This is a genomic window from Streptomyces sp. CWNU-52B (assembly GCF_047444975.1).
GTDB lineage: Bacteria > Actinomycetota > Actinomycetes > Streptomycetales > Streptomycetaceae > Streptomyces.
This window is the reverse complement of sequence record NZ_JBLFJV010000046.1, coordinates 56,886-113,243: the sequence shown is the minus strand read 5'-3', so window position 1 is coordinate 113,243 and position 56,358 is coordinate 56,886. Positions and strand designations below refer to the sequence as shown.

At 70.8% G+C, this 56,358-nt stretch carries 49 protein-coding genes and 1 pseudogene (1 of these 50 cut by a window edge); 24 read left to right on the top strand and 26 right to left on the bottom strand.

Features of this window, described 5'->3' with window-relative positions; translation table 11 throughout:
* The 11 genes and pseudogenes from ACLVWQ_RS31265 to uvrC form a co-directional block, all read right to left on the bottom strand.
* A pseudogene (locus tag ACLVWQ_RS31265) lies at positions 1–532 on the bottom strand (glucose-6-phosphate isomerase); the annotation flags it as partial.
* Between the two features lie 293 nt (positions 533–825).
* Complete coding sequence (locus ACLVWQ_RS31260) at positions 826–1,161, bottom strand: RNA polymerase-binding protein RbpA (RefSeq protein ID WP_003957010.1); 336 nt, start codon at positions 1,159–1,161, stop codon at positions 826–828.
* A gap of 235 nt (positions 1,162–1,396) precedes the next feature.
* Entirely contained in the window at positions 1,397–1,627 is a 231-nt protein-coding gene (secG, locus tag ACLVWQ_RS31255) for a preprotein translocase subunit SecG (protein WP_030358806.1), read from the bottom strand.
* A 156-nt stretch (positions 1,628–1,783) separates the two neighbouring features.
* Complete coding sequence (tpiA, locus tag ACLVWQ_RS31250; protein WP_414112599.1) at positions 1,784–2,560, bottom strand: triose-phosphate isomerase; 777 nt, start codon at positions 2,558–2,560, stop codon at positions 1,784–1,786.
* 6 nt (positions 2,561–2,566) lie between these two features.
* Positions 2,567–3,778 (bottom strand): phosphoglycerate kinase, encoded by a 1,212-nt coding sequence (locus ACLVWQ_RS31245; protein WP_414112598.1) that lies wholly within the window; start codon positions 3,776–3,778, stop codon positions 2,567–2,569.
* Between the two features lie 131 nt (positions 3,779–3,909).
* Positions 3,910–4,920, bottom strand: a complete 1,011-nt coding sequence (gap, locus tag ACLVWQ_RS31240; RefSeq protein ID WP_414112597.1) for a type I glyceraldehyde-3-phosphate dehydrogenase — start codon at positions 4,918–4,920, stop codon at positions 3,910–3,912.
* Between the two features lie 191 nt (positions 4,921–5,111).
* Positions 5,112–8,063: a M14 family zinc carboxypeptidase gene (locus tag ACLVWQ_RS31235; protein WP_414112596.1), complete on the bottom strand. Its 2,952-nt coding sequence runs from the start codon at positions 8,061–8,063 to the stop codon at positions 5,112–5,114.
* 453 nt (positions 8,064–8,516) lie between these two features.
* A complete protein-coding gene (gene whiA, locus ACLVWQ_RS31230) occupies positions 8,517–9,506 on the bottom strand; it encodes a DNA-binding protein WhiA (RefSeq protein WP_414112595.1) in 990 nt (329 codons plus the stop codon).
* Positions 9,497–10,564 (bottom strand): gluconeogenesis factor YvcK family protein, encoded by a 1,068-nt coding sequence (locus ACLVWQ_RS31225; protein WP_414112594.1) that lies wholly within the window; start codon positions 10,562–10,564, stop codon positions 9,497–9,499. The genes whiA and ACLVWQ_RS31225 overlap by 10 nt, the downstream gene beginning before the upstream one ends.
* Positions 10,561–11,622, bottom strand: a complete 1,062-nt coding sequence (gene rapZ, locus ACLVWQ_RS31220; protein ID WP_414112593.1) for an RNase adapter RapZ — start codon at positions 11,620–11,622, stop codon at positions 10,561–10,563. Before rapZ ends, ACLVWQ_RS31225 begins: the two co-directional genes overlap by 4 nt.
* Positions 11,619–13,751: an excinuclease ABC subunit UvrC gene (uvrC, locus tag ACLVWQ_RS31215; protein ID WP_414112592.1), complete on the bottom strand. Its 2,133-nt coding sequence runs from the start codon at positions 13,749–13,751 to the stop codon at positions 11,619–11,621. Before uvrC ends, rapZ begins: the two co-directional genes overlap by 4 nt.
* Before the next feature lie 256 nt (positions 13,752–14,007).
* Here uvrC and ACLVWQ_RS31210 point away from each other — a divergent pair, with 256 nt between their 5' ends.
* The 4 genes from ACLVWQ_RS31210 (at position 14,008) to ACLVWQ_RS31195 (ending at position 17,703) form a co-directional block, all read left to right on the top strand.
* Positions 14,008–14,202, top strand: coding sequence for a hypothetical protein (locus ACLVWQ_RS31210; RefSeq protein ID WP_414112591.1), 195 nt, complete (start codon positions 14,008–14,010; stop codon positions 14,200–14,202).
* A 495-nt stretch (positions 14,203–14,697) separates the two neighbouring features.
* The gene (locus ACLVWQ_RS31205; protein ID WP_414112590.1) at positions 14,698–15,645 is read left to right on the top strand and encodes a hypothetical protein; all 948 of its coding nucleotides are present in this window, start codon (positions 14,698–14,700) and stop codon (positions 15,643–15,645) included.
* 118 nt (positions 15,646–15,763) lie between these two features.
* Positions 15,764–16,795 carry a LacI family DNA-binding transcriptional regulator gene (locus tag ACLVWQ_RS31200; protein WP_414112589.1) on the top strand — a complete coding sequence of 344 codons (1,032 nt, stop codon included), beginning with the start codon at positions 15,764–15,766 and terminating at the stop codon, positions 16,793–16,795.
* Positions 16,792–17,703: a carbohydrate kinase family protein gene (locus tag ACLVWQ_RS31195; RefSeq protein WP_414112588.1), complete on the top strand. Its 912-nt coding sequence runs from the start codon at positions 16,792–16,794 to the stop codon at positions 17,701–17,703. The genes ACLVWQ_RS31200 and ACLVWQ_RS31195 overlap by 4 nt, the downstream gene beginning before the upstream one ends.
* Before the next feature lie 123 nt (positions 17,704–17,826).
* Here ACLVWQ_RS31195 and uvrA read toward each other — a convergent pair whose 3' ends face one another.
* Positions 17,827–20,850: an excinuclease ABC subunit UvrA gene (gene uvrA / locus ACLVWQ_RS31190; RefSeq protein WP_414112587.1), complete on the bottom strand. Its 3,024-nt coding sequence runs from the start codon at positions 20,848–20,850 to the stop codon at positions 17,827–17,829.
* A gap of 225 nt (positions 20,851–21,075) precedes the next feature.
* Between uvrA and ACLVWQ_RS31185 the strand changes: the two genes are divergently transcribed.
* From ACLVWQ_RS31185 to ACLVWQ_RS31165, 5 genes are all read left to right on the top strand, one after another.
* The gene (locus ACLVWQ_RS31185) at positions 21,076–21,765 is read left to right on the top strand and encodes a maleylpyruvate isomerase family mycothiol-dependent enzyme (RefSeq protein WP_414112586.1); all 690 of its coding nucleotides are present in this window, start codon (positions 21,076–21,078) and stop codon (positions 21,763–21,765) included.
* A 10-nt stretch (positions 21,766–21,775) separates the two neighbouring features.
* Complete coding sequence (locus ACLVWQ_RS31180; RefSeq protein ID WP_414112585.1) at positions 21,776–22,432, top strand: MBL fold metallo-hydrolase; 657 nt, start codon at positions 21,776–21,778, stop codon at positions 22,430–22,432.
* A gap of 389 nt (positions 22,433–22,821) precedes the next feature.
* Complete coding sequence (locus ACLVWQ_RS31175; RefSeq protein WP_414112584.1) at positions 22,822–23,703, top strand: ABC transporter substrate-binding protein; 882 nt, start codon at positions 22,822–22,824, stop codon at positions 23,701–23,703.
* Positions 23,700–24,641, top strand: coding sequence for an amino acid ABC transporter permease (locus ACLVWQ_RS31170; RefSeq protein ID WP_414112583.1), 942 nt, complete (start codon positions 23,700–23,702; stop codon positions 24,639–24,641). The genes ACLVWQ_RS31175 and ACLVWQ_RS31170 overlap by 4 nt, the downstream gene beginning before the upstream one ends.
* A complete protein-coding gene (locus tag ACLVWQ_RS31165) occupies positions 24,638–25,408 on the top strand; it encodes an amino acid ABC transporter ATP-binding protein (RefSeq protein ID WP_414112582.1) in 771 nt (256 codons plus the stop codon). The genes ACLVWQ_RS31170 and ACLVWQ_RS31165 overlap by 4 nt, the downstream gene beginning before the upstream one ends.
* A 44-nt stretch (positions 25,409–25,452) precedes the next feature.
* Here ACLVWQ_RS31165 and aroQ read toward each other — a convergent pair whose 3' ends face one another.
* A complete protein-coding gene (gene aroQ, locus ACLVWQ_RS31160) occupies positions 25,453–25,926 on the bottom strand; it encodes a type II 3-dehydroquinate dehydratase (protein ID WP_414112581.1) in 474 nt (157 codons plus the stop codon).
* Between the two features lie 193 nt (positions 25,927–26,119).
* Here aroQ and ACLVWQ_RS31155 point away from each other — a divergent pair, with 193 nt between their 5' ends.
* Entirely contained in the window at positions 26,120–27,424 is a 1,305-nt protein-coding gene (locus ACLVWQ_RS31155) for an MFS transporter (RefSeq protein ID WP_414112580.1), read from the top strand.
* A gap of 26 nt (positions 27,425–27,450) precedes the next feature.
* Here ACLVWQ_RS31155 and ACLVWQ_RS31150 read toward each other — a convergent pair whose 3' ends face one another.
* The 6 genes from ACLVWQ_RS31150 to ACLVWQ_RS31125 form a co-directional block, all read right to left on the bottom strand.
* On the bottom strand, positions 27,451–28,551 hold the full coding sequence (locus ACLVWQ_RS31150; RefSeq protein ID WP_414112579.1) for a calcium:proton antiporter: 1,101 nt from the start codon (positions 28,549–28,551) through the stop codon (positions 27,451–27,453).
* A 147-nt stretch (positions 28,552–28,698) separates the two neighbouring features.
* Positions 28,699–29,727: a TerC/Alx family metal homeostasis membrane protein gene (locus ACLVWQ_RS31145; protein WP_414112578.1), complete on the bottom strand. Its 1,029-nt coding sequence runs from the start codon at positions 29,725–29,727 to the stop codon at positions 28,699–28,701.
* Positions 29,728–30,035: 308 nt separating this feature from the next.
* The gene (locus ACLVWQ_RS31140; protein WP_414112577.1) at positions 30,036–32,069 is read right to left on the bottom strand and encodes a TerD family protein; all 2,034 of its coding nucleotides are present in this window, start codon (positions 32,067–32,069) and stop codon (positions 30,036–30,038) included.
* A 52-nt stretch (positions 32,070–32,121) separates the two neighbouring features.
* Positions 32,122–32,700, bottom strand: a complete 579-nt coding sequence (locus ACLVWQ_RS31135; RefSeq protein ID WP_414112576.1) for a TerD family protein — start codon at positions 32,698–32,700, stop codon at positions 32,122–32,124.
* 165 nt (positions 32,701–32,865) lie between these two features.
* A complete protein-coding gene (gene uvrB / locus ACLVWQ_RS31130; protein ID WP_414112575.1) occupies positions 32,866–35,004 on the bottom strand; it encodes an excinuclease ABC subunit UvrB in 2,139 nt (712 codons plus the stop codon).
* 40 nt (positions 35,005–35,044) lie between these two features.
* Complete coding sequence (locus ACLVWQ_RS31125; RefSeq protein WP_414112574.1) at positions 35,045–35,908, bottom strand: MHYT domain-containing protein; 864 nt, start codon at positions 35,906–35,908, stop codon at positions 35,045–35,047.
* A gap of 277 nt (positions 35,909–36,185) precedes the next feature.
* Between ACLVWQ_RS31125 and ACLVWQ_RS31120 the strand changes: the two genes are divergently transcribed.
* From ACLVWQ_RS31120 to ACLVWQ_RS31100, 5 genes are all read left to right on the top strand, one after another.
* Positions 36,186–37,067, top strand: coding sequence for a glycerophosphodiester phosphodiesterase (locus ACLVWQ_RS31120; protein ID WP_414112573.1), 882 nt, complete (start codon positions 36,186–36,188; stop codon positions 37,065–37,067).
* 92 nt (positions 37,068–37,159) lie between these two features.
* Positions 37,160–37,714, top strand: a complete 555-nt coding sequence (locus ACLVWQ_RS31115) for a methylated-DNA--[protein]-cysteine S-methyltransferase (RefSeq protein ID WP_414112572.1) — start codon at positions 37,160–37,162, stop codon at positions 37,712–37,714.
* A 158-nt stretch (positions 37,715–37,872) separates the two neighbouring features.
* Positions 37,873–39,099: a formaldehyde dehydrogenase, glutathione-independent gene (fdhA, locus tag ACLVWQ_RS31110; RefSeq protein WP_414112571.1), complete on the top strand. Its 1,227-nt coding sequence runs from the start codon at positions 37,873–37,875 to the stop codon at positions 39,097–39,099.
* 48 nt (positions 39,100–39,147) lie between these two features.
* Positions 39,148–40,089 carry a pseudouridine-5'-phosphate glycosidase gene (locus tag ACLVWQ_RS31105; protein WP_414112570.1) on the top strand — a complete coding sequence of 314 codons (942 nt, stop codon included), beginning with the start codon at positions 39,148–39,150 and terminating at the stop codon, positions 40,087–40,089.
* A complete protein-coding gene (locus tag ACLVWQ_RS31100; protein WP_414112569.1) occupies positions 40,086–41,165 on the top strand; it encodes a carbohydrate kinase family protein in 1,080 nt (359 codons plus the stop codon). Before ACLVWQ_RS31105 ends, ACLVWQ_RS31100 begins: the two co-directional genes overlap by 4 nt.
* Here the strand turns inward: ACLVWQ_RS31100 and ACLVWQ_RS31095 are convergent.
* The gene (locus tag ACLVWQ_RS31095) at positions 41,162–41,956 is read right to left on the bottom strand and encodes a methyltransferase domain-containing protein (RefSeq protein WP_414112568.1); all 795 of its coding nucleotides are present in this window, start codon (positions 41,954–41,956) and stop codon (positions 41,162–41,164) included. The two genes, ACLVWQ_RS31100 and ACLVWQ_RS31095, sit on opposite strands and share 4 nt — an antisense overlap.
* Positions 41,957–42,145: 189 nt before the next feature.
* Between ACLVWQ_RS31095 and ACLVWQ_RS31090 the strand changes: the two genes are divergently transcribed.
* Positions 42,146–43,276 carry a magnesium and cobalt transport protein CorA gene (locus tag ACLVWQ_RS31090; RefSeq protein WP_414112567.1) on the top strand — a complete coding sequence of 377 codons (1,131 nt, stop codon included), beginning with the start codon at positions 42,146–42,148 and terminating at the stop codon, positions 43,274–43,276.
* Positions 43,277–43,324: 48 nt separating this feature from the next.
* Here the strand turns inward: ACLVWQ_RS31090 and ACLVWQ_RS31085 are convergent, their stop codons facing one another.
* Complete coding sequence (locus tag ACLVWQ_RS31085; protein ID WP_414112566.1) at positions 43,325–43,753, bottom strand: CBS domain-containing protein; 429 nt, start codon at positions 43,751–43,753, stop codon at positions 43,325–43,327.
* Positions 43,754–44,056: 303 nt separating this feature from the next.
* On the opposite strand from ACLVWQ_RS31085, the gene ACLVWQ_RS31080 reads away from it, so the two are divergent.
* The 6 genes from ACLVWQ_RS31080 (at position 44,057) to ACLVWQ_RS31055 (ending at position 51,657) form a co-directional block, all read left to right on the top strand.
* A complete protein-coding gene (locus ACLVWQ_RS31080) occupies positions 44,057–44,689 on the top strand; it encodes a uridine kinase (RefSeq protein WP_414112565.1) in 633 nt (210 codons plus the stop codon).
* A 214-nt stretch (positions 44,690–44,903) separates the two neighbouring features.
* On the top strand, positions 44,904–45,383 hold the full coding sequence (locus tag ACLVWQ_RS31075) for a DUF1772 domain-containing protein (protein ID WP_414112563.1): 480 nt from the start codon (positions 44,904–44,906) through the stop codon (positions 45,381–45,383).
* A 244-nt stretch (positions 45,384–45,627) separates the two neighbouring features.
* Positions 45,628–47,115: a glutamate synthase subunit beta gene (locus tag ACLVWQ_RS31070; protein ID WP_414112562.1), complete on the top strand. Its 1,488-nt coding sequence runs from the start codon at positions 45,628–45,630 to the stop codon at positions 47,113–47,115.
* Positions 47,116–47,443: 328 nt separating this feature from the next.
* Positions 47,444–49,807: a PEP/pyruvate-binding domain-containing protein gene (locus tag ACLVWQ_RS31065; protein ID WP_414112561.1), complete on the top strand. Its 2,364-nt coding sequence runs from the start codon at positions 47,444–47,446 to the stop codon at positions 49,805–49,807.
* A complete protein-coding gene (locus ACLVWQ_RS31060; RefSeq protein WP_414112560.1) occupies positions 49,804–50,727 on the top strand; it encodes a hypothetical protein in 924 nt (307 codons plus the stop codon). The genes ACLVWQ_RS31065 and ACLVWQ_RS31060 overlap by 4 nt, the downstream gene beginning before the upstream one ends.
* A gap of 201 nt (positions 50,728–50,928) precedes the next feature.
* A complete protein-coding gene (locus tag ACLVWQ_RS31055) occupies positions 50,929–51,657 on the top strand; it encodes a fused DSP-PTPase phosphatase/NAD kinase-like protein (RefSeq protein WP_414112559.1) in 729 nt (242 codons plus the stop codon).
* Between the two features lie 18 nt (positions 51,658–51,675).
* Here ACLVWQ_RS31055 and ACLVWQ_RS31050 read toward each other — a convergent pair whose 3' ends face one another.
* Complete coding sequence (locus tag ACLVWQ_RS31050) at positions 51,676–51,939, bottom strand: DUF397 domain-containing protein (protein ID WP_414112558.1); 264 nt, start codon at positions 51,937–51,939, stop codon at positions 51,676–51,678.
* Positions 51,940–52,800 carry a helix-turn-helix domain-containing protein gene (locus tag ACLVWQ_RS31045; RefSeq protein WP_414112557.1) on the bottom strand — a complete coding sequence of 287 codons (861 nt, stop codon included), beginning with the start codon at positions 52,798–52,800 and terminating at the stop codon, positions 51,940–51,942.
* Between the two features lie 179 nt (positions 52,801–52,979).
* Here ACLVWQ_RS31045 and ACLVWQ_RS31040 point away from each other — a divergent pair, with 179 nt between their 5' ends.
* Positions 52,980–53,579 (top strand): ATP-binding protein, encoded by a 600-nt coding sequence (locus ACLVWQ_RS31040; protein ID WP_414112556.1) that lies wholly within the window; start codon positions 52,980–52,982, stop codon positions 53,577–53,579.
* 202 nt (positions 53,580–53,781) lie between these two features.
* Positions 53,782–54,237 carry a hypothetical protein gene (locus ACLVWQ_RS31035; protein ID WP_414112555.1) on the top strand — a complete coding sequence of 152 codons (456 nt, stop codon included), beginning with the start codon at positions 53,782–53,784 and terminating at the stop codon, positions 54,235–54,237.
* Between the two features lie 23 nt (positions 54,238–54,260).
* Here the strand turns inward: ACLVWQ_RS31035 and ACLVWQ_RS31030 are convergent, their stop codons facing one another.
* The 3 genes from ACLVWQ_RS31030 to ACLVWQ_RS31020 form a co-directional block, all read right to left on the bottom strand.
* Positions 54,261–54,428, bottom strand: coding sequence for a hypothetical protein (locus tag ACLVWQ_RS31030; RefSeq protein WP_414112554.1), 168 nt, complete (start codon positions 54,426–54,428; stop codon positions 54,261–54,263).
* A gap of 149 nt (positions 54,429–54,577) precedes the next feature.
* Positions 54,578–55,279 (bottom strand): DUF899 domain-containing protein, encoded by a 702-nt coding sequence (locus ACLVWQ_RS31025; protein ID WP_414112553.1) that lies wholly within the window; start codon positions 55,277–55,279, stop codon positions 54,578–54,580.
* A 175-nt stretch (positions 55,280–55,454) separates the two neighbouring features.
* On the bottom strand, positions 55,455–56,358 hold the 3' portion of the coding sequence (locus ACLVWQ_RS31020) for an amidohydrolase (RefSeq protein WP_414112552.1). It continues 587 nt past the right edge of the window; the window shows 904 of its 1,491 coding nt (coding positions 588–1,491); the start codon falls outside the window, past its right edge; it ends in the stop codon at positions 55,455–55,457.

Below are 56,358 nucleotides of genomic sequence, written 5' to 3'. Positions count from 1 at the left end.
CCCGGTCGGTGAAGGCGCGCAGCGCCTCGTACGCCATCGCCGGGCCCAGGTCGGAGCCCCCGATACCGATGTTGACCACGTTCTTGATGCGCTTGCCGGTGTACCCGGTCCACTCACCCGAACGGACGCGCTCGGCGAAGCCGGCCATCTTGTCGAGCACCGCGTGCACCTTCGGCACGACGTTCTCGCCGTCGACCTCGACGACCGCGTCCCGCGGGGCGCGCAGCGCGGTGTGCAGCACCGCCCGGTCCTCGGTGACGTTGATCCGCTCACCGCGGAACATCGCGTCGCGCAGGCCGAACACGTCCGTCGCCGTGGCCAGCTCACGCAGCAGGCCCAGCGTCCGGTCGGTGACCAGGTGCTTGGAGTAGTCGACGTGCAGATCGCCGACCTGGAGGGTGTATGCGGCGCCGCGTCCCGGTGTCCGGTCGAACAGCTCGCGCAGATGCGTCTCGGCGAGCTCCTCCCGGTGCTCGGCCAGAGCGGTCCACTCGGGTGTCTGGTCGAGCCTGGTACGGCTTTCTGCGTTCATCTCGGACTTCCGCCTCTTTCCTGCCTGTGCTGCGTACCTTGCCCCGCTACCGGTCCCAACCTAATTGATCAGGGTGTGCCGTGAGCTGTCGTCCCACGGTCATCCGGCTCAACAACAGATACGTCCGCCCCACACGATTCCGTCACTCCGAGAACCGTAGAGGGCACCACTGACAATGAGCCGTGGCACTGTGCGGTCCCGGGCGTACGAGAAATACGCCTCTGCGGAAAATATGTCCGCGCACAAGACAGGTCCGGCCGGGCACCCTGAGGTGTCCGGCCGGTTCTGAAGTCCTAGATCTCGCCCCGCAGTTTGGCGAGCGCCTCGGCGAGGATCGCCTCGCCGTCCGCGTCGCTGCGCCGCTCCCGTACGTACGCGAGGTGCGTCTTGTACGGCTCGGTGCGCGGCGGGTCCGGCGGGTTGTCCCGGTCCTGTCCGGCGGGAAAGCCGCAGCGGGGGCAGTCCCAGGTGTCGGGGACCTGCGCGTCGCTGGCGAAGCTGGGCTGCGTCTCGTGCCCGTTGGAGCACCAGAAGGAGATGCGCAGCCGGGGCGCGGACTCGCCACGCTCGGCCTCGCCCATCGGCCCCGCCCCGACCCGGCTTCCTCGGATCGCGTTGCCACTTGCCACGGTCGTAACTCCCTGCGTGATGGTGCCGCGAAGCGAGTCGGCGTGACGCTTCGCTGCGGGCGCCTCAGTCTACGTAAGGCCCAACGCGCGTCCAGTGATAGGAGTTACACCCCCGCGCACAGACGCAAGCCCCATGATAGGCCGCGCCTGCGGGCGCGTACCGGACATGGGGCCTTACGTGCGGAATGTGCTTGCGTAATGTGCGTGTGTGCTGTGGTGCCGGTTTCGGCCGGGATCAGTTGTTGACCTTCATCAGGATGCCCAGCACCACGATGGAGGCGAACCACAGCAGACCGACCACCACGGTGATGCGGTCGAGGTTGCGCTCGGCGACCGAGGATCCGCCGACGGACGACTGCATGCCGCCACCGAACATGTCGGACAGGCCGCCGCCCTTCCCCTTGTGCATCAGCACCAGCAGCATCAGCAACAGGCTGAAGACGATCAGGGCGATCGAGAACCCCATAACCACGGCTGGACCAACTTCCTCGCACTTGGACGAAACGACGGGGGCCGGTGCTTCGGGTACGAAGCCGCCCGGCCCCCGCAAGGGTACGACGTAACGCCGCTACCGCCTACTCTCGGCCGGGACCTGTCCCGCCGAGCGCATCCGAAGGGCGGCCTACTGGTCGCGGAACCGGACGATCTTGACGAAGTCGTCGGCGTCCAGGGCGGCGCCGCCGACCAGGGCACCGTCGATGTCGGGCTTCGACATGATCTCCGCGACGTTGCCGGACTTCACCGAGCCGCCGTACTGGATACGGACGGCGTCGGCCACGTCCTGCGAGTACAGCTCGGCGACCTTGCCGCGGATCGCCGCGCAGACCTCCTGGGCGTCGTCGGCGCCGCAGACCTTGCCGGTGCCGATGGCCCAGACGGGCTCGTACGCGATGACGATCGACTCGGCCTGCTCGGCGGGGACGTCCTTGAGACCGCCCTCGACCTGGGCGAGCGTGTGGCTGACGTGGTTGCCCGCCTCGCGGACCTCCAGCTCCTCGCCGACGCACAGGATCGGGGTGAGGCCGTGCTTGTGGGCGGCCTTCACCTTGGCGTTGACGATCTCGTCGGTCTCGGCGTGGTACTGGCGGCGCTCGGAGTGGCCGATCGCCACGTACGTGCACTTGAGCTTGGCCAGCATCGAGCCGGAGATCTCGCCGGTGTAGGCACCGGAGTCGTGCGCCGAGAGGTCCTGGGCGCCGTACTTGATCTTGAGCTTGTCGCCGTCGACCAGGGTCTGTACCGAACGCAGGTCCGTGAAGGGCGGCAGGACCGCCACCTCACAGGCGTCGTAGTCCTTGTCGGCCAGGGCGAAAGCGAGCTTCTGGACGTGGGCGATGGCCTCGAGGTGGTTGAGGTTCATCTTCCAGTTGCCCGCCATCAGCGGCGTGCGAGTGGTCATACGGGGTCAGTCCTCCAGTGCGGCGAGACCGGGCAGCGTCTTGCCCTCGAGGTATTCGAGGGAGGCGCCGCCACCGGTCGAGATGTGGCCGAATGCGTTCTCGTCGAAGCCCAGGATGCGGACGGCCGCGGCGGAGTCGCCACCGCCGACGACCGTGAAGGCCCGGGAGTCGAGAAGCGCCTGGGCGACCGCTTTGGTGCCCTCGGCATACTCGGGGTGCTCGAAGACGCCCATCGGACCGTTCCAGAAGACGGTGGCCGCGTCGGTGAGTTTCGAGGCGTACAGCTTGTCGGACTCCGGACCGATGTCCAGGCCCATCCGGTCGGCCGGGACGGCGTCCGCGGCGACGGTGGTGGAACCGGCCGGAGCCTTGGTCTTCAGGTCCGGGAACGCGGGGCCGACCACGACGTCGACGGGAAGGACCAGCTCGACGCCGTTCTTCTCCGCGCGCTCGATGTACTCCTTGACGACCGGGATCTGGTCCTCCTGGAGGAGCGAGACACCGACCTCGTACCCCTTGGCCTTGAGGAAGGTGAAGGCCATGCCGCCGCCGATGAGCAGCTTGTCGGCCTTGCCGAGCAGCTGGTCGATGACGGCGAGCTTGTCGGAGACCTTGGAACCGCCGAGGGCGACCACGTAGGGGCGCTGCACGTCCTCGGTGAGCTTCTTCAGGACGCCGACCTCGGTGGCGATGAGGTAGCCCGCGTAGTGCGGCAGGCGCGCCGGGAGGTCGAAGACGGAGGCGTGCTTGCGGTGCACGGCACCGAAGCCGTCGCCCACGTAGACATCGGCCAGGGCGGCCAGCTGATCGGCGAACTCGCCGCGCTCGGTGTCGTCCTTGGACGTCTCGCCCGCGTTGAAGCGCAGGTTCTCCACGACGGCCACCTGGCCGGGCTGCAGCCCGTTCACGGCGTCGTGGGCGGCGGGGCCGACGGTGTCCTGGGCGAACGCGACGGGCGCGTCGAGGAGTTCACCGAGCCGCTCGGCGGCCGGCAGGAGCGAGAAGGCGGGGTCCGGGGCGCCCTTGGGGCGGCCCAGGTGCGAGGCGACGACCACCTTGGCGCCGGCTCCGGCGAGGGCCTTCACGGTCGGCAGGACGGCGCGGATGCGGCCGTCGTCGGTGATGCGGCCGTCGGCCAGCGGCACGTTCAGGTCGGCGCGCACGAAGACCCGCTTGCCGTCGACCCCTTCGGCGAGAAGTTCGTCGATCGTCTTCATAAGTGGACTCCTAGGGAGGGCTCTTGTGTCCGAGAGAGGGCCGGTCGATCAGCACGTGCCACAGGGCCCGGGATGCGCGGCGGTGCGCTGCCCGAGCCCTGTGCTCACATCGAGTGCCTTGCTTCTGGGACCTAGAGCTGCTCGCCGACGAAGACCGTGAGGTCGACGAGGCGGTTGGAGTAGCCCCACTCGTTGTCGTACCAGCCGAGGATCTTCACCGACGTGCCGTCCTGGACCATGGTCAGGGACGAGTCGAAGGTGCAGGAGGCCGGGTCGCCGACGATGTCGGAGGAGACGATCGGGTCCTCGGTGTAGGTCAGGAAACCCTTGAGGTCGCCGTCGTCGGAGGCCTTCTTGAACGCGGCGTTGACCTCGTCCTTGGTGACCTCGCGCTGCAGCGTCACGACGAGGTCGGTGGCCGACCCGGTCGGGACCGGCACGCGCATCGCGATGCCGTCGAGCTTGCCCTTGAGCTGCGGGAGGACCAGCGCGGTGGCCTTGGCGGCACCCGTGGTGGTCGGGATGATGTTCTCGGCGGCGGCGCGGGCGCGGCGCAGGTCCGAGTGCGGGAAGTCCAGGATCCGCTGGTCGTTCGTGTACGCGTGCACCGTCGTCATCAGGCCCTTGACGATGCCGAAGTTCTCGTCGAGGACCTTGGCCATCGGCGCCACACAGTTGGTGGTGCAGGAGGCGTTGGAGATGACGTGGTGGTTGGCCGCCTCGTACTTGTCCTGGTTGACGCCCATCACGATGGTGATGTCCTCGTCCTTGGCCGGAGCCGAGATGAGGACCTTCTTGGCGCCGCCCGCGATGTGCTTCTCGGCGTCGGCCTTCTTGGTGAAGATGCCGGTCGACTCGATGACGATGTCGACGCCGAGGTCGCCCCACGGGATGTCGGCGGGGTTGCGCTCCGAGAGCACCTTGATGGTGTGCCCGTCGACGGTGATCGTGTCGGCGGTGTGGGACACCTCGGCCTTGAGCCGGCCCAGAATGGTGTCGTATTTGAGCAGATGAGCGGTGGTCGCGGTGTCACCCAGGTCGTTGACAGCCACGATCTCGATGTCAGCACCCTGCTCCAGCAGCGCGCGGAAGTAGTTACGACCGATGCGGCCAAAGCCGTTGATGCCTACGCGGATCGTCACGAACCGATCTCCTCGTTAGGTACGCCGGCTGTTGGACGCCGGCGAGTTGTATGGGATGTCCCCGACCGCCTACGACCCTACCTCCCTGAGGCCCCCGGGGTGACATCGAGACGCCCCATACACGGCAGGGCGGCCCGTACCCGCCAGTAGGGGTACGGACCGCCCCGGGCCGGCTCACCCGTTCGGCCGCGTCAGCCGCGCAGGGCCGCCAGCGCCTTGCCCAGCAGGGCCGTGCGGTCGGCCGCCGCGGTGACGTGCTCCAGGCCGAAGCCGAGGAGCACGGTGTCACGCGTGGTGACCGCTCCGTACGTCTTGAAGAGCTCGCCCGACAGGCCCCAGTCCTGGACGACGGCGGGGCTGCCCGCGGGCGGCCCCGGGACGCTCCAGGCGCCCAGCGACGTCTCGAAGCCCTCCGTCTCGACGGCCGTGCCGCCGATCACGACGGAGGCGTTGTCGGCGAGGACACCGTGTCCGCCGGTACCGGGGTCGGTGATGTAGCTCAGCGACACCTCCACGGTCTTCCCGGCGTACGCGGACAGGTCGAACTCGACCTGCTGCCAGCCGTCGGAGGCCCCGGTGAAGCTGTTCCAGGAGCCGCTCGTGCCGGTCGGCACGCAGCCGCTGTCGTTCCGGGTCAGATAGCGGGTGAGGGCGGGCTGTCCCTGGATGAAGAACCCGGCCTCGCACTCGGTGGGCACCGCGGTGCCGGTGGCGCCGCCCTTGTCGGGGAGCGTGGTCCAGTCGTCGGCCCCGGCGGTGTGCGCCTCCAGGACCGCGTGGTCGTAGCCCTCCTCGGTGTCCCACAGGAGCTGCGTACGCAGGGCGGGCGCGTCGGCCGCGCTCACCCCGGTGAGGTCGATGGTGCGGGTGAGGCGGTTCCAGGCGAAGTCGGAGTGCGTGACGGCCGCCATGGACGCGCCCTCGTAGGGGCCGTACGGGTTGGCGGTGCCCGGATAGGCACCCGCGCCGGCACTCGCGAACTGCGGGTACGTCTCGACGGGCAGGGTGTCCGAGGTGACGCTGTAGGCGCCCGCCGCGTTCAGCGGATTGCCGGGCGTGTCGCCGAGCGGTCCCGCGGCGCCCGCGAGCTTGCCCGAGCCGGTGAAGGCCGTGACGCCCGGAGTCGTCGTACGGGAGTAGGCGCCGAGGTAGTACTGGCTGAAGTCGTTCGTCAGGGCGCCCGGCAGCGCGACCTGCCCGCCGGCCTGCTCGCCCGCCTCGATCAGTTTGCCGCCCTCGTTGAGATACGAGCGCAGCTGCAGCTGGGTGGTGTATCCGGGGCGGTCGGCGCCGGTGTAGTGGACGACCGTCCCGAAGTGGCCGAGGACGCCGAGCGCGTCGGGCGCGCCCTGGGCGGTGACGTCCCAGACGAGGGGCTTGCGGCCGTTGGCCTTCAGGGCGTCGACGTAGGTCTGGGCCTGCGTCGCCGTCGCCCCCTCCTCCGCGACGACGAGCGTGTCGGCGCGCGGCCGCTCGGCGACCGTGTAGGTGAAGTGCTCGCTGGAGGTGGGCTTCCCGCCGCGGGTCTCGCCGGTGAACCAGACCTCGACCTTGTCGCCCGGCTCGCCGTCCTCGACCGACGCGCGGTACTCGTCGAAGTAGAGGTTGTCCTCGCCGCCGTAGGTCTCGCCGCCCTTCCAGTGCTTCAGCGCCTGGTCGTGCGTACGTCCCTTGTTGACGCGGTACCTGAGCTCCTTGTCGCGTACGGACTCACGGGCGACCACGGAGATCTCCTGGTCGGCGCCGCGGGAGTACGACGTCGTGAAGGTGGCCGGGGTGAAGTCGGGGGCGTCGACGCCGACCGAGGACCTGGGCTGGTCCGGCCTGGCCGCCGACTCGGCGACGGAGAGCGCGAACGGGATGTTCTTCTCGAACTCCTGCTGGATCAGCTTCTCGTCGTCCGGGAAGGTGAAGACCGACGCGCAGTCCGCGGCGTTCCAGGCGTCGTTCGGGTCGAGGTCCGACGCGGTCTGGCAGGTGGACATCTCGGGGGTGAACATCGCCGTGCCGTTGACGTTGGACGCGTGTCCGTCCGCCTCGCCGTTGGTCGTGTAGAGCTCGGAGGAGACCTGCGGGCGGTAGCCGGGGATCGCCGAGTTCTCGGGCGTTCCGGCGAGCGACTTGTAGAGCACGTCGTCGGGGCTCGGGGTCGCCACCTGCCAGCCGACCCCGTAGAGGAGCAGTTCGGCGGCGGAGTGGTAGTTGATGCCGTACTCGAAGCCGACGCGCTTCTCGAAGGCGTCGAGCGCCTTGGTCTCGGGCTCGGAGCCGGGGCTCGCGCCGCGGTAGGTCTGGCTGGTCGGGTACGGGGACGAGCCCTCGTCGTCGTAGCCCCACTTGTAGGCGAAGTTGCGGTTGAGGTCGATGCCGTCGCCGACCGTCAGGGCCCCGTCGCCGTTGACGTCGCGCAGGTTCTTGCGCCACTGGCGGTCGCCCTCGGGCTTGAACGTCCAGTCGTAGCCGTCCGGGTTGGCGGACAGCACGAACCACAGCTCGGTGGAGTCCACGAGCTTGGTGATCCGCTGGTCCTTGCCGTAGTTGTCCAGGTAGTGGTGCATCAGGCGCCGGGTCATCTCGGGCGTGATCCACTCCCGGGCGTGCTGGTTGGACATGTACAGCACGGAGGGCTTGGCGCCGTCCTTGGTCTTCTTGGCGCCCTTGGTGAGCTTGACGGCCAGGATGTCCTGCCCCTGGAGGGTCTTGCCGATGGAGACGACCTTCGTCAGGGACGGGTGCTGCTGCCCCGTCCTGACGATCTCCTCCTGGAGGTTGCCCGTGCCGCTGTAGGGCCGGTAGACGCCGTCCCCGGCGGCCGCCACGCGCGCGCGTGCCGCGGCCGACAGCTTGTGCTCGGCGAGATCGACGCCCTTGTCCTCCAGCTGCTCGGCCTGTTTGTCGGTGAGGTAGACCTCGACCGTGGCGGTGCCCTTCCGCGGTACCCGTTCGCCCAGCTCGTGACCGTCCTGGCCGGCCGCGAGGAGCAGGGGTACCTGCTCCTCGGTGACGTCCGCGCGGAACACCTTGACCTCGTCCGCGCCCGGATCGGCCGCGGCGCCCGGTTCCGCCTGTGCCATGGGCGCGACGGCCACTCCGCCGAGCAGGAGTGCGCCGGCAGCGAGGATCGATCTCGCTCTTCGTCTCATGAGCCCCCCTTGCGGTGGTTCGCCACAGCGGCGAACAGATGCCAGGCTCATGACACTTCATGGTCAAGTCAAGAGCACCGCAAAGCCAGCAAAACACCACACGGATTCCCCCAAATGGACCTGCACGGGGGCGCGTTGACTGCGAGCGGGACTTCCTCACGCAGCTCCCCGCACCCCGGGCTACTCAGGAGCGCGGGAAACTGCGCGCTCAGCCCAACAAGCCTGAGCCAAACCCACCGAGGGGCGCGGGGAACTGCGCACCCAGCCCAAGACGACCCGCAGCCGACCACCGCACAACTCCCGGCCACCCCCGAACCGACAGCCCTGAGCCAAACCCACCAAGGGGCGCGGGGAACTGCGCACCCAGCCCAAGACAACCCGCAGCCGACCACACACGCGCCCCCTGCCCAACCGGCGGAGCCCTCCGCGCCACCTGCCCAACCGGCGGAGCCCTCAGCCCACCAGGTTGTCCGCCATCTCCTCGCTCAGAGTCGACTCCGTGCCCGGAATCCCGAGGTCCTGCGCCCGCTTGTCGGCCATCGCGAGCAGCCGGCGGATACGCCCCGCCACCGCGTCCTTGGTCAGCGGCGGCTCGGCCAGCGCACCCAGCTCCTCCAAGGAGGCCTGCTTGTGCTCCATACGCAGGCGGCCGGCCGCCGCCAGGTGCTCGGGGACCTCGTCCGCGAGGATCTCCAGCGCCCGCTGCACCCGCGCCCCCGCGGCCACCGCGGCCCGCGCCGACCGGCGCAGATTGGCGTCGTCGAAGTTGGCGAGGCGGTTCGCGGTGGCCCGGACCTCACGGCGCATCCGCCGCTCCTCCCAGGCCAGCACGGACTCGTGCGCGCCGAGGCGGGTCAGCAGCGCACCGATGGCGTCCCCGTCGCGCACGACGACCCGGTCCACCCCGCGCACCTCACGCGCCTTCGCGCCGATCGACAGCCGCCGCGCGGCGCCGACCAGCGCGAGCGCGGCCTCCGGACCCGGGCAGGTCACCTCCAGCGAGGAGGACCGGCCGGGCTCGGTGAGCGAGCCGTGGGACAGGAAGGCCCCGCGCCAGGCCGCCTCGGCGTCACAGGTGGCCCCCGAGACCACCTGTGGCGGCAGCCCCCGGATCGGGCGGCCCCGGCCGTCCACGAGGCCGGTCTGGCGGGCCAGCTGGTCACCCCCGGCGACCACCCGGACGACGTAACGGGAGCCGCGGCGAAGACCGCCGGGCGCCATCACGATCAGTTCGGAACTGTGGCCGAAAATCTCCAGGATGTCCCGCTTCAGCCGTCGTGCCGCCATCGCGGTGTCCAGTTCCGCCTCGATCACGATCCGGCCACTCACCAGGTGAAGGCCGCCCGCGAACCGCAGCACGGCGGAAACCTCCGCCTTTCTGCAGCAGGTCCGGGTGACGGGAAGCCGGGAGATCTCGTCCTTCACCGCTGCCGTCATCGCCATGGGCCGATCCTTCCATGCATCCGAAAAATACGGTCGTACGCGGCGGCCAACAGCTCCGGGTCGTGCCTCGGAGTGCCGTCGGTCCTGGCCACGGGCGCCAGCTCGACCGCGGCACCGAACCGTTTGGCGGCATCGGAAAGTGATTCGCGGTCGGGCACGGCGGCCTCGTCGGCCAACACCACGTCCAATGCGAGTTTAGGGGCGTGTCGTCCCAAAACCTCCAAATGACGCTGCGGGGAGAAGCCTTCTGTTTCTCCGGGCTGCGGAGCGAGGTTCAGCGGGAGGATCCGGCGCGCCTTCGTCTCGGTGAGGGCGTCGAGCAGCTCGGGCACCAGCAGGTGCGGGATCACCGAGGAGAACCAGGAACCGGGCCCGAGGACCACCCAGTCCGCGTCGAGGACCGCGGCGACGGCCTCGGGCACGGCCGGCGGGTCCTGCGGCATGAGGTGCACGGACTGCACCTCGCCGGGGGTGAGCGCCACGTTCGCCTGGCCCCGGACGGTGTCCACGTCCTCGGGCCGCTCGGGGTCGTGGCCCTTGACCAGCGCCTGGAGCTCCAGGGGCACGGCGGACATCGGCAGCACCCGGCCGTGTGCGCCCAGCAGCCTGCCGACCAGGTCGAGGGCCTGCACATGGTCGCCGAGCTGTTCCCACAGGGCGACGATCAGCAGATTGCCGACCGCGTGCTCGTGCAGTTCGCCCTGCGACTGGAAGCGGTGCTGGATGACACGGGCCCAGGTCTGGCCCCAGTCGTCGTCACCGCACAGCGCGGCCAGCGCCTTGCGCAGGTCACCGGGCGGCAGTACGCCCAGCTCGTCGCGCAGACGGCCGCTGGAGCCGCCGTCGTCGGCGACCGTGACGACCGCGGTGAGGTCGCCGGTGATGCGGCGCAGGGCGGTGAGGGAGGCGGACAGGCCCATGCCCCCGCCCAGCGCGACGACCTTGGGCTGGGCACCGCGGCGGCGTGGCCTGGCGCCGCGGGCCTCGGCGGGCTTGCCGCCGCGGCCCTCGACGCCGACCCGCCGCAGCCGGCTCAGCCGCAGAGAACGTTCCGTCATTCGCGACCCATGTCCCGGTGGACGACGACCGTCTCCACACCCTCGGCCACCAGACGGGCGGCGAGCTTCTCCGACATGGCGACGGAGCGGTGCTTGCCGCCGGTACAGCCGACCGCGACGGTCACATAGCGCTTGCCCTCACGGCGATAGCCGGTGCGGATGAGGTGCAGCAGTTCGGCGTACCGGTCCAGGAACTCCTTGGCGCCGGGCTGGTTGAAGACGTACGCGGCCACCTCCTCGTTGAGGCCGGTGTACTGGCGCAGCTCCGGGACCCAGTGCGGGTTGGGCAGGAACCGCATGTCCGCGACCAGGTCGGCGTCGACCGGCAGGCCGTACTTGAAGCCGAAGGACATCACGGTGGCCCGCAGCTCGGGCTCCTCCTCCCCGGCGAACTGGGCGTCCATCTTGGCGCGCAGTTCGTGCACGTTCAGGCTGGAGGTGTCGATCACCAGGTCGGCGTCGCCGCGCAGCTCCCGCAGCAGCTCGCGCTCTGCGGCGATGCCGTCGACGATGCGGCCGTCGCCCTGGAGGGGGTGCGGCCTGCGCACCGACTCGAAGCGGCGCACCAGGGCGTCCTCGGACGACTCCAGGAAGACGATCCGGCGCGTGACGTGCTTGGTCTCCAGATCGGCGAGGGATTCGCGCAGATTGTCGAAGAAGCGGCGGCCCCGGACGTCGACGACGACCGCGATCCTCGCCACGTTCCCCTGCGAGCGGGCGCCGAGCTCCACCATGGTGGGGATCAGCGCGGGCGGCAGGTTGTCGACGACGAACCAGCCGAGGTCCTCCAGACACTTGGCCGCGGTGGACCGGCCGGCTCCCGACATCCCGGAGATGATCACCAGCTCCGGAATGGTCACCTCGGGGACGCCGGCCGTCTCGATGATCGTGCCCGTGTTCACTTCCGCTCCGTCTTTCTGTGCTGCCTTGTGCGAGGCCTCGGGCCCGGCTGTGCGCGGTCCCCCGGCCGTGGCCGCGTGCGGCCCTTCGGTGTCCGTCGTACGACCGGTGTCCGTCGTACGACGTTCCGCCGGTTCTTCCTTCTCGTGCTCGGTCATCTCTCCTGCCCCCGTCGCTCGTCCGAGGCGCCCGCGGACACGGGCTCCCCTGCGGCAGCCGCCGCCGATCCGGGTGCCGCGTCCGCCACGTGGCCCTCGTCCGCCACGTGGTCCTCGTCTTCCATGATCTCTCCGGTGGCGGTGTTCACGGCGGGAGCCACCGGGGCCGCCTTCGCGAAGGCCACGGCGATCGCCTCAGCCGTCTTGCGGCCTATGCCGGGAACCTCGCAGATCTGGTCGATTGTCGCGGATCGCAGCTTTTTCACCGAACCGAAATGCTTGATCAATGCCTGCTTTCGCGTCTCACCGAGGCCCGGCACGTCGTCGAGCGGGCTCGCCCGGAAACGCCGGGCCCGCTTCGTGCGCTGGTAGGTGATCGCGAAGCGGTGCGCCTCGTCGCGCACACGCTGAAGAAGATAGAGCCCTTCACTGGTACGTGGCAGCACCACCGGGTCGTCGTCGCCGGGCAGCCAGACCTCTTCGAGGCGCTTGGCGAGGCCGCAGACGGCGATGTCGTCGATGCCCAGCTCGTCCAGGGCCCGCTGGGCGGCCGCCACCTGCGGCTGCCCGCCGTCGACGACGACCAGCTGCGGCGGGTAGGCGAAACGCTTGGGCCGCCCGTCCTCCTCGACGAGACCGGCGGTGGGGCCGGCAGCGGGACCAGCGGTGGGGTCGACGGCGGGTTCGGCGGCGGAATCGCTCTCGCCGTCGGCCCACTCACCGGTCTTCTCCTTCTCACCCAGGTACCGCTTGAAGCGGCGGGTGATCACCTCGTGCATGGACCGGACGTCGTCCTGGCCCTCGAAGCCCTTGATCTGGAAGCGCCGGTACTCGCTCTTGCGCGCCAGCCCGTCCTCGAAGACGACCATCGACGCCACGACGTCGTCACCCTGGAGATGCGAGATGTCGTAGCACTCGACCCGCAGGGGCGCGCTGTCCAGGTCCAGGGCCTCGGCGATCTCCTCCAGCGCGCGGGAGCGGGTCGTCAGGTCGGAGGCACGCTTGGTCTTGTGGAGGCCGAGCGCCTGCAGCGCGTTGCGCTGGACCGTCTCCATGAGGGCCTTCTTGTCGCCGCGCTGCGGGATCCGCAGCGACACGTTCGACCCGCGGCGCTCGGTGAGCCATTCCTGGACGGGCTCCACGGGGTCGGGCAGCGCGGGGACGAGCACCTCCTTCGGTACGGAGTCGCCGGTCTCCTCTCCGTACAGCTGCTGGAGCGCGTGCTCGACCAGACCCGCCGTGGTGACCGCCTCGACCTTGTCCGTGACCCAGCCGCGCTGACCGCGCACCCGGCCGCCGCGTACGTGGAAGATCTGCACGGCGGCTTCCAGCTCGTCCTCGGCGAGCGCGATCAGATCGGCGTCCGTCGCGTCGGCGAGCACGACGGCGCTCTTCTCCATGGCCTTCTTGAGGGCGCCGATGTCGTCGCGGAGCCGGGCGGCGCGCTCGTACTCCATGTCGTCCGCCGCGTCCGTCATCTGCCGCTCCAGACGACGGATGTACGTGCCCGTGCGGCCGGTCATGAAATCGCTGAACTCCTCGGCGAGTTCACGGTGCTCCTCGGGCGAGACCCGCCCGACGCAGGGCGCGGAGCACTTGCCGATGTAGCCGAGCAGACAGGGCCGGCCCGTCCGCTCGGCGTTCCTGAACACGCCCGCGGAGCACGTCCGCACCGGGAAGACGCGCAGGAGGAGGTCCACGGTGTCGCGGATCGCCCACGCGTGCCCGTACGGACCGAAGTAGCGCACACCCTTCTTCTTCTGGCCGCGCATCACCTGCACGCGCGGGAACTGCTCGTTCATCGTGACCGCGAGGTACGGGTAGCTCTTGTCGTCGCGGTACTTGACGTTGAACCGGGGGTCGTACTCCTTGATCCAGGAGTACTCCAGCTGGAGCGCCTCGACCTCCGTGGACACCACGGTCCACTCCACGGACGCGGCCGTGGTGACCATCGTGCGCGTACGCGGGTGGAGGCCGGAGAGGTCCTGGAAGTAGCTGGCCAGACGCTGGCGCAGGCTCTTCGCCTTCCCGACGTAGATCACCCGGCGGTGCTCGTCGCGGAATCTGTAGACCCCCGGCGAGTCGGGGATCTGTCCCGGCTTGGGGCGGTAGCTGGAGGGGTCGGCCATGTCTCACACCCTACTGGCGGGGTGTGACAGCGCGGGATTTCCGGGGGTGCTCCGGACCTGCCGGGGCACGTCCTCCCGGGCCACGACCGACAGCCGACCGTACGCGGACGGTTACGGCTGCCACCAGGTGGGCAATTGTGGTGGACCGGAACCCTTTTCGGGGGCTGGCCGTGACGACACGAAGACAGTTCGGGGCAAGGCTCGTACCAGTGCGGATGCAGGTGGACCTGCCGCCCCGGACAAGGGCGTCGGGTCGATGACCGAAGGGCTGCGGATGATGCGCCAGACACGGATCGAGAAGACACGCCGGTCGGTCCGGGCCCGCCGGTACCAGGACGAGGAGAGTCACGGCGACGGCCTGCTGGCCGGCCTCGACCCCCGCGACCCCGACATCGTGCGCGCCAAGCGCCTGCGGTCGGCCCAGCACGACGGGGACACCCCCGCCGCCTGATCCCGTAGGCCCCGTGACCCCGTGCCGTCCTGCGGCCCATACAGGCGGCCCGTGCGGCGGCCCGGGGTGCGGGACGTCGCCGAGACGTCGCCGGGGCGCCATCGGGGCGGGCCGTCCAGGGCTCTTCCCGGAGCGCGCCTCACCTCCTGCGCTCCGGGCCGCCCGCCGCCCCGGGAGCTCCGCCGTCCGCCCGGAAGCTCTCGCCGCCCGCCCCGCCTGCATCACCCGTCGGACCCGCCCGCGTGACAGCACCGCGGCGGCCTCATGACGACCTCCACGACACCTCCCGGCAGAGGACGTGGCACAACCTCCGGACAGCGAAGTTGCGCATGAGGTGTTGTCCGCGCCTGGTCAACAGGCTTCAATGCGGGATTACTTGGGCCGGTCACCACGGCATACGCCGGTGAACATCCCCCGTTCGCCGACCGTACGGCCCCCAGGAACAGTGCGAACGGCCCGACCAGCCGTTGTGAGCATTCACAGAAAGGGCCCTGTATGCGGCACGGCACACAGCACGCGGACGTCGCCACGGCGGAACTGGAGACGGCTCTGCGGGGCGGCCCCTTCCATGTCGCGCTGCGGGCCGCGATCACCGCCCGCGGACTGCCGCTGCAGCGCGTGCAGCACCACCTGACGCGCTACGGGGTCAAGGTCGGCGTGACCAGTCTGAGTTACTGGCAGCAGGGCGCCCGGCGTCCGCAGCGCGCCGAGTCGCTGCGGGCCGTGCGTGCCCTGGAGGAGATACTCCAGCTGCCGGACGAGTCGCTGATCAGGCTGCTCACGACAGCGGACGAGTGCACCGCCGCGGAGCGCCCCGCGGCCCGCTCCTACCGCTCCCTGGTCGAGGCCTCCGGAGCCCTGGAGAAGCTGCTGGCGGAGCTGGACTCACCGCTCGACGGCGGCGTACTCGCCCTCGGCCTCCACGAACGGGTACGGATCGGCGCCCGCCGCGAGCTGCTGGGGCGCGACTCCCAGCACATCGTGCGCGCCCACCAGGACGGCGTCGACCGCTATGTGGCCGTCCACCACGGCGACCCCGGCTGCGCTCCGGAACGCGTGGCCGTGCACGCCCTGGAGAACTGCCGCACGGGACGCGTGCTCCGGCACGAGGAGACCGGTGTGCTCGTGGCCGAGCTGCTCTTCGACACCCGGCTGCGGGCGGGCGACACCTTCCTGTTCCGCTACGGCGTCGAGGACGGCACCGCCGACGCGTCCAGCGAGTACGTCCGCGGGTTCGGCTCCTCCGGCGGGCAGTACGCCCTGGAGGTGCGGTTCGCCGAGGGGGCGCTGCCCGTGCGCTGCCACCGGTTCAGCCAGCACTCGGCGGCGGCGCCCCGCAGCGGCCGCCAGGAACTGACGCTGAGCGACCGCCACCGGTCGGTCCACATGGTGGAGCAGCGGGTGCGCTCGGGGCTCGTGGGGATCGGGTGGGAGTGGGAGTGAAGGGAATGAGGGGGCTGGGCCTCTCTGCCGCGAGGACGTAAACGCTTGCGTAAGCGTTTACGTCTCCGGCCGGATGGGGTACTTTCGCGGGCGGGCATTCCGTTCCGGGGAGGACAGCATGGCGACGATGGCCGACGTGGCCCGGCACGCGGGCGTCTCCGTCGCGACGGTCTCGCACGTCCTCAACGACACGCGCCCGGTGCTCCCCCACACCCGCCAGAGCGTGCTCGACGCCATCGACACACTCGGCTACACCCCGAACGGCCTGGCCAGATCGCTGGTCACCGCCCGTACGCGGTCCATCGGGCTCGCGGTGTCGGCGATCAGCAACCCCTACTTCACCGAGATCCTCCAGGGCGTGGAGGCGGGCGCCCTGGAGCACGGGTACAGCCTGTTGATCGCCGATCCGCACGACGACCCGGCGCATGAGCAGAAGGTGGTCCGGCTGCTGCACGAGCGGCGCGTCGACGGCATGATCGTCGCGCCCTCCGCCCAGCCGCGGGAGCTGATCGGCTACCTCGGGCGGCACGGCGTACCGACGGTGTTCCTGGACCGGCTGGTCGACGAGGCCCCGGCGCCCGGTTTCGCGTACGACCAGGTGTGCGCGGAGAACGCCGAGCCCGTCAAGCACCTGGTCACCCACCTCGCCGAACGGGGCCACAGGAGAATCGGCCTGGTCGCGGGCCTGCCCGGCCTCAGCACGACGAGCGAGCGGATCTCCGGCTACCGGCTCGGCCTGGCGTACGCGGGGCTCGCGTACGACGAGCGGCTCGTGATCCCCGGCAACTCCGAGGCGGCGGGCGCCGAGCGGGCGACCGACGCCCTGCTGTCCCTCCCGGCACCGCCGACGGCGCTCGTCACCGCCAACAACGCGATGACCATCGGCGCGCTGCGGGCCGTCCGTGCGCGCGGGCTCTCCGTGCCCGCCGATCTGGCCCTGTGCTGCTTCGACGACTTCTCCTGGGCGGATCTCTTCTCGCCCCGGCTCACCGCGATCTCCCAGCCCAGCAAGGAGATCGGGACCCAGGCCGTGCGGCTGCTGCTGGAACGGCTGGACTCCCCCGGCCGTGCGGCCCGTACCGTCCGGCTGCCCTCCGCCTTCGTCCACCGCACGTCGTGCGGCTGCCCCGGGAAAGGAACCGACTCGTGATCGTCGTCGCAGGTGAGGCCCTGATAGATCTGGTGCCGGACGGATCGGGCGCGCTCGCCGTGCTCGCCCCGCGCCGCGGCGGCGGCCCCTACAACACGGCTGTCGCGCTGGGCCGGCTCGGCTCCCCCACCGCCTTCTGCTCGCGGGTCTCGGCCGACGCCTTCGGTGCGGCCCTGGTCGACGGGCTGCGCGAGGCGGGCGTCGACGTGTCGTCCGTGCAGCGGGGCGCCGAGCCCACGACGCTCGCGGTCGCGTCCATCGCCTCGGACGGCTCGGCCGGTTACTCCTTCTACGTCGAGGGCACCGCCGACCGGCTGTTCTCGGCTCCCGCCCACCTCCCGGACGGCACGCGGGCGGTGTCCTTCGGCACCTGTTCGCTGGTCCTGGAGCCCGGCGCGAGCGCGTACGAGGAACTGATGCGGAGCGCTTCCGCGCAGGGCGTGTTCACCACGCTCGATCCGAACATCCGCGCGGGGCTCATCCCCGACCCGGACGCCTACCGGGCACGGTTCAAGAGCTGGTTGCCGTCGGTGTCGCTGCTCAAGCTGTCCGAGGAGGACGCCCGGTGGCTGGGCGGCACTCCGCACGAGTGGCTGGCCTCGGGCCCCTCGGCCGTCGTGATCACGCGGGGCGGCGCCGGACTGACCGCCTTCACCCGGGACGGCGGTGAGTACTCCGTGCCGGGTGAACCGGTCGACGTGGTGGACACGATCGGCGCGGGCGACACGGTGAACGCGGCGCTGCTGCACGGCCTCGCCTCCCGCGACGCGCTGTCCGGTGCCTTCGCGGCGGACCTGGGGGCCGACGGCTGGGGCGACCTGCTGCGGTTCGCCGCGCGGGCCGCCGCGATCACCTGCTCCCGGGCGGGCGCGGAACCGCCGTACGCGCACGAGCTGGACGCCTTCTAGGAAAGCGCGCTGTGCCCCCATGGGGTCCCGTGGGGGCACAGCGTGTCGGACCCGGCTCGGATCTCGGGGAGCGAGGCGCGCTCCGCTATCAGCTCTCCGATATCCGCGACTCGACGTCAGGTCTCAGGCCTTGCGGGCCCGTGTCGTCTTCTTGGCCGGAGCCGCCTTCTTCGTGGCCGTGCCGCCGGCACCCTTGGCCGTCGCGGTCTTGGCCGTCGTGGTCTTCCTCGTCGGCGACTTGGCCGCCACCGCCTTCTTGGCGGTGGCCTTGCGTGCGGGCTTCGCCTGCGGGGCGTCGCTGACGCGCTCGGCGCCCAGGACCTCCCGCAGGAACTTGCCCGTGTGACTGGCCGGTACCCCGGCGACCTCCTCGGGCGTGCCCTCGGCGACCACGAGGCCACCGCCGCCGCCGCCCTCGGGACCCATGTCGACGACCCAGTCCGCGGTCTTGATGACATCGAGGTTGTGCTCGATGACGATGACCGTGTTGCCCTTTTCGACCAGCCCGGACAGGACGACGAGCAGCTTGCTGATGTCCTCGAAGTGCAGACCGGTGGTCGGCTCGTCGAGGACGTACACCGTGCGTCCGGTGGACCGCTTCTGGAGCTCGCTGGCGAGCTTCACGCGCTGGGCCTCACCGCCGGACAGGGTCGTCGCGGACTGGCCGAGCCGGACGTAGCCGAGGCCGACGTCGTTCAGTGTCTTGAGGTGGCGGGAGATCGCCGGGACCGCCTCGAAGAAGTGCATGCCTTCCTCGATCGGCATGTTCAGGATGTCGGCGATGGACTTGCCCTTGTAGTGGACGTCCAGGGTCTCCCGGTTGTAGCGGGCACCGTGGCAGACCTCGCACGGGACGTAGACGTCCGGGAGGAAGTTCATCTCGATCTTGATCGTGCCGTCGCCTGAGCAGTTCTCGCAGCGGCCGCCCTTGACGTTGAAGGAGAAGCGTCCCGGCATGTAGCCGCGGACCTTCGCCTCGGTGGTCTCGGCGAACAGCTTGCGGACATGGTCGAAGACGCCGGTGTACGTCGCCGGGTTCGACCGGGGTGTGCGGCCGATGGGCGACTGGTCGACGTGCACGACCTTGTCGACGAGGTCGTCGCCGTCCACGCGCGTGTGGCGGCCGGGGACGCTCCGTGCGCCGTTCAGCTCGCGGGCCAGGTGCGTGTACAGGATGTCGTTGACCAGCGTCGACTTGCCGGATCCCGAGACGCCCGTGACGGCCGTCAGGACGCCCAGCGGGAAGGACACGTCGATGTCCTGGAGGTTGTTCTCCCGGGCGCCGTGCACCGTGAGCTGTCGGGAGGGATCGCGCGGGCGCCGGACGTCGGGCAGCGGGATGGCCTTCTTGCCGGACAGGTACTGCCCTGTCTGCGACTCCTCGTTGGCGAGGAGCTCCTTCAGGGAGCCGCTGTGCACGACGTGGCCGCCGTGCTCGCCCGCGCCGGGACCGATGTCGACGATCCAGTCGGCGACCTTGATGGTGTCCTCGTCGTGCTCGACGACGATGAGCGTGTTGCCCATGTCGCGCAGCCGGACCAGGGTCTCGATCAGGCGGTGGTTGTCCCGCTGGTGCAGTCCGATGGAGGGCTCGTCGAGGACGTACAGGACGCCCACGAGGCCGGAGCCGATCTGGGTGGCCAGCCGGATGCGCTGGGCCTCGCCGCCGGAGAGGGTGCCCGCCGCGCGGTTGAGCGACAGGTAGTCGAGACCGACGTCGACCAGGAACCGCAGCCGTTCGTTGACCTCTTTCAGGACCCGCTCGGCGATCTGCTTGTCACGGGCGTCGAGCTTCAGCTCGCCCAGGAACTCCGCGCAGTCGCTGATGGACATGGCGGAGACCTCGGCGATGGACTTCTCCATGACCGTGACCGCGAGGACGACGGGCTTGAGGCGCGTGCCCGCACAGGTGGGGCAGGGCACCTCGCGCATGTAGCCCTCGAAGCGCTCACGGCTCGAATCGCTCTCGGCCTCGCCGTGCCGGCGCTTCACGAAGGGGATGGCGCCTTCGAAGGGCGTGGTGTAGACGCGCTCTCGGCCGTACCTGTTCCGGTAGCGGACCTCGATCTGCGTCTTGTGCCCGTACAGGAGGGCCTTCTTGGCGCGCTGCGGGAGACCGGCGAAGGGGATGTCGGTCCGGAATCCCAACGCGTCCGCGAGGGCTCCGATCAGGCGCGCGAAGTAGTCCTTGGTGTGCCCGTGCGACCAGGGATGGATGGCGCCCTCGTCGAGCGACTTGTCCTCGTCCGGGACGATCAGCTCGGCGTCGACCTCCATGCGCGTGCCGATGCCCGAGCACTCCGGGCAGGCGCCGAAGGGCGAGTTGAAGGAGAAGGAGCGGGGCTCCATCTCCTCGAAGGACAGGTCGTCGTACGAGCAGTACAGGTGCTCCGAGTACATCCGCTCGCGCTCGGGGTCGTCGGCCGGCAGGTCGACGAAGTCCAGCACGACCATGCCTCCGGAGAGGCCGAGCGCGGTCTCCACGGAGTCGGTCAGCCGGCGCTTGGCGCCGTCCTTGACCGTGAGGCGGTCGACGACCACCTCGATGGTGTGCTTCTCCTGCTTCTTCAGCGTGGGCGGCTCGGTGAGCTGGATCGTCTCGCCGTCGACCCGGGCCCTGCTGTACCCCTTGGTCTGGAGGTCGGCGAAGAGGTCGACGAACTCTCCCTTGCGCTCACGCACCAGCGGCGAGAGCACCTGGAAGCGGCTGCCCTGCGGAAGCTCCAGGACCTTGTCCACGATGGCCTGCGGCGACTGGCGCGAGATGGGGCGGCCGCACTCGGGGCAGTGCGGCTTGCCGATGCGCGCGAAGAGCAGCCGCAGGTAGTCGTAGACCTCGGTGATGGTGCCGACCGTCGAGCGCGGGTTGCGCGAGGTCGACTTCTGGTCGATGGAGACGGCCGGGGAGAGGCCCTCGATGAAGTCGACGTCCGGCTTGTCCATCTGACCGAGGAACTGCCGGGCGTACGACGAGAGCGACTCCACGTAGCGCCGCTGTCCCTCGGCGAAGATCGTGTCGAAGGCCAGCGAGGACTTGCCCGACCCCGACAGGCCCGTGAAGACGATGAGCGAGTCGCGCGGGAGGTCGAGCGAGACATTCTTCAGGTTGTGCTCGCGCGCTCCACGGACGATGAGACGGTCGGCCACGCCGGTCCGCACCTTTCTTTGAGAGAAGTGACAGGGGCGAGGCCCCACGTCCTTCTCAGACTAGGGGGAGCCACTGACAACGCCGGGTCGGTTCGCCTCGATGAGAACAATCCCGGGCTTCCAAGAATGCCCGGCGCCGCCCCCGACCATATAGCACGCGTATTCGATTAGCGGAGCTCGGCCGACACCTTCACCCGAACGTGTGGCGAAGCTATCGTCGGACCCATGAACGATCATGCGCGCGACCTGGCGTCTGTACGTGACGCGACCGAGCGGGTGCTCAGCGCAGCCGCCGAACTGGACAACGCCTCTGTGACCGAACCGTCACGGCTGCCCGGCTGGAGCCGCGGCCATGTCCTGGCCCACCTCTCCCGCAACGCGGACGCCCTCGTGAACGTCCTGGCGGGCCGGCCGATGTACGCCTCCGGGGACGCCCGGGACGCCGAGATCGAGCGGGACGCCCCCAGGCCCCTGGCCGCCCAGCTCACCGACCTGCGCGACAGCTCGGCCCGCTTCCAGGAGGCCGGGGCCGCGCCCGCCGACTGGTCCCGCACCGTGGCACTGCGCAACGGGGTCACCGACGCGGCGTCCCGGGTGCCGTTCCGGCGGTGGATCGAGGTCGAGCTGCACCACGTGGACCTGGGCACCGGGTACGAGCTGGAGGACGTGCCCGAGGAGTTCACGGAGCGGCACATCGGCTTCCTCGCGGACCGCTTCGCCGGGCGCCCCGAGGTCCCGTACACCCGTGTCACGGACGGTACGCGCGCGTGGAGCACGGGACGCGCCTCCGAGGGCGGCCCCGAGGTCACCGTGACCGGTCCCGCGCCCGCCCTGCTCGGCTGGCTCGCCGGTCGCCGGGACGGGGCCGCTCTGGTCGTCGAGGGCGGGCCTCTTCCCGCGCTGCCCCCGCTATAGGCTGAGCCGCATGACGTACAGCGGAGCGGTGACGGTCGGCGGCCCGGCGGATGTGCACGAGCTGCGGGACCTGATGATCTCCAAGGTCGCGGTCGGTCCGATGGACAACAACGCCTATGTGCTGCGCTGCCGGGCCACGGACGAGCAGTTGCTGATCGACGCGGCCAACGACGCCGGGACGCTGCTCACGCTGATCGGCGCCGACGGGATCGCGTCCGTGGTGACCACGCATCAGCACGGCGACCACTGGCAGGCTCTCGCGGAGGTCGTCGCGGCCACGGGCGCGCGTACGTACGCGGGACGGGACGACGCCGACGGCATCCCCGTACCGACGGACGTTCCGGTCGGGGACGGCGACACGATCCGGGTGGGCCACGTCGAACTGACGGCGCGCCACCTGGTGGGGCACACGCCCGGCTCGATCGCGCTGGTCTACGACGACCCGCACGGCCACCCCCATGTCTTCACGGGTGACTGCCTGTTCCCGGGCGGTGTGGGCAACACACGCAAGGATCCGCAGGCCTTCGCCCGTCTGATCCACGATGTCGAGACGAAGATCTTCGGCACGCTGCCCGACGAGACCTGGGTCTACCCGGGACACGGCAACGACACGACGCTGGGCACGGAGCGGCCGCATCTGCCGGAGTGGCGCGCACGGGGCTGGTGAACTCACGGGTGCCGTGCCGTGGGTGAGCCGGGGCCGTCCTGTGTCTGATGCGAGGCCGGCCGGTGGTCGGCCATGCGCGCCGTGCGCGCCCCGTGTGAACCGAGCGCTCACTCCCGTGCCCCGCGCGCGCTCCCCGCGCCGGGGTACGCGCTGTCCACTGGAGGCAGCCCCGCACAGGATGACGGCTCCTGCGCGGACGGGTCGCCGGCCCGTCGATCCCCACCCTCGGCCGGCGGCCCCGCCCGGCAGCGGTGGCCGACGTCCGGCGGGCACCGCTGCCGGGCCCGCGCGTCACGCCAGTTCACAGCACCGCAACACCCGTTCCCACTATGCGGACAGTTGCCGTCGTGACCTCGACAGCCGGGCCCACGCACTGCCACTCTCCCGCCATGCATCCTGCCCGAAGCACCCTGCGCGGAGCCTTGTCCGCCACCACCGTCGCTCTGCTCGCCGTCACCGTCGCCGTCGGCTGTGCCCCGCAGTCCGAGGAGAAGGACGCCGGCGCGCCGTCCGCCTCGTCGTGCGCCAAGGGCGAGTTGAGCACCGAGGTCTCGGGGAAGCTGACGATCGCGACGGACGAGCCCGCGTACGAGCCGTGGTTCAAGGACGGCGAGCCGGCCAGTGGTGAGGGCTTCGAGTCCGCCGTCGCGTACGCCGTGGCGAAGCAGCTCGGCTACGCCAAGGGCGACGTCGTCTGGCAGACCGTGCCCTTCAACAAGGCGTTCGCACCCGGCGAGAAGACCTTCGACTTCGACATCAACCAGGTGTCGATCAGCGACGAACGCAAGAAGGCCGTGGACTTCTCGTCCGGCTACTACGACGTACGCCAGGCCGTCATCGCGCTGAAGGGCTCCAAGGCCGCCGAGGCGAAGAGCATCGCCGACCTCAAGGGCGTCAAGCTGGGCGCCCAGGTCGGCACGACGAGCCTCACCTACATCGACGACGTGGTGAAGCCGGACCGCGCGCCGGCCGCGTACGCGAAGAACGACCAGGCCAAGTCCGCGCTCAAGAACGGCCAGGTGGACGCCGTCGTCGTCGACCTGCCGACCGCGTTCTACATCACCGGGGCCGAGGTCACGGACGCGAGGATCGTCGGGCAGTTCGAGAACCGGGGCGGCACGCCGGAGCAGTTCGGGCTCGTGCTGGACAAGGGCAGCGCGCTCACGTCGTGCGTGACGGACGCCGTGGACGCCCTGCGTGAGGACGGCTCCCTCGCCGCCATCGAGAAGCAGTGGCTGTCCGAGGCCGTCGACGCGCCGGTGCTCAAGTGACGTTCGTGAAGGAGGAGTCGGACGGCGAGCCCGACAAGGACCCGGCCGAGAGTACCGAGAACGCCGAGGCCGCCGAGGGGACCGCGCGCGATCCCTACGTCCCGTCGCGGCGGCGGATCGAGCGGGAGCGCCACAAGCGCACCCGTGCCCGCCGCGCGACCGCGGTCGCCGCCCTCTCCACCCTGGTGACCGGCGTCGTCCTCTACCTCGTCGTCGTCAACGCGCCCGGCTGGCCGCGCACCAAGGAGACGTTCTTCAACGGGCGGTACGCGCGCGAGGCGTTCCCCAAGGTCCTCGAAGGGCTGTGGCTGAACGTCCGGCTGCTGCTCGTGTGCGGCGCGGCGGTCCTCGTCCTCGGCATGCTCATCGCCATCGCCCGCACCCTGCGCGGCCCGGTCTTCTTCCCCTTGCGGGCGCTGGCCGCCGCGTACACCGACTTCTTCCGTGGTCTTCCACTGATCATCAATCTGATGATCGTGGTGCTGGGCGTGCCGGCACTGCGGCTCCAGGGCATCACCGTCGATCCGGTGCTGCTGGGCGGCACCGCGCTCACGCTGACGTACTCGGCGTACGTCGCCGAGGTGTTCCGCGCCGGCATCGAGTCGGTCCACCCCTCCCAGCGGGCCGCGGCGCGCTCGCTCGGGCTGAGCAACCGTCAGGCACTGCGGTACGTGGTCCTCCCCCAGGCCGTACGCCGTCAGGTGCCGCCGCTGCTCAACGACCTGGTGTCGCTGCAGAAGGACACCGGGCTCGTCTCGATCGGCGGCGCGGTAGACGCCGTACGCGCCGCCGACATCATCGTGGGCCGCAGTCTCAACTACACGCCGTACATCGTCGCCGGGCTGGTCTTCGTCGCGCTGACCATCCCCATGACCCGCTTCACGGACTGGGTCACGGCGCGCATGGACCGCCGGCAGGCACAGGGAGGAACCATATGAGCCCGACCACCACGGACTCCGCCACACCCGTGCTGCGTATGGAGGCCGTCCGGAAGACCTTCGGCAGCACGGTGGTCCTGCGGGACGTCGATCTGGAGGTCGCTCCGCACACGGTGACGGCGCTCATCGGGGCGTCCGGCTCCGGCAAGTCCACCCTCCTGCGCTGCGCGAACCTCCTGGAGGAGATCGACGACGGCGCCATCTGGCTGGACGACGAGGAGATCACCGATCCGCGGGCCGACCAGGACGCGGTGCGCCGCCGCATCGGTGTGGTCTTCCAGGCGTACAACCTCTTCCCGCACATGACCGTCCTGGAGAACATCACGCTCGCCCCGCGCCGCGTGCACGGCGTGGGCCGTGAGCAGGCGCGGGCGCACGGCCGTGAGCTGCTCGACCGGCTCGGGCTCGGCGCCAAGGCCGACGAGTATCCGGACCGGCTGAGCGGCGGCCAGCAGCAGCGGGCCGCGATCGTCCGCGCGCTGGCCGTACGCCCCCGGCTGCTGCTCCTCGACGAGGTCACCGCCGCGCTCGACCCGGAGCTCGTGGGGGAAGTCCTCAGCGTCGTCCGGGACTTGAAGGAGGACGGCATGACCATGGTGCTGGCCACGCACGAGATGGGCTTCGCCCGTGATGTCGCGGACCAGGTCTGCTTCCTCGACGGCGGCGTCGTGCTGGAGCGCGGCACGGCCGAGGAGGTCTTCGGCGAGCCGCGCCAGGAGCGCACGCGCCGGTTCCTGCGGCGGGTCGTGGAGGCGGGACGGCTCTGAGGCCGCCCTCCCCCGCCTCGCCCTCTCCCCCGCCCCCGTGCCCGTCAGGCCTGCGCCCGCCCCGTCCCGGCCAGCGCCGCGACCCGCTCCACCCCGAACACGTACCCCTGCACGCCGCAGCCCGCGATGACGCCGTCGGCGCGCAGCGAGACGTACGAGTGGTGCCGGAACTCCTCGCGCTGGTGGATGTTGGAGATGTGGACCTCGAGCACGGGCAGGCCGTCGCAGGTGTTGAGCGCGTCCAGGATCGCGACGGAGGTGTGCGAGTAGGCGCCCGGGTTGATCACGATGCCCGAGTGGCCGAGGCGAGCCTCGTGGATCCAGTCGACCAGTTCGCCCTCGTGGTTGGACTGGCGGAAGTCGACCGTGCCGCCGTGCGCGGCCGCCGCCTTGACGCACAACGTCTCGACGTCGGCGAGGGTGTCGGAACCGTAGATCTCCGGCTGCCGCTGGCCCAGGAGGTTCAGGTTGGGGCCGTTGAGAATCATGATGGGGGCGCTGGCCAGGGTGCGGGGCACGGTTCCTCCGGTCCGGTCGGGTGGTTCGGCCCGTTCAGGACCGCTGCTCGGACCCGGTCTATCACGGTGCGCGCGGCCCTCGGCGTGACGGAGGGATCGACAGTTCTGCCCCGGCGCATCACGGTGCCGTACCGACACACGCGGGCCCCCGTGCGCCCCGTAACCCTTGGTGACCGTGGGTGGTTGACGCGGCATGCACCGTGTACGCACAGTAAAGCCCCCTTCCATGCTGCGTCTCGCGTCCGCCGCGCTCGCCGGGACGGCCATCGAGTTCTACGACTTCTTCGTCTACGGGACGGCCGCCGCGCTCGTCCTCGGTCCCCTGTTCTTCCCCACGTTCTCGCCGGTGGCGGGGACCCTGGCCGCCTTCGGCACCTTCGGGGTCGGGTTCGTGGCGCGCCCTCTGGGCTCGGTCCTGTTCGGGCACATCGGGGACCGGCACGGGCGGCGGCCCGTGCTCGTCGCCTCCCTGATGCTGACCGGCGCCGCGACCGTCGCGGTCGGCTGCGTCCCGACGTACGACTCCATCGGCACGGCCGCTCCCGTGCTGCTCCTTGTGCTGCGTTTCCTCCAGGGGCTCGGGCTGGGCGGCGAGTGGGGCGGTGCGGTGCTGCTGACCGCGGAGCACGCGCCGGCCGACCGTCGTGGACTGTGGTCGAGCTTCCCTCAGATCGGTCCGGCACTTGGGTTCGTCCTCGCCAACGGCGTGATGCTGACGCTGTCGGCGACGCTCTCCGAGGCGCAGTTCGCGTCGTGGGGCTGGCGGGTGCCGTTCTGGGCTGCGGGTGTGCTCGCCGCGGCCGGGCTGTGGCTGCGCTCCTCGCTGGCCGAGAGCCCGCGCTTCCTCGAGATGCGGGAGCACGCGCGCGTGCCGCTCGTCGAGGTGGTGCGCGGCCACTGGCGGCTCGTCCTGCTGACGGCCGGGGCGCTGGCGGTCGGGTACGCGCTGTTCTACGCGGTGACGACCTGGTCCCTCGCCTACGCGACCGAGCGGCTCGGGGTGAGCCGTACCGTCATGCTGGCCTGCATCATGGCGGCCGTCGTGGTGAAGGGTGCGCTCACTCCCGTGGTGGCGGTGCTGAGCGACCGCTACGGACGGCGGCCCCTGTGTCTGGCCGGCTGCGCGGGCGCCGCGGTGTGGATGTTCCCGATGATCGCGCTGCTGTCGACGGGCGAACCGCTGCTGATGTTCCTCGGTTTCCTGGTCGCGCTGATCGCCTTCGTGACGATGTTCGCCGTGATCGCCGCGTACTTGCCGGAGCTGTACGAGCCACGGGTGCGCTGCACGGGTGCGGCGGTGGGCTACAACCTGGGCGGGGTGCTCGGAGGTGCGCTCACCCCGATCGTGGCGACGGCGATCGCCGACCGGAGCGGGCGGGTCCCGTGGGGCGTGGCCGCCTATCTGACGGGCATCGCGCTGCTCAGCCTCGGCTGCTTCGCGCTGCTCCCGGAGACCCGGCCGGTAGAGGCGGCGGTGGCGGAGCCCGTCGCCGGCTGAGCGGGATCACGTACGGAGGGGCGGGTCTACGGGTTGATCGCGAGCTCCAGGTACGCCGCGAACAGCACCAGGTGCACCCCGCCCTGAAGGGGGGTCGCCCGGCCGGGGACCACGGTGAGGGAGCTGACCACCACGGTCAGCGCGAGCAGCACCATGTGGGTGGAGCCCAGGCCGAGGACCAGTGGCCCGGAGAGCCAGATGGAGGCGACGGCCACGGCCGGGATGGTCAGGCCGATGCTCGCCATCGCGGAGCCGAGGCCGAGGTTCAGGCTGGTCTGGACGCGGTCGCGGCGGGCGGAGCGCAGTGCGGCGATCGTCTCGGGGAGCAGGACGAGCAGGGCGATGATCACGCCGACCACGGAGTGCGGCATCCCGGCCGCCTGCACGCCGGACTCGATGGTGGGCGAGACGCCCTTGGCGAGGCCGACCACGCCGACGAGGGCGAGTCCGAGGAGTCCCAGGCTGATCTTCGCGGTCCTGGCGGTGGGGATGTCGGCGTGGTCGTCCTCGTCGATCACCTCGCCCTGTCGGGTGATCGGCAGGAAGTAGTCGCGGTGCCGCACCGTCTGCGTGGCCACGAACATGCCGTACAGGACGAGCGAGGAGAGGGCGGCGAAGGTGAGCTGGGCGGTGGAGAACTCCGGCCCGGGTTTGCTGGTGGTGAAGGTCGGCAGCACCAGGCTGAGCGTGGCCAGGGTCGCCACGGTCGCGAGGGCGGCGCCGGTGCCCTCCGCGTTGAAGACGGCCAGGCCGTGCCTCAGTGAGGCGACGAGCAGGCTCAGCCCGACGATGCCGTTGCAGGTGATCATCACGGCCGCGAAGACGGTGTCGCGGGCCAGCGTGGAACTCTTGTCCCCGCCGTCCGCCATGAGGGTGACGATCAACGCCACCTCGATGATCGTGACGGCGACGGCGAGGACCAGCGACCCGAAGGGCTCACCGACCCGGTGGGCCACCACTTCCGCGTGGTGGACCGCCGCCAGCACGGCACCGGCCAGCACCAGCGTCACCAGAGCGACGATCAGGCCCGGCAGATCACGGCCCCAGGTGAGGGCCAGCAGGACGATCGCGATCACGGGCACGACGCCCGTCCACCGCGTCACGAGTGACCGAAGCCGAACGATCATGCTGCGATCGTCGCAGCCGCACCCGGGCCCCGCACGCCGACAGGACGGCGGCACCGGTGACAGCAGCCGCGGTGGCGGTGGCCGGCGATTCGCCGAGCGCCGCCACCGGTGCTGGTGCTGGTGCTGGTCGTCCTGTGTCCGACGAGGTCAGACGTCGATGCTGTTCTTCTCGGACCCGGATGCCCCGGAACCCTCGGACCCCTCGGACCCCTGGGCGTTCCGTGCCTCTTCGGCCGCCTGCTTCTTGGAGGCCATGAGGCTGGTGATCGTGGTGACCACCAGGACGGCGCAGATGACACCGAGAGAGACCGGTATGGAGATCTCCGGGACATGGACGCCGGACTCGTGCAGCGCGTGCAGTACCAGCTTGACGCCGATGAATCCGAGGATGACCGACAGCCCGTAGCTGAGGTGCACGAGCTTTCTGAGGAGTCCGCCGATCAGGAAGTACAGCTGCCGCAGGCCCATCAGCGCGAACGCGTTGGCCGTGAAGACGATGTACGGGTCCTGCGTCAGGCCGAAGATCGCGGGGATCGAGTCGAGCGCGAAGAGCACGTCGGTGGTGCCGATCGCCAGCATGACGACCAGCATCGGGGTCATGACCCGCTTGCCGTTCTGCTGGATCCACAGCTTGGTGCCGTGGTAGCGGTCGGCGACACCGAAGCGGCGCTCGGCGGCCTTGAGCAGCCGGTTCTCCTCGAACTCCTCGTCCTCCTCGTCGGCGCGGGCTTCCTGGATCAGCTTCCACGCGGTGTAGATGAGGAACGCGCCGAAGATGTAGAAGACCCATGCGAAGCTCGCGAGGATCGCGGCACCCGCGGCGATGAAGATCGCTCGCAGGACGAGGGCGATCAGCACACCGACCAGCAGCACACGCTGCTGGTACTGCGTGGGCACCGAGAACTTCGCCATGATCAGGACGAAGACGAAGAGGTTGTCGACGCTCAGCGACTTCTCGGTGATGAAACCGGCGAAGAACTCGCCGGCGGGCTGGCCACCGGAGAAGAGCAGCAGTCCGAGCCCGAACAGCGCGGCCAGGACGATCCAGACGACCGTCCAGATCCCGGCTTCCTTCATCGATACGTCGTGCGGTTTGCGGCCGATGAAGAAATCGACCGCGATGAGGGCCGCGAGGCCCACGATCGTCAGGACCCAAAGGGTCAAGGAAACATTCACTGCGCCTCCGGCAGTACGTAACGGCAAGTGTCAGCGTCGTCGCTGCCGGAGGTCTCTTCCACCCGATGTGTCCGGCGCGTGATGCGCCCGGTGTGATTCGGGCCGACGCCCCGGGATCCAGGCCGGATCCGTATTGACGGGTGCGCCGCAGTAGTCAGGGAGTACTCCCCTCCGCACCTACGACAGTACCCAATCACCAAGGAAAGGTAAAGAGATTGGTAAAAGAAAGACCAAGTCCGCTGGTCAGAGGGCTTGACGATCTCTTGGTGAAGCTCGGGGAGTGCGGCGCGCGAGCCCCCCGGAGGCCCTCAGCGGTTCCAGGAGCGGCGTGCGGCCGCGACCTGGGTGAGGACCTGCTGGAGCACCTGGCTGCCCGGCGGAACCTGTGAGGGGTCGTACGTCCATGTGTGTCCGACCCAGGGGTCGGCGAGGTGATCGTCGGGCACCGGGGTCAGGCGGAGCAGCGACCGCCACAGCGGGTCGAGCAGCGGCCCGTAGGCGGCGGCGTCCTCCCGGTCGGCGACCAGCATGAGATGCACACCGACGGCCGGGCCCTCGTCGGCGAGGTACCGCAGCTGGGTCACGGCACGGTCGTCGAAACCGTGCGGGAAGTCGTTGACGATGAGCAGTTGCTCGGCCGGGTCGAGGTCGGACGGGAGGGAATCGGCCGCGCCGCCCCGGACGGCCATCTGTACCAGATCGACGCGCCGGGTCAGCCGGGCCAGCACGTCGCTCACCCCCGCGGCGCCCACGGCGGGCGGGCCGGCCAGCACCCCGGTGCTCACGAGCGGCAGGAGGGCCGAGGCCGCGGAGCCCGCCGCGTCGATGACGTGCACGGAGTACTCGCCCGCCGGGTGGACGGCGAGCAGCCGGGCCGCGTGGGTCACGGCCGTGTCCATGGCGAGGCGGCGCAACTGGTCGGAGTCCGCGATCGAACCGTCGGCGGACCCGGTGCGTCCGCTGTCGATCCACAGGCCGCGCTCCAGCGGCAGCCGCACCAGCATCGGGATGCTCAGGCCGGCGCTCTCGGGCAGGTGCAGATCGCCCAGGCGCAGCGCCATCGGGATCTCCATCGGCACCCGGTAGGCGTGCCAGGAGGGGTTGTCCCAGCGCGCGAACGCGGGCGGCAGCGCGGGCTCGACGACCTCGGCCTCGGCGATGAGCTGGGCGAGGTCGCGGTCCAGTACCTGCCTGGCCCGGTCGATCAGCTCGGCGTGCTTGGCGCGGGCCGCCTCGCGGGCGGCGTCGCCCTGCCCGCCGATCCGGCTGCGCGGGTCGGACAGGACCTTGTCGAGCTCCTGCTCCATACGCGACTCGGCGAAGTCGACCGCGCTGCGATACGCGGCGGTGGTGCGGGCCAGGTCCTCGAACATGCCCCACACCTGGTTGTACAGGCGCTCCTCCATGGACCAGCCGGTCGCGTCGCCCGCCACCGGCTGGGCGGGCTGCCCCGGCCTGGCCGGGGGCACGGCCGGCGGGGGCGGGGGCGGTGCGGCGGCCTGCCGGCCCGGGTGGCTGTAGTCGACGGGGCCGCCGGGTACCGGACCGCCGGGCTGGGTGACGGCGGACGGGTCCACCGGTGCGGACGCCGCGGGGTGGTCGGGCTGCTGTCCGCCCGCGCCGGGCGCCGTGGATCCCGGCCCGCCGGGGTGCCCGTGCTGCGGTGCCACCTGGCCCGGCGCGCCCTGGGACGTCGAACCGCCCTGGTCCTGGCCCAGCGCGGGTGTCGCCGCGTGCCGCGAGCGGTCTCCCTCGGCGGTACGCGGGGGCGGTGCCGCCACGGAGCGCGCGAGGCCCTTGACCACCGCTTCGTTGATGCCGGCGGCGAGTTGGCCGGCCTGGGGCAGGCCCTGGTCGGCGAACAGCTCGGCGAGGCCGCCGGCGTATCCCTGGCCCACGGCGCGCACCTTCCAGGCGCCCTGCCTGCGGTAGAGCTCCAGTGCGACGACGGCCGACTCGGCGTCGAGCCCCGTGACCGTGTAGCTGGCGACCTCGGAGCCGTCGAGTCCGGTGACGGCGACGAACGGGGCGGCGACGGCGCCGAAGCGGACCGGGCCGCCCACTCCCGACGGCAGGGCGAGCAGCACGCTGACCCGGTGCACGGTCTCCGGCAGGGCGTCCAGGTCGCACGCGAGCCGGTGGTCGGCCGCCGCCTGCTTGGACACCTCCATGCCTGGCAGAGTGGGTGAGCCCGGGTGGGCCACCCACTCGACACCCCGCACCTTGCCCGTGTCGTCGCTGAGCGTGGCCCCGGCCACGATCGGCTTGCCGGCCGACACCCGGATCTCAAGTCGGGCCTGGGAGAGCGGGTGGTTCTGCCCCCGGACCAGCTCAGCCGTCATCGCCTTCGTTCCCCCTACGTACTCGGGCGCCGGCTGCCGGGCGCCGGACTGCCTACAGGTGCGGCAGGATCGCCGGCATCAGGTCCTGGAAGGTACGGCCGTTGGCAGGCGTGCCGAGGGCGGTCATCTGCCAGCCCGCGCCCGCGCGGTGGACCTTCGCCATGATCTGCGCGGTGTACTGCCCGCCGCCGGCCAGGGTGTACCGGGCCAGCTCCTGGCCGTTGCTCTCGTCGACCAGGCGGCAGAACGCGTCCTGCACCTCCTGGAACGTCTGGCCCGTGAACGAGTTCACGGTGAAGACGATCTGGTCGATGTGGACCGGGACGCGCGCGAGGTCGACGAGGATCGCCTCGTCGTCGCCACCCTGGCCCACGCCGCCGACGAGGTTGTCACCGGTGTGCCGCACGGAGCCGTCGTCGCTGACGAGGTGACGGAAGAACACCACGTCGACCGGCTGCTTGTCCGCGAACAGCACGGCGGACGCGTCGAGGTCGATCTCGCGGGTGCGGGAACCGAACAGGCCACGTCGCGGGGCTGCCTGCCAGCCGAGCCCCATGCGCACCGCGGTCAGCGTGCCTCCGTCGTTCTTCTGCAGACTGATGGCCTGACCCTTGGTCATGTTGACCGTCACGCGCTGTTCCCCTCTCGGACTGTCCCCTGTTGCCGCAGAACCCTGCGGTTGACCAGCAACCCTACGCAGGGCCACTGACAGCCCCGAAGCCCGGTGCGCACTTTGTGTCGGTCTTGCAACACAGTGCGGCACCCCGGACGTCAGGACCGTGCGGTACCCCCGGCGTCAGGCGATACCGGCTTCCTTCATCTGCCGCAGTTCCTTCTTCATCTCCGAGACCTCGTCACGCAGCCGCGCGGCGATCTCGAACTGGAGGTCCCCGGCGGCCACCCGCATCCGTCCCGTCATCTCCTCGATCTGCTCCGCCAGCTCCGCCGCGGGGCGGTCGGTCGGCACGGTCCCCTTGGCCTTGCCCTTGCCGGCCCTGGCTCCCTTGTCCGCCTTCGACCCCAGCGCGGGCACGGGGGCCTTGGCGCTCTTGCCGTCCGCGGACTTGCGGTAGCCCGAGCCGAGCAGCTGCTCCGTGTCGACGTCCTCACGGGCGATCTGCGCCACGATGTCGTTGATCTTCTTGCGGAGGGGCTGCGGGTCGATGCCCCGCTCCGTGTTGTACGCGACCTGCTTCTCGCGGCGCCGGTTGGTCTCCTCGATGGCCTTCTCCATCGCCGGGGTGATCCTGTCGGCGTACATGTGGACCTGACCGGACACGTTGCGGGCCGCGCGGCCGATGGTCTGGATCAGGGAGGTGCCGGAGCGCAGGAAGCCCTCCTTGTCGGCGTCGAGGATCGACACCAGGGAGACCTCGGGCAGGTCGAGGCCCTCTCTGAGGAGGTTGATGCCGACGAGGACGTCGTACTCGCCGGCGCGCAGCTCCCGCAGCAGTTCGACGCGGCGCAGGGTGTCGACGTCACTGTGCAGGTACCGGACCTGGATGCCCATTTCGAGGAAGTAGTCGGTGAGGTCCTCGGCCATCTTCTTGGTGAGCGTGGTGACCAGGACGCGCTCGTCCTTCTCGGTGCGCTTGCGGATCTCGTGCACCAGGTCGTCGATCTGGCCCTCGGTGGGCTTGACCACGACCTCGGGGTCGATGAGGCCGGTGGGGCGGATGATCTGCTCGACGAAGCCGTCCCCGCGCGAGAGCTCGTACTTGCCCGGTGTCGCCGACAGGTAGACGGCCTGGCCGATGCGCTCCTGGAACTCCTCCCACTTCAGGGGGCGGTTGTCCAGGGCCGAGGGCAGCCGGAAGCCGTGGTCGACGAGGGTGCGCTTGCGGGACGCGTCGCCCTCGTACATGGCGCCGATCTGGGGCACCGTGACGTGCGACTCGTCGATGACGAGCAGGAAGTCGTCGGGGAAGTAGTCGAGCAGCGTGTTCGGCGGGGAGCCGGGCTCACGGCCGTCGAAGTGCATCGAGTAGTTCTCGACACCCGAGCAGGAGCCGATCTGGCGAAGCATCTCCAGGTCGTACGTCGTGCGCATGCGCAGCCGCTGGGCCTCCAGGAGCTTGCCCTGCTTCTCCAGCTCGGACAGCCGGTCGCCCAGTTCCTTCTCGATGTCGTTGGCGGCGCGCTCCAGGCGCTCGGGTCCCGCGACGTAGTGGGAGGCCGGGAAGACGTACAGCTGCTGGTCGTCGCTGATGATCTCGCCGGTGAGCGGGTGCAGTGTGGAGAGGGCCTCGATCTCGTCACCGAACATCTCGATGCGGACGGCCAGCTCCTCGTAGACCGGGAAGATCTCGATGGTGTCGCCGCGGACGCGGAAGGTGCCGCGGCTGAAGGCGAGGTCGTTGCGCGTGTACTGGATGTCGACGAAGCGGCGGAGCAGGTCGTCGCGGTCGATCTCGTCGCCGATCTTGAGGTTGACCATGCGGTCCACGTACTCCTGCGGCGTGCCCAGGCCGTAGATGCAGGAGACCGAGGCGACCACGACGACGTCGCGGCGGGTGAGCAGCGAGTTGGTGGCGGAGTGGCGCAGGCGCTCCACCTCCTCGTTGACCGAGGAGTCCTTCTCGATGTAGGTGTCCGACTGGGGGACGTAGGCCTCGGGCTGGTAGTAGTCGTAGTACGAGACGAAGTACTCGACCGCGTTGTTCGGCAGGAGCTCGCGGAACTCGTTGGCCAGCTGGGCGGCCAGCGTCTTGTTCGGCGCCATCACGAGCGTGGGGCGCTGGAGCTTCTCGATCATCCACGCGGTGGTCGCGGACTTGCCGGTGCCGGTCGCGCCGAGGAGGACGACATCCTTCTCACCTGCGAGGATGCGCCGCTCGAGGTCGGCGATGGCAGCGGGCTGGTCGCCGCTGGGCTGGTAGGAGCTGACGACCTCGAAAGGCGCCACCGTGCGTTCGATCTTTGATACGGGCCGCATGGAACCAACCGTACGACCCCGCACTGACAACGGGGTCCTGTCAGCGGTTCTGCGGGGCGCGGGAGCCGTCGTGGTGGCGGGAGCGCGGGCCGGGCACGTGCCCCAGGCCCGTGTGGTGGACCGTGTGGGCGGGGATACCGGGCTTCTGCTCGACGGGGCTCCAGTCGGGCTTGCCCATGACCATCAGCGGGTCGAACATCACGACGACGCCGGCCAGCAGCAGGAAGGCCAGCGGGCCGATCATCAGGGGGGCCAGCAGGGTCGTGGGCGAGTCCCCGGAGGGGACGCCGGTGGCTCCCGCGTGCAGATGGACGCTGAGGGCGGCCATCCCCGTGTAGTGCATGCCGCTGACGGCGAGGCCCATGACGAGGCTCGCACCGACGCTCCACAGGAAACCGCGGATCTGCCCCGCCGCCCACAGGGCCGCGATCGCGGCGGCGACGGCGATGACGACCGAGGCGGCGACGGTGAGGGTGTTGTACTCGAACTCACCGTTGAGGCGCATTCCGGCCATACCCAGATAGTGCATCGAGGCGACGCCGAGACCGGTGACCGTACCGCCGGTGAACAGGGCCGTTCCCGAGGCTCCCCGGTATCCGACGATGAAAATGCCGACGCCGACCATGACGATCGCCACGCCGAGGCTCGCGAAGGTCGTCAGCCGGTCGTAGTGGATCGGGGTCTCCTGCACGGAGAACCCCGTCATCGCGATGAAATGCATGGTCCAGATGCCGGAGCCGATCGCCGCCGAGCCGAGCGCGAGCCAGCCGGGGCGCCAGGAACGGGTGACGAGCATCGACCGCGTGGTGCAGCGCAGTCCGAGCGCTCCGCCGAGACAGGCCATCAGGTACGCCACCACAGGCGTGACGAGTCCGTAGCTGAATCCGTCGACCGTGCCCTGCATGCGCGGTTGCCCTTCCGCCCTGTTACATCCCGGAACCCCGTGAAATGCCCCCGCCCCGGGAGCGCCATGGCCACCAGGGTTGTCGCAGAGAGTATGACTCGCACCTGAACGGTCGAACGATTTTCCGGCAAAGAATCACGGCCCCGCCCCACTTGTGCGGCCCACGTGATCGGACTTGGGCAACTCCATTCAATTTGTGGCCATCCTGCACCCCCCTGATGTTGACCCCCTGCTGTCACTCTGGGACCGTCCGTGACCACAGACGCAAGGAGTACGTATGCACGCGCGCGTTGCCGCCGCTACGACCACCGCGCTCCTGGGAGCCGCAGTAGTTCTCCCCATCTCCACCGCTCACGCGGCCGAGAGCACCGACCGGCCCGACCAGCCCCTGGTCGTCGCCCATCGCGGAGCCTCGGCGCAGGCCCCCGAGAACACCCTCGCCGCCATCGACCGGGCGGACCGTCTCGGATTCCGCTGGGTCGAGAACGACGTCCAGCGCACCAAGGACGGTCAGCTCGTCGTGATCCACGACGAGAGCCTGGCCCGTACGACCGATGTGGAGGAGGTCTTTCCCGACCGGGCCCCGTGGAAGGTGAAGGACTTCACCGCCGCGGAGATCGCGCGCCTGGACGCGGGCAGCTGGTTCAGCCCCCGCTACGCGGGCGCGCGCGTGCCGACGCTGAAGCAGTACATGAACCGGGTCTCGCACAACCACCAGAAGCTCGTTCTCGAGATCAAGAGCCCCGCGCTGTACCCGGGCATCGAGAAGGAGACCCTCAAGGTCCTCAGCAACGAGGGCTGGCTGGGCCCGGCCCAGGTGCGGAGCAAGCTGGTGATCCAGAGCTTCGACGCCGACAGCATCCGTACGGTGCACGCGCTGCGGCCCGACGTGAAGACGGGTTTCCTGGGCACTCCGCCGGTCGGCGAACTGCCCGCGTACGCGCAGTTCGCCGACCAGATCAACTCGGCGCACACGACGATCTCCCTCGGCTACGTCGCCGCGATCCACGGGCTCGAAGGACCGCACGGCAAGCCTCTGGAGATCTTCACCTGGACCGTCGACACCCCCGAGGACACGCGGCGCGTCGCGGACCTCGGTGTGAACGGCATCATCACGAACAAGCCGGACGTGGTGCGGGAGACGCTTCACGAGGGCTGAGTGCCCCGGTGGCCGGCCCGTCACGGTGGCGCGGACGCTCGTACGCGTCCGCGCCACCGGCGTTGTCAGTGGCCCGCCGTACCGTGGAGCGCATGAACAGCCATGGGGAGAACGAGCAGCGGGTGGTGTGGACCGTCGTCGACAGCGGCATCGGCCCGCTGTTGCTGGCGGCCACCGACGAGGGCCTGGTCAGCGTGGTCTTCCACGCCACGGACGCGGTGCGCGACTCGGCACTGGAGCGGCTCGGCTCGCGGTTCGCCGCCGTGCCCGTCGAAGCACCGCGGTCCCCGCTCCTTGCCGAGGCGATACGCCAGTTCGCGGCGTACTTCGCGGGCGAGCGTCGCGACTTCGAACTGCCGCTGGACTGGTCCCTGATCTCCGGGTTCAACCGTCAGGTGCTGCGCGAGCTGGCGTCCGGCGTTCCGTACGGGGCGGTGGTGGGCTACGGCGACCTGGCACGGCGGGTCGGCCAGCCCGGTGCGGCCCAGGCGGTGGGGGCGGCCATGGGGTCCAACCCGCTGCCGGTCGTCGTGCCCTGTCACCGCGTCGTGGAGCGGGACGGCGGCATCGGCGGGTTCGGGGGCGGCGTGGAGACCAAGAGGAAGCTGCTGGCGCTGGAGGGCGTGCTGCCGGAGCCGCTGTTCTGAGGTTCTGAGGGGCTCGGCAGGAGTTCCCCGGTGCGGTGTGCCCACGGGGCCCCCGCGAAGGCTGGTCGGAACGGTCGGGCGGTAGCAGACTCCGCCACACGTACAGCCACAGGCATCCGACGCCACGGGGGCCGAAGGGACGGCGATCACGTATGAGCGTGAGCGGGAACAGGGCAGTCGCGTACCTCAAGCCGGGCGCGGTGGAAGTCAGGACCATCGACTACCCGACGCTCGAGTTGCAGGACGGACCGGGGGTGGCCGCCGCGAACGTCGGCCGCACGTGCCGGCACGGAGTCATCCTGAAAGTACTGGCCAGCAATATCTGCGGCAGCGACCAGCACATGGTGCGCGGCCGTACGACCGCGCCCGAGGGGCTCGTCCTCGGGCACGAGATCACCGGAGAGGTCGTCGAGCGGGGTCCGGACGTCGAGTTCGTCGAGGTCGGGGACATCGTCTCGGTGCCCTTCAACATCGCCTGCGGACGGTGCCGCAACTGCAAGGAGCGCAAGACGGGCATCTGTCTGAACGTCAACCCGGCCCGTCCCGGAGCGGCCTACGGCTACGTCGACATGGGCGGCTGGGTCGGCGGCCAGGCGGAGTACGCGATGGTCCCGTACGCGGACTTCAACCTGCTGCGGTTCCCGGACCGGGAGCAGGCACGCGAGAAGCTGCTCGACCTGACCATGCTGTCGGACATCTTCCCGACCGGCTTCCACGGTGCGGTGACCGCGGGTGCCGGGGTCGGTTCGACGGTGTACGTGGCCGGGGCGGGCCCGGTCGGTCTCGCCGCCGCGGCGTCGGCGCAGCTGCTCGGCGCGGCCGTGGTCGTCGTCGGCGACCTCAACCCCGAACGGCTGGCACAGGCCCGGAGCTTCGGCTGCGAGACGGTCGACGTCAGCCAGGGGGACGTGGGCGAGCAGATCGAGCAGATCCTGGGCGAGCCGGAGGTGGACGCGGCCGTCGACGCGGTCGGCTTCGAGGCGCGGGCGCACGGCACCGACGCTCCGGAGGCGCCGGCCACGGTGCTCAACTCGCTGATGGGCCTCACGCGCGCGGGTGGCTCGCTGGGCATTCCGGGCCTGTACGTCACGGACGACCCCGGCGGGGTCGACCAGGACGCGCGGACCGGCACGCTCAAGGTGCGGCTCGGTCTGGGGTGGGCGAAGAGCCACCAGTTCACCACGGGCCAGTGCCCGGTGATGCGGTACCACCGAGGGCTGATGAAGGCGATCCTCCACGAGCGGGTGCACATAGCCAAGGCCGTGAACGCGACGGTGATCGGCCTGGAGGACGCTCCGCGCGGCTACGCCGAGTTCGACCAGGGTGCCGGCCGCAAGTACGTCCTCGATCCGCATGGGTCACTGCGCGGGGTACGGCCTGTCTGAGGGCCGCCGACCGCGTGAGGGTTTGGCCGGGCGCCTCGGCCGCCAGGGATGAGAGGGGAGAGCCGACAGACAGGAGGCACACGCGTGCTGGTGGTGTCCGAAGAGGTCCGCGAGGCGCTCACCACGGGGCGGCCCGTGGTGGCACTGGAGTCCACGATCATCGCGCACGGACTGCCACGTCCGCGCAATCTCCAGGTGGCACGGGAGCTGGAGGACGCCGTACGCGCGGAAGGCGCCGTTCCGGCGACGATCGCCGTGCTCGACGGACGGCCCCATGTGGGCCTCGACAAGAAGCAGGTGGAGCGGGTCGCCAACGAGGACGGCATCCGCAAGCTGGGACACCGTGATCTGCCGCTGGCGGTCGCCGCCGGGGCCAGCGGCGCGACCACGGTGTCGGCCACGGCGCTGCTGGCCGCGCAGGCGGGCGTACGGGTGTTCGCGACGGGCGGCCTCGGCGGCGTGCACCGGGAGTGGACGGTGACCCAGGACGAGTCGGCCGACCTGGGGCTCCTCTCGCGCACCCGGATCACGGTGGTGTGCGCGGGGGTGAAGTCGATCCTGGACGTGCCGGCGACCCTGCAGCGTCTGGAGACGCTGGGTGTCGCGGTCGCCGGATACCGCACGGCGCGCTTTCCCGGCTTCTACCTGTCGGACTCGGGACACCCGGTGGACTGGACCCTGGAGTCGCCGGACGAGGTCGCGGCCGTCATGCGCGCGCAGGACACGCTGGACGGACCCGGGTCGGCGCTGATCGTCGCCAATCCCGTGCCCGAGGAGCAGCAGCTGGACCCCGCACTGCACGCGCGCGTGCTCGCCGACGCGCTGCACGCGTGCGACACGGCGGGCGTGAGCGGCCAGGCGGTCACGCCGTTCCTCCTCGACCACCTGGTGCGCCACACCGACGGAGCGTCGCTGGACGCCAATCTCGCGGCGGTGCGCGGCAACGTACGGCTCGCGGGGCGGATCGCGGCGGCCTGGGCACAGACGTGACAGGGGCGGGCGGCCCCGGCGAGGTTCTGCCGGGCGGGGCTCTCCTCGTGGTCGGTGACGTCATCACGGATGTCGTCGCCCGGCACCGCGGGCCGCTCGCTCCGGGCACCGACACGGCCGCCGCCGTCCGGACCGTGCCGGGCGGCGCGGGTGCCAACGTCGCGTGCTGGGCGGCGCGTCGAGGCGGACCGCAGGTGCGGTTCCTCGGCCGGGTGGGCGCGGACTCGGCCGCGTGGCACGAGCGGGAGCTGGCCGCCTCCGGGGTGCGCCCTCTCCTGGTCGTCGACCCGCGGGCACCGACGGGGACGGTGGTCTGCCTGGTGGACACGGACGCCTCGGCGGAGCGCACCTTCCTCACCGACAGCGGCGCGTCGCTGCGCCTGGCCGCCGACGACTGGTCGCCCGCGCTGCTCGACGGCGTCGCATGGCTGCACCTGTCGGGCTATCTGTTCTTCTCCGAGCCGTGCCGGGCTCTGGTGGCGGCGGCGGTGGAGTCGGCACGCGCGCGTGGAGTGCCGGTGAGTGTGGATCCCGCGTCGGTGGGGTTCCTCACCGAGCTGGGCGTGGACCGGTTCCTGGCACTGGCCGAGGGGGTCGACGTCCTGCTGCCGAGCCGGGACGAGGCCTGCCTGCTGACAGGCCTGTCCGATGCGTCCCACGCGGCGGCCGAGTTGAGCCGCCGCGTTCCGCTGGTGGTGGTCAAGCAGGGCGGTGCCGGGGCACTCGTCGCCCGGTCCGGGGCGGTCCGGGCCCGGGTTCCCGCAGTGCCGGCGACCCCTGTCGACACCACGGGCGCCGGCGACGCCTTCACCGGAGCCTTCCTGGCCGCACTGCTCGCGGGCAGCCGGCCGGAGGAGGCGGCCGCCGAGGGGTGCGGGGCCGGGGCCCTGGCGGTGGAACAGGTGGGCGGAAGGCCGGTCAGGGCAGGCGGAGAGCCGGACAGACAGATGAGGACAGATGAGTCAGGAGAAGCAGCAGCAGGAGGAGAAGAAGGAGGCGAGGGAGGTGGCGAAGGAGGAAGTAGCCCGACCTGGCGCCCCGCCCTGCCGGGCGCGCCCCAGGGCGTTTCGCCCTAGACCTTGCGTCCCCACGCCGAGATGAGCGGCGCCGTGGCCAGGTCCATGCCGCCCGCGGCGACGTTCGCCAAGTGACGGTCGACGTCCTGGTCGGTGACGAGGCCCGACGCGACGAGCTGATCGCGGACCCGGCCGACCGTCTCGGACTCCAGCGCCCCGCAGGCGGGCGAGGTGAGCGGGAAGTACGCGTCGGCCTCGACCTGCCGCAGTCCGGCCTCGCGGAGCAGCCTGGGAAGCCGACGCCCGTACGCGGGTTCGGCGCCCCGCTCGGTGAGCACGTCCCGCATCGCATGGCGCAGTCGGTTGGCCAGCTGCTGCTCGGGGCCGCGCTCGTCCGGGCAGGCCAACGGCTGCAGTGCGGGATCGGCGTCCTCGACCAGGAGCCGGCCGCCGGGCCGCAGCGCCCTGACCATCGACAGCAACGCCCGCTCCCGGTCCGGCACATGGGCGAGGACGAGCCGGGCGTGCACGAGGTCGAAGCTCTCCCCCGGCAGCTCGTCGACGCCCACGTCGTGGACGCGCAGCTGAATGGGCGGGCGGACGGCCGAGGGCGCCCAGGAGGTGTCGAGGTCGGTCGCGACGACCCTGCCGGTGGGCCCGACCTTCTTGGCGAGCCAGGACACCACGGACATGCCGCCCGCGCCCACCTCCCAGCAGCGCCAGCCGGACCCGATGCCGAGCCGTTCGATGTGCCGGAACGTCGTGGGGTCGAAGAGAGCGGCGAGGGCGTCGAATCGCTGTTCCCCGTCGGGCCGGCGGTTGTCGAGAAGGTGTCCATCGGTTCGCGTCATGCGCGAATCATCCCATTTGTCAGCTTTTCCTAGAGGGTCGACGCTCCGCGTCCGCGTCCGGCTACGCAGGCAGTTCCGGAACGGAATGTTCCGTTCCCACAGGCTCGGACGGCCGTGAAAACATCCTGGCAGACTGGCCGCGGCAAGGCGCAGAGTGCGGCGCGAGGAGATCCACGCAGGGAGATCCAGATGTCCATGGCAGTGAATCTGCGGAAGGTCACGGGCCTGAGCAAGGTCGGTGGTCTGCGCAGGGTGGCCCGGCTGGCACGGCGGCGCTCCCGCGTCGACCTGAGCCATCCCGCCCGGTCACCGCTGGGCTCCGCGGTGGTGAACTGCGTGGCGTACGAGAAGGGGGCCAGGGTCCCCGCCGGGCGCGACCTGGCCGAGACGGTCGCGCGGGTCCGCAAGGCCGACGGCGGTTTCGTCTGGCTCGGGCTGCACGAGCCGACCGAGGTGGAGTTCGCGGGCATTGCCGAGCTCTTCGACCTGCACCCGCTGGCGGTCGAGGACGCGGTGGACGCCCATCAGCGCCCGAAGCTGGAGCGGTACGGCGAAACGCTGTTCGCGGTGTTCAAGACGGTCTGCTACGTCGACCACACCGAACTGACCTCGACCAGTGAGGTGGTGAACACCGGCGAGATCATGGTGTTCGTCGGTCAGGACTTCGTGGTGACCGTGCGGCACGGCCGGCATGGCTCGCTGGGCCCGCTGCGCGAGGATCTGGAGGCCCGCCCCGAGCAGCTCGCCAAGGGTCCGGCCGCCGTACTGCACGCGATCGCGGACCACGTGGTGGACGACTATCTCCATGTCACGGACTCGGTGCAGGAGGACATCGAAGCGGTGGAGACCGGCGTGTTCGCGGCGAACGGCGCACGGGCCGCCGACCCCGGGCACATCTACCAGCTCAAGCGCGAGCTGCTGGAGCTGAAGCGGGCGGTGGTCCCGCTGGGCCGGCCCATCATGGATCTCGCCACACGGCCGATCCGGGTGATCGACCCGGAGATACAGGCCTACTTCCGGGACGTCTCCGACCATCAGTTGCGGGCCGCCGAGCAGATAGCCGGGTTCGACGAACTGCTCAACTCGATCCTGCAGGCGCACCTCGCGCAGGTGAGCGTCGCGCAGAACGAGGACATGCGGAAGATCACGGCCTGGGCGGCGCTGATCGCCGTGCCCACGATGGTCTGCGGTGTCTACGGCATGAACTTCGAACACATGCCGGAGCTGCACTGGAAGTTCGGGTACCCGTTGGCGGTCGGCGTGATCGCTGTCGCGTGCCTCACCCTCCACCGCGGCTTCAAGCGGAACGGCTGGCTGTGACGCCCCGCGCGTCCGGCCGCCCGCCGGACGCGCCGCCCGGCCTCGGCGTCAGCGTGCCTCGCTCTTCGCGTAGACGCTCTCCACCCAGCTCGCGAGCTGTCCGTCCGTCAGATGCGTGGCCAGATCGGCCTCGCTGATCATTCCGACCAGACGCTTGTCCTCGATCACCGGGAGGCGACGGATCTGATGTTCCTGCATTTCCCCCAGCACCTCGCTGACGTCGGCGCTCGCGTCGATCCAGCGCGGGGTGCCCTGGGCCATCTCACCGGCAGTGACACGGGCCGGGTCGTGCCCCATGGCCACACAGCCGATCACGATGTCGCGGTCCGTGAGGATGCCGCAGAGCCGTTCGTTCTCGTCGCTGATGGGCAGCGCGCCCACCTTGAGCTCGCGCATCAGCTGCGCGGCCCGGTCCAGGGTCTCGTGGGCGGGGATCCACTGGGCACCGCGGTGCATGATGTCTCCGGCGGTGGTCATGGGGTACCTCCCGGTGCCGGACGGCCGGCGCGGCACGGACTGGCACCGCTAGTCCCGGCGCCCTACATTCTCGCCGGGTACGGGGAGATACGCACCCGGAGGTCCACCGCTTCCGACGCTTCCGACCCCGCCGGGCGGCACCCGCACCGGGCTCCGCCCCTCGCCCCCCGGACCCCCTGCCTCCGTCCTCCGTCCGTCCTCCGTCCGGTCTCCGGTCCCAGTGCGGTGCGGGTACCGGCCGCGCGGACATGGCCCGTGAGTACGCGCTGACACCCGCTGGGACCCTCGCGGCATCATGGCCGTGTGCGACTCGAAGCGATCACCTGGGACCGGCTCGGCGACCTCATCGCCGAGCGCCTGCTCGACCTGAAGCCGGCCGACGGCAGCCCCTGGCCGCGTGTCGCGTTCGACGGCGCCCCGGCCGCCCGCCCCGGTGACCTCGCCGGACGCGTCGCCGAGGCCCTTCGCCCACGGGGCCGTTCCGCTCTGGTCGTCGGCACGGAGGGGTATCTGCGGCCTGCCTCGCTCCGGTTCGAGTACGGCCGTCAGGACGTGGAGACCTACTACGACGGCTGGTTCGACACCGGCGCTCTGTGGCGGGAGGTCTTCGACCCGCTGGAACCCGGCGGTGACGGCCGTGTCCTGCCCGACCTCCGGGACCCGGCCACCGACCGCGCCACCCGTAGCCCGTACGTCCAACTGCCGCCCGGCGCCATGCTGTTGATGCACGGTCCGCTGCTTCTGCGTCACTGGTTCCCGTTCGACCTCACCGTCCATGTACGCCTCTCGCCGGCCGCTCTGCGCCGCCGCACCCCGGAGAGCGAGCACTGGACGCTTCCCGTGTACGAGCGGTACGAGACCGAGACGGCGCCGGGCGACACGGCAGACGTCCTGGTCAGGGCAGACGACCCACGCCACCCCGCGTGGAACGGCTGACCCGACGGGGAACGGCTGACCCGGCGGAAGGCCGTCCTGAGACGTCCGGACATGCGGCCGAGCCCCTCGGCCATGGTCACCCTCCTCGTACGGCATTTCACTTGTGGTGACAGGGAGCGCCGTGCAGGATCTCGGAGTTCGGGGGCGTCCGGCTCCACGGTTGCGGAACGGTGCGCGCGTTGCTGACAAGTGTTCTGCCAACCCGGGAGTTGCCATGATCGAGGGACCGTACTTCGTGCTCACCGTGGTGGGCGTGCTCGGCACGGGGCTGGTGGCCGGGGTCTTCTGCGCGTTCTCGACGTTCGTGATGAAGGGACTGGCCTCGCTGCCGCCGGCGCAGGGCGTCGCAGCGATGCAGTCGCTCAACGTGACCGCGCTGATGCCGGCCTTCATGCTCGTGTTCCTCGGGTCGGCCGCGGTGTGCGCCGTGATCGCGGTGGTCACCTTCGTGCTGTGGCCCGACGAGGGCACGGTGGAACTGCTGTTGGGCAGCGCGCTCTACCTGGTCGGCAGTTTCGGGGTCACGATCGCGGCGAACGTCCCGCGCAACAACAAGCTGAACGGGATGGACCCCGGGACGCCGGAGGCCATCGCGTACTGGCCCACGTATGTGAGCGAGTGGTCGCTGTGGAACCACGTCCGGATGGTCGCCTCCGCCGCCGGAGCGGTCTCGTACGTGCTGGCGCTGACCTGATCCCCACCGGACGCGCCGGAGCACCGGGCCCGCCCTGGCCACCGGGCCCCTGGCCACCGGACTCCGGACCGTCGGACCTGCGTCCACCTGGGGCGGGTGCCGCTGTGGCGTCGTATCGTGGCGGGGAGAGGCCGCCGGCAGGTCCGACGGCACGCCCCGCCCACCAGTCGCCCCGCCCATCAGCCGCCCCGCCCACAGCCCACCAGCCCGCCGGGCCCCGTTCGTGCAAGCGAGGGAGGCGGCCATGGCCGATCCCATGGGTTTTCTCCACTCCTCCCGCGAGGAGTGGCCGCGCCGGCCCGTCGAGGAGCGGGTCCGCGACTGGGACGAGGTGTACGTCCCCGGGGCGCTGCTGCCGATCGTCCGGACGCAGGCCGACCGCTGCATGGACTGCGGCATCCCCTTCTGTCACGACGCCTGCCCGCTGGGCAACCTGATCCCCGACTGGAACGACCTGGTCGCGCGGGACGACTGGCGGGCGGCGAGCGACCGGCTGCACGCGACGAACAACTTTCCCGAGTTCACCGGCCGGCTGTGTCCCGCGCCGTGCGAGGCGGGCTGCGTGCTGGCGATCAACCAGCCCGCGGTCACCATCAAGAACGTCGAGGTCGCCATCGCCGACCGGGCCTGGGCCGACGGGTTCGCGCCGCCCAGACCGCCGGAGCGGCTGACGGGGCGGACCGTCGCGGTGATCGGCTCCGGCCCCACGGGACTCGCGGCGGCGCAGCAGCTCACCCGGGCCGGACACACCGTCGTCGTGTACGAGCGGGACGACCGGATCGGCGGGCTGATGCGGTACGGCATCCCCGAGTTCAAGATGGAGAAACGGCACCTGGAGCGGCGGATCGCGCAGATGCGGGCGGAGGGAACCAAGTTCCGCACGTCGACCGCCGCCGGCCGGGACATCGACGCGGCCGAGCTGCGAGCGCGCCACGACGCGGTCGTGCTCGCCGTGGGCGCTACTGCCTGGCGTGACCTTGCCGTCGACGGACGGGAGTTGAGCGGCATACATCAGGCGATGGAGTACCTGCCGCTGGCCAACCGGGTGTGCGAGGGGGACCTGGAGGCGTCCTCGTTGTCCGCGGCGGGCAAGGACGTCGTGATCATCGGCGGCGGCGACACGGGGGCCGACTGCCTGGGCACGGCGGTGCGCGAGGGCGCTCGGTCCGTGACCCAGCTGGACATCTACGCGCAGCCCGGCGCCGAGCGCGACGAGAGCCGTGAGCCATGGCCGGTGTACCCGAAGATCTACCGGCTGTCGGCCGCGCACGAGGAGGCCCGGGACCTGGAGACCGCCCCCGCGGCCGACGCGGACGCCCGGCTCTTCGCGGCGTCCACGCTCCGCTTCATGGGGGACGCGTCCGGGAGGGTGCGTTCGCTGCACCTGGTCGAGGTCGACACCGAACGCCGGCCGCGCCCCGGCACCGGGCGTGAGCTCCCCGCCGACCTCGTGCTGCTCGCCCTCGGGTTCGACGGGCCCGACCGCTCGGACGGGCTCGTCGACCAACTGGGCCTCGACCTCGACCCCCGCGGCACGATCACCCGCGACGCGGACTTCACGACCAATGTGCCGGGGGTGTACGCGGCGGGGGACGCCGCGCGCGGCCAGTCCCTCATCGTGTGGGCGATCGCCGAGGGCCGGGCGGTGGCGGCAGCGGTGGACCGCCGTCTGACGGGCGACTCGCGGCTGCCCGCACCGATCGCCCCGCACGACCGGCCCATGACGGCCTGACGCGGACTCCGAATCCGAACCCGACTACGACCACGATCACGACTCCAACAACAACTCCGACTACGACTCCGACTCCGTAGAACTCCGCGAGACGGACGGGTGGCCGGAAGGTGACCCTCTCCTGGCATGAAACACAACACGGAGTGGGATCATCGGATACAGGAGACGTGTTGTCGACACGGCCGCGACCCGGTCGGCCTGGTCGGTCCGCTGGTCGGTCCGGTCGGGCAATTCGGCTACAACCCGTCCCCATCCTTCGTTCCGTCGTCAGGCGCAGGGCCACCCCCGCGCGTCCCCCCTGTTGGCGGTCGGTCCTGGAGGGTGCTCGATGACGACGGTTGACGAACGTCACGAAGACAGCGCGTGCGGCGGGAAGGAACGGGGCGCACGCGACGATGCCGGCGCGGGGCGGGAGCCGCCGACCGCGTGCGCCGTCCCCTTGAGCGATCCGCGGGTCACGCGCGTCGCGTTCGCCGGTTCCAAGGCCGCGCATCTCGCGCGCGCGGCGAGGGCCGGGCTTCCTGTACTGCCGGGGTTCGTCGTGCCGCACGACGAGAGGGCGGACGGTGAAGGAGCGGGTGGTGAAGGAACGAGCGGAGGAGCGAGCGAAGGAGCGAGCGGCGGAGGGGCGGACGGCGGGTCCGAAAGCCTGTTCCGCGCCTGGCAGGAGCTCTCCGAGGGCGGCACCCTGCCCCTCGTCGTACGGTCCTCGTCCCCGCAGGAGGACACCCAGGAGTCGTCCCTGGCGGGTCAGTTCGCCTCCGTGCTGGACGTGTGGGGCCCGCGCGACTTCCGGACCGCCGTACGCACCGTGCTCGACTCGGCCCGCCGCCCCGACGGCACGGTCGCACCGATGGCCGTACTGGTCCAGCCCATGCTCGCGGCCCGGGTGGGAGGGGTGTTGTTCGGCGCCGACCCCGTGGAGGGGCGGACCGACCGGATGCTGGTGAGCGCCGTACGAGGCGGCCCCGACTCGCTGGTCAGCGGCGAACAGCCCGGCACGAACTACTGGTTGAGCCGTTGGGGCCGGCTGTCCCGCACCGGCCCCGAGGGCGCGGACCAACTGCTCGGGGCCTCGGAACTGCGTCGGCTGGCGCGGCTGGCCCGACAGGCGCGGGGTGTCTTCGGCGGACCGCAGGACATCGAGTTCGGGTTCGACGAGGCGGGGCGGCTGTGGCTGTTCCAGAGCCGGCCCATCACGGCGATGGCGGCGCGGCCCGCACGCCGGGCACGCCTGCTCGGTCCCGGCCCGGTCGCGGAGACCCTGCCCGATCAACTGGAGCCGCTGGAAGAGGACTTGTGGGTGGCGCCCATGGCGCGGGGGCTGGCCGCCGCACTCGACATCGGAGGCACCGCGCCACGACGGCAACTGCGCGCGCTGCCGGTCGTCACGACGGTCGGCGGCCGGGCCGCGGCGGATCTGCGCCTGCTGGGCGCCGCCCCACCGCGGCACCGCTTGCTGGCGCTGCTCAGTCCGGCGCCGGGCGCCCGGCGGCTGGCCGCCGCGTGGCGGGTGGGCCGGCTGACCTCCGCGCTGCCCGGCCTCGCGACGGACCTCGTCGCCGATGTCGACCGCCGGCTCGCCGAGACGCCGTCTCCGGACCGGCTCGACCGTCGCGGACTCGTCGCCGGCCTGCGCTGGACCCGTACCGTCCTGGTCTCGTTGCACGCACAGGAGGCCCTCGCCGGTGCTCTGCTGGCCGAGCCCCGGACGACGGCCGCGGGCACGGCCCTCACCACTCTCGCGGAGGCCCGCGCTCTCGGCGTACCGGACGGTGAGCTGGTGGCCGCGCACCCGGTGGTACTGGCGCTGACATCGCCCAGCCTGAGGCGGGAGTTACGGCTCCCGGAGACCTCAGCGATTCCGGAGCCGGGAAATCCCGACGTCACCGGACACCTCCCCGCCGGGGCAGCGGCGGCAGTCGCGCTCCCTCCTCGTGAGGCCCTGCGCCTGCGCGTCCGCTGGGTGCAGGAGCTCCAGGTCAGGCTGGTCCGGGACGCCGCACGACGACTTACGCAGACGCAGACGCAGACACAGACGCGGACGCGGACGCGGACGCAGGTCGACTCGGAGGCCTCGGCCGGTACGAACGTGGGGCTGCTGCGGTGGCCGGAGCTCGTCGAGGCACTCGAACTCGGTGTCCTGCCCGGTGACTTCGGGGAGCGGCTGCCGCGAGCCGTGTCGGCACCCCTGCCCGACGCGTTCCGGCTCGCGGAAGGGGGCACGGTCGTCGCCGAGCGCCCCACCGGCGGGGGCGAGGGACAGGAACAAGGGCAGGGACAGGGCGTTTCGGGTGGCCGGGCCGCCGGGACGGCCTGGGACGCCGTCGGCCCACGGCCGTCGGACCCCGTGCTCGTCGTCCGCACCCTCGACCCCGCGCTCGCGCCCCTCCTGCCCAAACTCGCGGGCCTCGTCGCGCAGACCGGCAGCCCGTTGTCCCATCTGGCCCTGCTGGCACGGGAGTACGGCCTGCCGACCGTCGTCGGGGCCGCCGACGCGGTACGCCGGTTCCCGCCGGGCTCCCGCCTCACGATCGACGGCACCACCGGCGACGTACGCCCGGACCAGGACGTAAGCCCGTACGGGGACGCATCCCCGGACGGGGACGTACGCCCGGACGGGGACGCACCCCCAGACGGGGACGCACCCCCGGACGGGACCGTGGGCGAGCCCCTGGGAGGGACCCGGTGAGGCGCGTCGCCTACTTCTTCGGAGGTGCGGCGGCCGCGGGCGCGGGCACGTACGTCGTCGTCTATCTCTACCGGTGGCAGTGGCAACGAGCCATCCTGTGCGGGGTGTTGCTCCTCGTCGTCGAGGTGATGCTCCTCGGGATCGTGCTGCTCGGGCGGCTCGCGCGGATCGAGGAGCGGATGCGCGACGCCGACCGGCGGCAGGAGGACGTCCTCGCGAGGCTGCGGGAGAAGGAGACACCGTCGCCCACGGCCGGGGACCGGTTCCGCTGGCTGGACGAGCCGACGAGCCGTACCTATGTCTTCGTACCGGTCCTGATGGTCACCGGTGTGCTGCTCTCCGGGCTCGCCTGGGTGGTCCAGCGGATCGCGTCGGCCACGGCCCGCCCCACGGCGGAACGCAGGCTCGCCGGTCGCCTCTCCGTCCTTGCCGCACCCGATCCGGACAGCGGTACGGACCTGGACGACCTGCCGCCGCCCGGCGCCCCGCGGGAACGCGGCCGCACCGTGCGCGTACTCGCCGTGGGTGTCGTCGGGGCCGCGCTGCTGGGGGCGCTGGTCGTCGGGCTCGCCGACCTCACGCAGACCCGCGAGGAGGAGGGGAAGAGCTCCGAGGCGACCTCCCTGCTCCTGCGCGTCGCCATGCGCGGCCCGAACATGACCGACGAGCGGCAGTCCCTCGCCGCGCGCCAGCTCTGGGAACGCTGCCGGGACTCGACGTCCGTACCGCTCGACCACGCCAGCCTCGGCGCGTTGGGCGACGGCCTCTTCGCCGGAGTGGTCCGGCCCGCGCTGACCGACCACGACCGCATGCGGCTGCGCGGTTGCCTGGAGGACACCCGCCTGGACCGTACGCACCTCACGGTGGTCGGCATCGGAGACGCGGACGCGGACGGGGACGGAGACAGGGACGACGACTGAGCCGGGCCCGGCGGAAGGCAGCCGGTGGCTCGGCGTCAAGACACCCCGGTCCCCCCATCCCCCATCCCCCATCCCCCCGTCCCCCGTCCCTTCCGCCTCTCAAGCAGTCGGGCATCACCCTGCCCTGCACACGCAACTCCCGTACCACCGTCCCGGGTTACGATGCCGACGCGCCCCCGTCCCCGAGCCTCCGGGTCGCCCATGGCTGTCGTCGCTCCGCCCCCACCCCGACTCGCGTCGCCCACCGGCCGTTCGCCCGGCCCTCTGTGGCGAACAGCGCGGCGGACGCTGCTGCGCGTACTCGCGGCCCTCGGCCTCTGCTATCTCGCGCTGTGGGCCACGGGCTCGCTGGGTGTCCTCGCGTTGTCGTACCTCACGCGCGAAGAGACCCCGCCGCCCGCGGGGACCCGATCGCTGCGGGGGATCCACCATTTCCAGCCCGTGGGAACCGCCGGGCGGCTGTGGCGCGGCGCCGCCCCCTCCCCCGCCGGCTACCGGGAGCTCGCCGGGCTCGGCTTCACCACCGTGGTCGACCTGCGTGCCGAGGACCTGTCCGCCGCCCAGCTCGCCGGGCCGCGCACCGCCGGCCTCGATGTCGTACGGCTGCCCGTCCGGGACGGACAGACCCCGACGCCGCACCAGGTACGACGCTTCCTCGGCGTCGTCGGTGCGGCCCCGGGGCCGGTGTTCGTGCACTGCGGGGCGGGAGTGGGCCGTACGGGGACGATGGCCGCGGCCTACCTCGTACAGGCGGGGCGGGAGTCCCCGTCGGACGCGGTCCGCCGCAACCTCGCGGTCGGACCGCCGTCGATCGAGCAGATCTACTACGCGCTGAGCCTCGGCCCCGACCGGGCCGAGCAGCCGCCGTTACCGGTGGTGGCGGTCAGCCGGCTCGTGGACGCGCCACGGCGCGTGTGGTCCTGGTTCTGAACCGATGTTCTGACGACCTCAGGAGAGCAGGAAGTCAGCCTCCCCCGCCTTGGCTCCCTGGATGAACGCGGTCATCTCGCCGGGGGTGTAGATGAGAGCGGGACCGTCCGGGTCGGCCGACTGACGCACCGCGATCCGGCCGTCGTCGAGCTTCATCGCCTCAAGGCAGTTACCGCCGTTGCCACCGCTCCACGGCTTGTGCCAGCCCTCGCTGCCCAGTTCCCTGGCGGGCATGCCGTTGTAGATCCGCGAGGCGCGTATCCGGGACTTGATGCGATCCATTCACAGCTCCTTGCGGAGATCCAGCAGGATCTCCTTCGTGCGATGTGCCGTAGCGGCCTGCGCCGCCATGCGGTCCATGACCTCGAGATGGGTTGCCACCTCGGTGCGCGCGTCCAGGTAGACGGCGCCGGTCAGGTACTCGCTGTAGACCATGTCCGGCAGTTCGGGCATGGCAAAGCGGAACAGCACGAACGGCCCGTACGTGCCCGCGTGCGGCCCCGAGGCGAAAGGGGCGATCTGCAGGGTCACGTTGGGCAGTTTCGTGGCCTCGAGCAACCTGTCGATCTGGCCGCGCATGACCTCGGGACCGCCGACCGGGCGGCGCAGAGCGGTCTCGTCCATCACGGCCCAGAACCGGGGCGCGCCCTCGCGCGTCAGCAGCTCCTGCCGTTGCATGCGCAGCGCCACGTGGCGCTCGATGTCCTCGGGTCTCGTCTGGCCGATGGCGCCGGATTTCATGACGCCATACGCGTACTCCTCGGTCTGCAGCACTCCGGGTACGAAGTGGGGCTCGTAGGAGCGGATGAGCGCGGCCGCGCCCTCCAGGCTCACGTACATCGAGAACCAGCCCGGCAGGATGTCGTGGAACCGCTGCCACCAGCCCGGCTGATTCGCCTCCTCGGCGAGCGTGACGAACGCGTCGGCCTCGTCGTCCGAGACGCCGTACGACTTCAGCAGGAGCTGGAGGTACGGAATCTTGAGGGTGACCTCAGCCATCTCCATACGGCGGACGGTGGCAGCGGTGACACGCAGGATGCGTGCCGCCTCCTCACGCTTGAGCCCCGCGCGTTCCCGCAGGTCCAGCAGGCGCCGGCCGAGGACGACCTGCCCGACCGTCGGCGCGGACCGCGGCTCGCTCACGTCCACCTCCACTTTTGTCCAGACAGCCGGGGCGGCGCCCGTTCGGGCCCCTGTACGGGTACCCAACTGACGCCGCGCCACAAGCTGTTCTCAGCAGTGTGCCATGGCCATACCGCTCAGAACACTCCACTCTGCAATTTTCAGAGTGACACTTGCCAAGTGTTCACGACGGGGCGATAGTGGCAAGCGTGATTCCGTCCGCGCCCTTAGGCACAGAAGCCGCCGAGGACCGGTTCCGCTTTGGCGCCACTACCGGGGTACGCCCCGGCACGGCAGCCGAGCGCCGGTTCCGATTCGAGCTGGCCGCACATCCGGGCTCCGCAGCACAGGCCCGGCACCTGACGCGTGCCCGTCTGACGGGGTGGGCGGTGTGCGAGGACACGTGTGACACGGCAGAGCTCATCGTTTCCGAACTGGTCACCAACGCTGTCGTGCACACGGCGAGCAGCCACGTGGTGTGCGAGCTGCACGACAGCGACGACCTGGTGCGGATAGCTGTCCGTGACGAAGGATGTGCGCCGGGTGAGCCCCACCCGTCGCCACAGCGTCCAGATGAGGAGCATGGGAGGGGACTGCTCCTTGTCGCGGCGATGTGCACTGCCTGGGGCGCCCAGGAAACCGGTCCCGGACTGCTGGTCTGGGCCGAACTGCCGCGGTCGGCGAACAACGGCGTCGAACCGCGGTCGGACCTGGGTTGGAGTGCGAGGAGCCGGCCGGCCCCAGCCGGCTCCTCGCCGACGGGGATACACGCGCCCCCGGCCGAGCACGAACGATTCTGACCTCCTGAATCGTTCCAGCCGGCCTCGCCGGGCACGGACGCGCGCAGGACACGGGCGGGCATGGGCCGGACACGGGCCTGAACGCCCACAGGCGCAGGCACAGGCAAGCGCAGAACCACGTAAGGCGAACCACGTAAGGCAGAACCACGCAGGGCCGAACGATTTCGGGACCGACGGATCTGGGAACACGGACGGGGGCTGAATGGGTGTGAGGGCTACCTCGGCCGGTGCGCCGCGGGTACTGAGTCTGGACACGCTGGTCCGCATCGAGCGGAGCCGGGCGACGTCGGACCCGGCCACGTCACGGCGGCTGACCGTGCCGGAGGGCATGCAGGCCCCGCTGGGCTGCGACGCGGTGGCGATGCCCGCGAGACTCGGTCCGCTGCTGATGCCCCGCCTGCCGCGCGTCGGCTGTGTGTACGCCGACAGCACGCACTGGTGGTGGCTCGTGCCGTCCGACTCCGATGTGGCCCTGGAGTGGCCCGCGCCGGCGCACTACGCGACGGGGGCCCTCGTCCCCGCCTCCCCGACCGGCTTCCCCGGGCTGATCCACACACCGGACGGCACGCTTCCGTACACCCCGCCGATCCCCCTCTACGTGGCACTGTGCCGGGTGACCGGGACACCGCCGGCGTGGTCACGGTCGGTCAACGCCTGATCCTCGACGCGTTGCCCGCCCCGCTACTCGACGAGTTCCCGCACGACGACGAGGAACGTGTCCGTCGACAGGTCCATCACGACCTCGACGTGCTGCCCCTCCAGACGGCGCGCCTGCGCGAACTCCTCCGCGGGCCACGAACCACGCGGCCCACCGGCGGGAAAGCGCTCCAGAACCGTTCGGCCGTTCAACACTTCGCACCTCCGTGTAGCGCGGCTCCCGTGAGAGCCGTGGGAGCCCTTGAAGAGTTAAACGCCAATCATGGGGTGCGGGTCTCGCGAAGTGACGTTACTGAGACGTAGTCGACACAGGGTCACAACAGACCGTGCGGCGGTCGCCCTCAGTCCTCGTACTCGTCGTGGTACCGGATGCGCTCGCTGCCCGCGGGCGCCCCCAGCGCCGACGCGCGCCCCTCGGGCCGCTCCCACTCCTCCTGCCGGCCGAGGGCCGTGAGGTCCAGGAAACTCGTGGTGGAGCCCAGTCCGTCGAGTCCGCGCTCGTAGGTCGAGTACGTGTGGAAGACCCGGTCCCGGTCCCGCAGGAAGCAGCTCACTCCCGGCCGTTCGAGAAGCTCCCCGTCCCCGTCCCCGCCTCCGTCGAGGGTCGCCCGGAAGTCGTGGTTGAAGTCGTTGATGTACGACGAGTACCAGGGCAGCGTCCACCCCATCCGCGCCTTGAAGGGCAGGATCTTCGTGTACGGCGCCCTGGAGACCAGGGCCAGCTCGGTGCCCCGCGCCCGCAGATGCGCGAGGTGCCCGATCTGGTCGACGAACGCCGAGCAGCTTCGGCACCCCGCGTCCCACTCGGGCGCGAACATGAAGTGGTAGACGACAAGTTGGTGCCGTCCTTCGAAGAGGTCCAGCAATGTCGCCTTGCCGTCGCCGCCCTCGAAGACGTACTCCTTGTCGATCTCGACCATGGGCAGCCGGCGCCGGTCGGCGTTGAGCGCGTCCCGGGCCCGGGTCGCGGCCTTCTCCTCGACCAGCAGTTCCTCGCGCGCGGCACGCCATTCCTCGCGCGACACGATCCGCGGAAGCGTCATTGCTACTCCTTCGCTGTGATGCCTTCACAGGGGTGGACCGAAGGAAGGAGCGGAACTCATCGGTGGGCGGAGAATTTCTTTCCGGTCGGATCCTCAGGTGATCAGGTGATCAGGTGCCAGGCGGTCAGGTGTCAGGTGTCAGGTCCGCAAGTGTCAGGTCCTCAGGGCCAGGTCCTCAGGTGTCGTAGTCCTGGATCCGCTTGCCGTGGCCGCGGTCGACGAGTGCGGGCATGCGCTCGTTCATCTCCCGTACGACGGCCGGGACATCGAGGGTCAGCAGCTCGCGGTCGCGCATGAGGATCCGCCCGTCGACGATCGTGGTGCGTACGTCTCCGGCGCGGGCGCTGTGGACGAGGGTGGCCGCGAGGTCGTGTACGGGCTGGGTGTGCGGCCCTGTCAGGTCGACCAGGATGATGTCGGCCCTGCGTCCCGGCGCGAGACTGCCGATCCGCTCGCCGAGCCCGACCGCGCGTGCGCTCTGCAGCGTCGCATGATGCAGGGCCTGCCGGGATGTCAGCCGCCGAGGGTCGCCCTCGGTGAACTTCTGCACCAGCGCGGTCAGCGCCATGGACTCCCATACGTCCAGGGAGTTGTTGGAGGCGGCCCCGTCCGTGGCGAGTCCGACAGGGATACCGAGTTCCCGCAGGGCCCGTACCGGAGTGGTCGTGGGCCAGGCGAACTTGAGGTAGCCGCGGGGCGCGCTCGCCACGGCGATCCGGCCACTCGCGCGGGCGAGTACGGGCAGGTCGCGTTCCACGATGCCGGTGCCGTGCGCGATGAGCAGATCGGTGTCGAGAAGTCCCGCGTCGGCCAGGACCTCGATCGGCGTACGGCCGTGGCGGGCGAGGCTCGCCTCGGTCTGGTCGCGGTTCTCGGATGCGTGGATGTGCACGAGCAGGCCGTGTTCGCGGGCGAGTCGGGCGGTCGCGGCGAGGTCGGCGTCGTCCACGGTGTAGGGGGCGTGCGGGGCGAGGGAGGTGGTGATGCGACCGCCGGCGGAGTCGCGGTGCCGCAGCGCGAAGTCGAGCGACCGCGCGCGGCCCTCGGCGGCCGGTGAGGAGCCCTGGGTGGAGCCCGAG

Bases quoted from the DNA above. Each gene is read 5' to 3' on its own strand.
- secG (WP_030358806.1), bottom strand. From the start codon at position 1,627: ATGGGGTTCTCGATCGCCCTGATCGTCTTCAGCCTGTTGCTGATGCTG.
- ACLVWQ_RS31115 (WP_414112572.1), top strand. From the start codon at position 37,160: ATGAACAGCCATGGGGAGAACGAGCAGCGGGTGGTGTGGACCGTCGTC.
- ACLVWQ_RS31245 (WP_414112598.1), bottom strand. From the start codon at position 3,778: ATGAAGACGATCGACGAACTTCTCGCCGAAGGGGTCGACGGCAAGCGG.
- ACLVWQ_RS31035 (WP_414112555.1), top strand. From the start codon at position 53,782: ATGGGTGTGAGGGCTACCTCGGCCGGTGCGCCGCGGGTACTGAGTCTG.
- ACLVWQ_RS31150 (WP_414112579.1), bottom strand. From the start codon at position 28,551: ATGATCGTTCGGCTTCGGTCACTCGTGACGCGGTGGACGGGCGTCGTG.
- ACLVWQ_RS31025 (WP_414112553.1), bottom strand. From the start codon at position 55,279: ATGACGCTTCCGCGGATCGTGTCGCGCGAGGAATGGCGTGCCGCGCGC.
- ACLVWQ_RS31090 (WP_414112567.1), top strand. From the start codon at position 42,146: ATGTCCATGGCAGTGAATCTGCGGAAGGTCACGGGCCTGAGCAAGGTC.
- ACLVWQ_RS31055 (WP_414112559.1), top strand. From the start codon at position 50,929: ATGGCTGTCGTCGCTCCGCCCCCACCCCGACTCGCGTCGCCCACCGGC.
- ACLVWQ_RS31140 (WP_414112577.1), bottom strand. From the start codon at position 32,069: ATGACGGCTGAGCTGGTCCGGGGGCAGAACCACCCGCTCTCCCAGGCC.
- ACLVWQ_RS31125 (WP_414112574.1), bottom strand. From the start codon at position 35,908: ATGCAGGGCACGGTCGACGGATTCAGCTACGGACTCGTCACGCCTGTG.
- ACLVWQ_RS31205 (WP_414112590.1), top strand. From the start codon at position 14,698: ATGCGGCACGGCACACAGCACGCGGACGTCGCCACGGCGGAACTGGAG.
- ACLVWQ_RS31210 (WP_414112591.1), top strand. From the start codon at position 14,008: ATGACCGAAGGGCTGCGGATGATGCGCCAGACACGGATCGAGAAGACA.
- ACLVWQ_RS31065 (WP_414112561.1), top strand. From the start codon at position 47,444: ATGACGACGGTTGACGAACGTCACGAAGACAGCGCGTGCGGCGGGAAG.
- uvrB (WP_414112575.1), bottom strand. From the start codon at position 35,004: ATGCGGCCCGTATCAAAGATCGAACGCACGGTGGCGCCTTTCGAGGTC.
- uvrC (WP_414112592.1), bottom strand. From the start codon at position 13,751: ATGGCCGACCCCTCCAGCTACCGCCCCAAGCCGGGACAGATCCCCGAC.
- ACLVWQ_RS31120 (WP_414112573.1), top strand. From the start codon at position 36,186: ATGCACGCGCGCGTTGCCGCCGCTACGACCACCGCGCTCCTGGGAGCC.
- whiA (WP_414112595.1), bottom strand. From the start codon at position 9,506: ATGGCGATGACGGCAGCGGTGAAGGACGAGATCTCCCGGCTTCCCGTC.
- ACLVWQ_RS31050 (WP_414112558.1), bottom strand. From the start codon at position 51,939: ATGGATCGCATCAAGTCCCGGATACGCGCCTCGCGGATCTACAACGGC.
- ACLVWQ_RS31225 (WP_414112594.1), bottom strand. From the start codon at position 10,564: ATGACGGAACGTTCTCTGCGGCTGAGCCGGCTGCGGCGGGTCGGCGTC.
- ACLVWQ_RS31075 (WP_414112563.1), top strand. From the start codon at position 44,904: ATGATCGAGGGACCGTACTTCGTGCTCACCGTGGTGGGCGTGCTCGGC.
- ACLVWQ_RS31165 (WP_414112582.1), top strand. From the start codon at position 24,638: ATGAGCCCGACCACCACGGACTCCGCCACACCCGTGCTGCGTATGGAG.
- ACLVWQ_RS31185 (WP_414112586.1), top strand. From the start codon at position 21,076: ATGAACGATCATGCGCGCGACCTGGCGTCTGTACGTGACGCGACCGAG.
- ACLVWQ_RS31095 (WP_414112568.1), bottom strand. From the start codon at position 41,956: ATGACGCGAACCGATGGACACCTTCTCGACAACCGCCGGCCCGACGGG.
- ACLVWQ_RS31155 (WP_414112580.1), top strand. From the start codon at position 26,120: ATGCACCGTGTACGCACAGTAAAGCCCCCTTCCATGCTGCGTCTCGCG.
- tpiA (WP_414112599.1), bottom strand. From the start codon at position 2,560: ATGACCACTCGCACGCCGCTGATGGCGGGCAACTGGAAGATGAACCTC.
- ACLVWQ_RS31235 (WP_414112596.1), bottom strand. From the start codon at position 8,063: ATGAGACGAAGAGCGAGATCGATCCTCGCTGCCGGCGCACTCCTGCTC.
- ACLVWQ_RS31200 (WP_414112589.1), top strand. From the start codon at position 15,764: ATGGCGACGATGGCCGACGTGGCCCGGCACGCGGGCGTCTCCGTCGCG.
- ACLVWQ_RS31180 (WP_414112585.1), top strand. From the start codon at position 21,776: ATGACGTACAGCGGAGCGGTGACGGTCGGCGGCCCGGCGGATGTGCAC.
- ACLVWQ_RS31175 (WP_414112584.1), top strand. From the start codon at position 22,822: ATGCATCCTGCCCGAAGCACCCTGCGCGGAGCCTTGTCCGCCACCACC.
- ACLVWQ_RS31085 (WP_414112566.1), bottom strand. From the start codon at position 43,753: ATGACCACCGCCGGAGACATCATGCACCGCGGTGCCCAGTGGATCCCC.
- rapZ (WP_414112593.1), bottom strand. From the start codon at position 11,622: ATGACCGAGCACGAGAAGGAAGAACCGGCGGAACGTCGTACGACGGAC.
- ACLVWQ_RS31070 (WP_414112562.1), top strand. From the start codon at position 45,628: ATGGCCGATCCCATGGGTTTTCTCCACTCCTCCCGCGAGGAGTGGCCG.
- ACLVWQ_RS31105 (WP_414112570.1), top strand. From the start codon at position 39,148: ATGAGAGGGGAGAGCCGACAGACAGGAGGCACACGCGTGCTGGTGGTG.